A 57671-nucleotide genomic window follows, 5' to 3' on the forward strand; every position below is an offset into this window, starting at 1 on the left:
ACAGCGCCTTGACCTGCCGTTTCACGGGTTCGAGCCCGACCATGCGCTCCAGTTCGGCGAGCGCCTCCTCAAGTAACGCGGGGTCGGTCGGCCCGGCCGGCAGCGGAGGCGACGCCACGACCTTCTCGCGCACGGCGGGGTCGATCACCGACGGCATCGCCCCGGCCGGCGGCTCCGGGTCCCCGAGCCGCAGATCACGCCCCTCGGTGCCGAAGAGCGGGTCGAGCATGTCCGGGCCGTCCACGACGTCCTGCCCGGCTCCGGTGAGGGTGATCGACGCGAAGTCGGCCGTGTCGTCGTATCCGTCGCCCTCGGCTATCGCGGCCAGCCGCGCGGAGGTGTCCATGAAGGCGGGGTCGACGCGGTGCACGGCCCGGTAGAGGGGGAGCGCGGCGGCGCTGCGGCCGGTGCCCTCGTGCGCCCGCGCCAGCCAGTAGCGCAGTTCCTTGCGCTGCGGCTGCTCGCTGCGGCAGCGCATCAGCGCGGCGGAGAGCAGCGGTTCGGCCTGGCCGTACATCTCCAGGCGGACCCGGGCCATGCCGCCGAACAGGCCCGCCTCGATGCCGAGCATGGGGTCGTCGAGGAGCGGGTCGGTGTGTCGTACCAACTGCTCCCAGTCCTTGACCAGGTAGGCCCGGCAGGAGTGCAGGAAGCGGACCTGCGGGTCGGCGTCCACCGGCGGGAGCCCGGCGAGGGCCCGGTCGAGTTCCGGGACGTGCCGGCCGTCCAGCCAGTGGGAGGCATGGGCGAGGAGGAGATCGCGCGGGCTTTCGAGGACCGGCTGCACCCACCAGCCCAGCCAGTACCAGGAGTTCAGGTTGCGGCGATGCCTGCCGCGCTGTTCGCCGAAGCGGTCCCGGTGCCGGAACATCCGCAGCAGCGCGGTCGTCGTGTCGACGCGCAGCGCGTGCAGCCCGAGCCAGGCGTCGGCCATCCCCGGATCCATCCGTACCGCGGCGCGGAACTCCTCCTCCGCCTGCGGATAGGCGCCCATCGTGTAGGCGTCCACGCCTCGCAGCCAGGCGAGGTCGGCCGGGGCCTCGAGGCCCTGCGTGCCGAATTCCATCACGTCCCCCACAAACCGTGCCCCCGTGGTTGGCCCCCGGGCTCCCCCCGATGGCCGCCGTTGGTCGAACCGCTGTGCCGCGGACCGGAGTTGCAGGTGCGCGAAGCAGCCGTTCGAAGGTCGCACCGAGGGCATCGTACCTGCGGTTCCACCGCCTGCCGAAGGGTGCCGCACAGGCCGATTGGCGGGGTGGGGGCAGACGGGGCGCACACGGCTCGGTGACCGAGGGTGAGCATGGCAGCGCGCGCCGCGCACGCAAAAGGGGTAAAGGGCAGAACGAAGCCCCCGATCACGGGGGAACAACCGGGGGCTTCGCGTTTACAGGGCGGCTTCGATGGCCGCTCATTCAGAACGTAAGTCCTGTACGACCCCCCGGTCAAGCCGAGTTGAGGTACTCGGGCAACTTCTTGGAGGCGCGTCTTCACAAGTTCAGCACACAGCGGACGGTCAGTCACCGTGGGTGATGAACTGGTCCGGTCCAACCGTCTTCGCAGGCCCCGACAGCACCTCGTACCCCTTCTGCGACTGTGTCACCAGGAGGTCGGCGAAGGGTCTTGAGGGGTCTTCGCTGAAGTGTTCGTGTTCCGCCCTGACCCACTCGGCCCAGAAGTCCCGCTGTTCCGCGCCGTCCCGCGCCCTGCCCCGGGTCCAGGCCTCCTCGTGCGGCAGCTCCATCCACAGCAGCCGCGCCAGGAACGGGCGCAGCGCCCGGCGGCCGGCGCCGACGCCCTCGACGAGGACCACCGGGGCCGGCGGCAGCGGGCGGGGCGGGCCGAAGCGGCGGGTGTGCCAGTCGTAGGGGGAGTAGTGCGCCGTCCCGCCCCGCGCGAGCGGTTCGATCACCTCGGCCAGCAGCCGGCCGGTCCAGCCGAACAGCTCCTCGTGGCTGGCGATGTCGTCGAGGTGCAGCACCGGCGCCCCGCCCAGGGCGGTGGCCAGCCGGCCGGCGAACGTGGTCTTCCCGGACCCGGCGTGCCCGTCGACGCCGACGAGGCGGACCGGGCCGCAGGAGGGCGGCAGGGCGCGGAGTGCGGAGGCGAGCTGGTGAATGGCCGTTCCCGGGGGGTGCTGAGGGGTGGGGCGTTTTCCGGAAACATTCTAGTAGTGCGGCGCATAGCGGACGTTTACCGCCCCGGGAAAGTATCGGCTTGAACTAATTTCGAGCCGTTCTCCGGCGTGCCCATTAATATTTCCGACCCGCTGACCGATATGTCGACCTCGCGCGTTTCCGGTCCGCCCGGCCCTGAGTAGGGTGCCTTCAGCGTGCACGCGTCGAACGGGGACGGACAGGGGAAGATGGCCGCGGAGTTATTCGAGGGGCACTACGTATGGCATCCGGCGGCCGACGACCGCCTGCTCGCGAGCGTATGCGTGGACGTGCGCGCCGGAAGATATCTGAGTGCCCGTGAGGCGCTGGCCGAGACGCGTGCCGACTTCGCCCTGCGCGCCCACCGCTCCCTGGTCCTCGCCTCCGAGGCCGCCGGCACCGATCTGGTGGAGCGCTGGCTGGCCGAGGAGCCGGGCCCCGAGTCCGCGCTGATGTGGGCCCGGGTGGCCGTGCAGCGGGCGATCCGGGCGGCCGACGCCCGTGACGAGCGGGCCGAGGCGCTGGAGCGGATCGCCGTCGCCGCCTGCGACCGGGCCGGCGCCATGAACCCCGCCGACCCCACGCCCTGGGCCGCCAAGCTGGCCATGGCCCGGCTGCACCGCCCGCACGACCCCGCCCCCGGCGGCCTGCTGACCTCCCCGCCCGGTCCCTGGCGGCTGTTCGCGCGCACCCTCGCCCTCGACCCCTGGCACCGCGAGGCCCACCACCGCTTCCTGTCCTTCTTCTTCACCCGGTACGGCGGCTCGGTCAACGCGGCCTGGGACGTCGCCGCCTTCCTCGCCCAGCGGGCGCCCGCCGACTCCGCGCTGCGGCTGCTCCCGCTGGTCGCGCTCGTGGAGAGCCACAACCCCACCCAGCTGCTCGCGGAGCGGGTCTGGGAACAGCCCCAGTGGCGCAGCACCGCGTTGTCGATCTACCAGAACTGGGTGCCCGCGGTCGCCGGATACCGCTTCACCCCGGTGCTCGACCTGGCCTACCTCGCGCACGCGCTGGTCATGGCCCAGTGCCCGTTCGAGGCCCGGGCGGTCCTCACGGTCATGGGGCCGTACGCCTCACGCATGCCCTGGAGCGTCTTCGGCGAACCGGCCGACCAGCTCTCCCGGGCCCGCCGCGCCTGCGGCCTGCCCATCCCCTCCTAGAGTCCCAGAGAAAGGCCGGCACGTGTCAGAACGCACAGCGGACCCCGTCACGCTCGACGACGACGCGACCCTGCACGCGATGGGTTATCCGCGGAAACTCACCCGCCGATTCCAGGCCTTCGACAATTTCGCCATCTCCTTCACCATCATCAATATTCTCTCCGGGATTTTCTCGTCCTTCGGATTCGGAATGAACGCGGGCGGCCCGCGTATTCTGGTGTTCGGCTGGATCGGCGTCTGCGTGATGGTGCTCTGCATCGGCGCCGCCATGGCGGAGGTCGCCTCCGCTTATCCGACGAGCGGCGCCCTGTATTTCTCCGCCGGTAAACTCGCCAAACGGCACAAGGGTGCCTGGTCCTGGTACACGGGCTGGCTGAACTTCGTGGGCCAGATCGGCGGCACCGCGGCCACCGGCTACGCGGCAGCCACCTTCATCCAGGCCTTCATCGCCCTGCAGTGGCCCTCGTACACGCCGACCGCCCATCAGACGGTCCTGATCACGACCCTGATCATCGTGGTGCAGGGGCTCGCCAACACCTACACCGTGCAGCTCGTCGCCGCACTGAACCGGATTTCCGTCTGGTGGCTGCTGATCGGACTCGTGGTGATCGTGAGCACACTGATCGTGATGCCCGACCGTCACCAGTCGGCGTCCTTCGTGACGCATTTCGTGAACAACACCGGCTTCACCAACGGCCTTTACGGCGGCCTGCTCGGGCTGCTGGTCACCAGCTGGACCTTCACAGGCTTCGACGGCAGCTTCCACATGTCCGAGGAAACCGTCCAGGCGACTGTCAACGCCCCCAGAGGGATCATCCGCTCCATCGGCTATTCGGCGATCACCGGCCTGGTCCTGATGCTCGCGCTGGTGTACAGCATCGGCGACTACGCCAAGGTGGCGAGCTCCTCCGCGCCGCCCGTCCAGATCCTCATCGACGGACTCGGCATGGGCTGGGCCAAGGCGATGCTGCTCGTCGTCATCGGTGCCATGCTCTTCTGCGGCCTCGCCAACCTCACCAGCAACACCCGGCAGATCTTCGCCTTCTCCCGGGACGGCGCGATGCCCGGCTCCCGCCTGTGGCACTCGGTCTCGCCCCGCACCCGGACCCCCGTCAAGGCCGTCTGGCTCGCGGTGGCCTGCTCGCTCGTCCTGGTGGTGCCGGGCTGGTGGTCGCACACGGCGTTCACCGCGATCGTCAGCGTCAACGTCGTCGGCCTGTTCCTCGCCTACGCCGTGCCCGTCTTCCTGCGGCTGCGCCTGGGCGACGACTTCAGGCCTGGGCCGTGGAACCTGGGCCGCTGGAGCAGGCCGGTGGGCTGGCTCGCGGTGGTCTGGATCCTGCTCAGCAGCGTTCTGTTCATGCTGCCCCAGGCCTCGCCGATCACCGCCGACTCCTTCAACTACGCGCCGATCGCGCTCGCCGTCGTCCTGGCCGTGGCCACGGTCTGGTGGTTCGCCACCGCCCGGCGCCGCTTCCAGGGCCCGGTCAGCTACGGCCGCCCCGACGAGGTCGCCGCGATGGACCTCATCTGAGCCGGGAAGGACCCGTCCGAGGGGCCCCGGCGACCGTGCCAGGGCCCTTTCAGCGGACGAGACCAATATTGGTGGGCGTGGCATGGGCGGAAGTGCTGGCAGGGGCATGGCGCCTGCTCCATAGTTGGCGCACAGCCCTTGCTCCGGATCAGCCGTGACGCGCACACCTGGGGGTCCTCCACCCATGAGCAGAGCCGAACAGCCGTCCCGCAGAACCGTTCTGGCAGCCGCCGCCTCCGTCGCGGCGGCCACCGTGGCCCAGAGCGTGGTCCCCGCCGTGCCGGCGGCCGCCGCGCCGGGGACCGACGCCGACGACACCGCCAGGACCGAGACCCGCCGGGCCGGGAACGGCCGTCCCGGCCACGGCCGGGACGGGACCCGCCCGATCGACTACCGCTCCTGGACGACCTACAGCGACTGGAAGACCGGCACCGCCAAGGGCGCCGGCGCCGTCGCGGGGGAGCGCCCGGGCGTGGTGATCGGCACCCCGGCCGGCACCACCTCCTACACCGACCCCCACACCGGCACCACCGCCACCTGGGAGTACGCCACCTGGACCGGCCCGGTGCACCAGCTCGCCGTCCCCGCCACCGAGACCATCGCCTCCTGGAACGCGGACACCCCGGCCGGCACCTGGATCCAGGTCGAACTGCACGGCACCTACTCCGACGGCACCACGACCCCCTGGTACGTGATGGGCCGCTGGGCGGCCGGCGACCAGGACATCAAGCGGACCTCGGTGGACGGCCAGACCGACGGCAAGAGCACCATCTGGACCGACACCTTCGCCGTCGACGACGCCACCACCGGCCTGCGCCTCACCTCGTACCAGCTGCGCCTGACCCTCCACCGCAAGCCCGGCACCAAGCTCACCCCGACCGTCTGGCGGCTCGGCGCCATGGGCTCCGACATCCCGGACCGCTTCACCGTCCCGGCCTCCACCCCGGGCCTGGCGCAGGAACTCAAGGTCCCGCGCTACTCCCAGGAGATCCACAAGGGCCAGTACCCCGAGTACGACAACGGCGGCGAGGCCTGGTGCAGCCCCACCTCCTCGCAGATGATCGTCGAGTACTGGGGCGCCCGGCCCACCGCCGCACAGCTGGCCTGGGTCGACCCGTCCTTCGCCGACCCCCAGGTCTGCTACGCGGCCCGCTACACCTACGACTACCAGTACGGAGGCTGCGGCAACTGGCCGTTCAACGCCGCCTACGCGTCGACGTACAAGGACCTCCAGGGCGTGATAACGCGACTGGCCTCGCTCACCGACCTGGAGACCCTGATCGCGGCCGGCATCCCGGCCATAACGTCACAGTCGTTCCTCGCGTCGGAGCTGACGGGCGCCGGTTACGGCACCTCCGGGCACCTGATGACCGTGATCGGCTTCACCGCGGACGGGGACGTGATCGCCAACGACCCGTGCTCGGCCGACGACGACGCGGTCCGGCGGGTCTACCTGCGCCGGGAGTTCGAGAACATCTGGCTGCGGACCAAGCGGTACAACGCCGGCGGCAAGGTCGCCTCCGGCACCGGAGGCGTCTGCTACCTGTACTTCCCGGCCTGTCCGACCGCGGCCCAGCTCAAGGCGCTCGACGCGGTCGGCGTGCGCTGACCGGCCACGACGGCGGCCCCGGAGAACTCCGGGGCCGCCGTCGTGCTGTGACCAAGCTCTCCGCCACAAAAGCCGCAATCAATGGCATGGTGGACGTCATGACCACGCATTCCGCCACCGCCGCCCGCGCCCGTACCGGCGGCCCCGAGGACGACGGCCCGAAGGTTCTGGAACACGTCATGGGCTGGACTCTCGTGGTGGTCATCGCCATGTTGGTAACTCAACTCGGCCTGCTGTGACCTGAACTGACATACTGCGGATGTCCCGCAGCCCGTTGAGACCAGGGTCGAAATTGAATATCAGTCAACAGCGTGCCGCCGCCCGTCCCCGGGCGCGCGGCACCGAGCGTTCCGTGGCTCGCCGTGCCGAACTCATCGCCATCGGGCGGAAGTTGTTCGCCGACACCTCGTACGACGCGCTCTCCATGGACGACATCGCCAAGCAGGCGCATGTCGCCAAAGGGCTGATCTACTACTACTTCCAGTCCAAGCGCGGCTACTACCTGGCGATCATCCAGGACTCCGTCGCCGACCTGGTCACCTATGCCGCGAGCGGCCTGGAGCTGCCCCAGGTGGACCGCGTCCACCGGACCATCGACAGCTACCTGCGCTACGCCGAGCACCACCAGGCGGCCTACCGCACGATCGTCAGCGGCGGCGTCGGCTTCGACACCGAGGTGCACGGCATCCGGGACGGGGTGCGCGAGGCGATCGTCGCGACCATCGCCGAGGGCGCCTACGGCCGCACCGACATCGCCCCGCTCGCCCGGGTCGGCCTGCTCGCCTGGCTGTGCAGCGTGGAGGGCGCCACCCTCGACTGGATCGACCGGCCCGTTCTCTCCCGCGAGACCATGTGCGAGCTGCTGGTCAAGACGCTCGGCGGCACCCTGCGCGCCATCGAGGAGCTCGACCCGTCCTACCGCGCCCCGACCCCGGCCCGCCGGGACACCTGACGCACCGGGCCGGCCTGTCCCGCGGTCTCCCGCCGGACAGGCCGCTGGGGCGGAGGGCTCGTGGTTCCCCCGCCCCAGGCCCCCGTGACCGGGGTCAGTTGATGGCCTTGATCAGCTCCCCGTTGCTGGTGTCGCCGCTCAGTTCCCAGAAGAAGGTGCCGCCCAGTCCCTGCTGGTTCTTGTAGGTCATCTTGGTCGCGATGGTCGCCGGGGTGTCGTAGCTCCACCAGTCGCTGCCGCACTTGGCGTACGCCGTGCCGCCCACCGTGCCGGTCGCCGGGCACTTCGTCCTGAGCACCTTGTAGTCGTCGATACCCGCCTCGTACGTCCCCGTCGCCGGACCGGTCGCCGAGCCGCCGGGCGCCGCCTGGGTGACACCGGTCCAGCCGCGGCCGTAGAAGCCGATGCCGAGCAGCAGCTTGGCGGCCGGGATGCCGAGGCCCCTGAGCTTGGCGATGGTCGCGGAGGTGTAGAAGTTCGCCGTCGGGATGCCCGAGTAGGAGTTCAGCGGCGAGTGCGGGGCCGTCGGACCGGTCGAGGCCCAGGCGCCGAAGTAGTCGTACGTCATCGGGTTGTACCAGTCGACGTACTGCGCCGCGCCCGCGTAGTCGGCCGCGTCGATCTTGCCGCCGCTGGTGGCGTCGGCGGTGATCGCCGCCGTGACGAGCGAGCCGCTGCCGAACTTCGCGCGCAGTGCCGCCATCACCTTCCTGAAGGCGTCCCGGCCGCTGGTGTCGCAGGTGTTGCCGCAGGCGTTCGGGTACTCCCAGTCGATGTCGATGCCGTCGAAGACCCCGGCCCACTTGGAGTTCCTGACCAGGTCGTAGCAGGACTGGGCGAAGGCGGTGGGGTTCCTGGACGCCTCGCCGAAGCCGCTGGACCAGGTCCAGCCGCCGAAGGACCAGAGGATCTTGAGGTTCGGGTGCTTCTTCTTCAGCTTCAGCAGCTGGTTGAAGTTGCCGCGCAGCGGCTGGTCCCAGGTGTCCGCCACGCCGTCCACGGACTCGGCGGCGGTGTAGGTCCGGTCGGTCGCCGCGTACGAGTCGCCCATGGCGCACTTGCCGCCGGTGACGTTGCCGAAGGCGTAGTTGATGTGGGTGAGCTTCGCGGCGGAGCCGGAGGTCTCGACGTTCTTGACCAGGTACTTGCGGTCGTAGGTGCCCCATTCCGTGAAGTAGCCGACGACCTTGGAGCCGGCCTGGACCTGGGGCGCCGCCGGGGCCGATCGGTCGGACCGGGCGGCCGCGGTTGCGGTGCCCGCGCCGGCCAGCAGGCCGGCGCCCAGAACGGCACAACAGGCCGCGGAGAGCAGCGCCCGGAACCGGGAGCGGTGAGTGGTGTGCATCGGGTGTCTCCTCCTGGGGGAGAGGGGAACGCGCGCCGATTGGCATGAACGCGGTAAAGCGTTGGTCATGAACCCTAGGAGGACTAGACCAGTCGGGTCAATGGTTCGGACCAATTTCGCGGGTTTCGAATGTTGGCCTGGAATTCCTGAAGTAAGCGGTCGTTAACTGGTGACGGGAGGTCCCCGATCGGGCATACTCACTGCGCAGCCGCAGGTCAGCAGCTTCCGAGACCCGGAACGCCGACCTCGGCCGCACCCGCACGACAGGCGGAGCCGCCCCTATCCCACGGGCCGTGACCGCCGTTGCCCGACAGGGAGGAGACCGACGCCATGTCCGACCGCGACCCGCAGCCGGTGGAGCGTCAACTGCCCACGGACGAGGCGAGGGACCTGCTCACGCTGGTCCGTGAGATCGCCCGGCGTGAGATCGCGCCGAGGGCGGCCGACGAGGAGGACGCCGGGCGCTTCCCGCGCGAGGTCTTCACCCTGCTCTCCGAGTCAGGCCTGCTCGGCCTGCCCTACGACGCCGAGTACGGCGGCGGGGACCAGCCCTACGAGGTCTACCTCCAGGTCCTGGAGGAACTGGCCGCGGCCCGCCTCACCGTCGGCCTCGGTGTCAGCGTGCACACCCTCGCGAGCTACGCGCTCGCCGCCTACGGCACCAAGCAGCAGCAGGTCGAGCACCTGCCCGCGATGCTCGGCGGCGGCCTGCTCGGCGCCTACTGCCTCTCCGAGCCGGCCTCCGGTTCGGACGCCGCCTCGCTGCGCACCAGGGCGGTCCGGGACGGCGACGCCTGGGTGATCAACGGCACCAAGGCCTGGATCACGCACGGCGGCATCGCCGACTTCTACACGGTCATGGCCCGCACCGGCGCCGAGGGCTCGCACGGGATCACCGCCTTCCTGGTCCCCGGCGACGCCGCGGGCCTCAGCGGCGCGGTGCCCGAGAAGAAGATGGGCATGAAGGGCTCGCCCACCGCCCAGGTCCACTTCGACGACGTCCGGGTCGCCGACGACCACCGCCTCGGCGAGGAGGGCCAGGGCTTCGCCATCGCCCTCGCCGCGCTGGACTCGGGTCGGCTCGGCATCGCGGCCTGCGCGATCGGCCTCGCCCAGGCGGCGCTCGACGAAGCGGTCGGGTACGCCACCGGGCGACGGCAGTTCGGGCACCCCATCTCGGACTTCCAGGGGCTGCGCTTCATGATCGCCGACATGGCCACCCAGATCGAGGCCGGCCGGGCCCTGTACCTCGCGGCGGCCCGGCTGCGCGACGCGGGCCGGCCGTTCGCCAAGCAGGCCGCCATGGCCAAGCTGCACTGCACCGACACCGCGATGAGGGTCACCACCGACGCCGTCCAGATACTCGGCGGCTACGGCTACACCGCGGACTTCCCGGTCGAGCGCTACATGCGCGAGGCCAAGGTCCTGCAGATCGTCGAGGGCACCAACCAGATCCAGCGGATGGTCATCGCCCGTCACGTGGCGGGGCCGGAAAGTCGCTGAACCCGCTGAACTGCCCGCGGGTGACCGTCGGCGCCGCCAGCCTGACCCACTCCGGGTCGTGGCGGCCCGGCAGGGCGCGGCCCCGGTCGGCCCAGGTCCGCATCAGATCGCGGTAGATGGGCGGGTCCTGCGGCAGGGGCGGCGGCAGCGAGGCCGCGGGCGGGGGTACGAAGATCCGGCGCTGACGGCCGAGAGCGGTGTAGGTGGTCGTCACGCCCGGCCAACGCGGGGGCGGCCGCCCTGGTCACCGATGCCCGCAATCGTGCGTGAGTTCGTGGACGTCCGTTCCCGGATCTGGCCCCCGTCCGCTTTCTGACGTACCGTCAGCCGGACCGTCTCCAGCCTCCGGGGAGGCCTGCCATGGCCGACGACCGTCCCGTACCGCTCGACGAGTACCCCGTGCACCAGGTCCCGCTCTCCATGAAGCACGTCGCCACCGGAGACCGGAACGCCTACGACCGCTGCATCTTCCACGTCCTCGACCACGACGGCCGCGCCCTGCTCATCCTCGGCCTCGGCGTCTACCCGAACGTCGGGGTGATCGATGCCTACGCCACCCTGCGCACCGGGGACACCCTGCACGCGGTCCGCGCCTCGGACGCCCTGGGCGAGGACCGGATGCGGCTCGCGGTCGGCCCGCTGCGCATCCAGGTCGAGGACCCGCTCCGGCGCTTCCGCCTGACCTGCGACGACGACGCGCTCTCCTACGACCTCACCTGGACCGCCGGCTTCCCGGCCCTGTGGGAACCGCACCACCTCCAACGCCGGGGCGACCGGCTGACCTTGGAGGGCCGCAGGTTCGTGCAGGCCGGCGGAGTGTCCGGGGTGATCCGGGCCGGCGGCGAGGAGTTCCGCGCCGACCCGGCCGGCTGGACCGGCACCCGGGACCGCAGCTGGGGCGTCCGCCCGATCCCGGGGGAGGAGGGCGGGCGGCTCGCCGAGGAGAACCCGACCGAGGGCTTCCACTGGATCTGGTGCCCGGTCCGCTTCGAGGACCGCTTCCTGATGGTCATCACCCAGGAGGACGCCGACGGCCACCGCACGCTCAACGACGCCACCCTGGTCCGCCCCGGCGACCGCGACCGCCAACTCGGCTGGCCGCACACCGAGATCGCCTACCGCTCCGGCACCCGCCACCCCGAGCATGCCGTCGTCCACCTCGGCGACCCGCGCAAACCCCAGGAGCTGGAGGTGGAGATCCTCACCTCCTCCCCGCTCGCGGTCGGCGCCGGCTACCCGCCCGCGGACGACTGGCAGCACGGCACCTGGCAGGGCCGGGGCTGGGTGGACCGCCGTACCTACGACCTGACCGCGCCGCATCCCCGCGCGGCCTACGGCGTCACCGACCACTCCGCCCGCTTCCGCCTCGACGGGCGGACCGGCCACGGCATCTTCGAGCACGGCTCGTTCGGCAGACACGATCCCAGCGGCTTCACCGGCTTCGACTCGGTGGCGCCCTGAAGGAGGAGGCCGGGATGACGACGAAACCGCGCCCACGCACCACCACCCGCGACCCCGAGGACCTCGCGCGCCGGCTCACCGCCTGGCTGGACACCCGTCTCCCCGGCGCCAAGGCCGTCGGCGTCACGGTCCCCGCCTCCAACGGCATGTCCAGCGAGACCCTGCTCTTCGAGATCGAGCACCCCGAACCTCCGATGCCCGCCTGCGCGTTGAGACTCGCGGCGGATCCGTCGGCGTACACGGTCTTCCCGTCGTACGACCTCACCCGCCAGTACCGCACCATGCGGCTGGTCGCCGACCACACGGATGTTCCCGTGCCCCGCGTCCTGTGGCTGGAAGAAGACCCCGGACCGCTCGGCGCGCCCTTCTTCGTGATGGAGCGGGTCGAGGGGCGCGTTCCGCCCGACGTCATGCCCTACACGTACGAGGGGAACTGGCTGCACGCGGCGACCGACGCCGAACGCGAGCACCTCGAAGCCGTCTCCGTCGGCCTGTTGGCCCGGCTGCACGACCAAGTCCCCGTGACCGAGACGGAGTTCCTGACCCTTCCTGGGGACGGCGACGCCCTGCACCGGCATGTCGAGTCCCAACGGCGCTACTACGACTGGGTGGTGGACGGACTCGCCCGCTCACCCCTGATCGAGTCCGCCTTCGACCGGCTGGCGGACCTCTGGCCGCGCGAGCCCGGCACTCCCGTCCTCAACTGGGGCGACGCCCGGATCGGGAACGTCGTCTACGGCGGGTTCGATCCCGTCGCCGTCCTCGACTGGGAGATGGCCGCACCGGCCCCGCGCGAGGTGGACCTCGGCTGGACCGTCTACCTGCACCGCTTCTTCCAGGACCTCACCGCCGCCTCCGGGCAGCCGGGACTGCCCGGGTTCCTGCGCCGCGACCGGGTCGAGGCCCGCTACGCCCGCCTGACCGGCCACACCCCGCGGGACATGGACTTCTACACCCTGTACGCCGCCCTGCGGCACGCGATCGTCATGCTGCGCGTCGCCTACCGGCAGGTGTACTTCGGTGAGGTCGCCGTCCCCGCGGATCCGGACACACTGATCCTGCACCACGGCAGTCTGCGCGCCATGGTGCAGGGCAGTTACTGGGACGCGGTGCGGTGACTCAGGCGGCCTGGGCGGCCTGGTGGCCCACGGTGTAGCCGTCGCGGCGGATCGCCGGTACGCGCATCGGGCGCGAACTCGGACCGCCGACGTGCGAGAAGGGCTGCGTCCGCCAGTCCAGACCCTGCGGGAGGGTGAGCAGGAGGGCGGTGTCCTGCTCCTGCGGCTCGGCCGACTCGTCCGCGGACGGGGCGTCGTCCGCCGCGCGGCCCGTGCCGGCACAGACCGTCAGGCCGAACGGGTTCCACGGCGAGGCGCACAGCGCGTGCTCCGGCAGGAACTCCTCGTCCGCCAGCAGCGCGATGGACTGCGCGCAGTCCGGGCAGATCACCCGGAACATCTCGAAGGTGTCGTAGGCGTCCGGTTCCTCGGCCTCGTAGAGGTCGGGTTCGACGCCCTCCGGCTCGGGCTCGACCACCAACTGCGGGCGCTTGGACACAGGACGACCAGGGCGCTTAAGACTCTGCATGGGTAACTCCCCCTCGGGCTGGGCCGTTACGGCGCTGCGGCCTCGACCACAGCAAGCACTTCCCGTCCGGTCTCGGCGGTAATCACGAGAACATCACGGAGCCCGTTCGAGGGCTGTGGCGTTCGTCACATGCCCCGCGCAGGTGCCCGCTGCGGCGGATTTGTCCGTCGGACGGCCCGCCATCAGTACTCCCCGACATCACGAACCGGCCATGACCTGGACCGCTGAGCTATCCGTGGAGATCAGACGCACTGTAGCTTTTGCGCCATGGAGGAGCTGGACCGTCAAATCGTGCAGCTGCTCGTCAAGGACGGGCGGATGAGCTACACGGACCTGGGCAAGGCCACGGGTCTGTCCACGTCGGCCGTGCACCAGCGGGTGCGCCGGCTGGAGCAGCGTGGCGTCATCCGCGGGTACGCCGCGGTCGTCGACCCGGAGGCCGTCGGGCTGCCCATGACGGCCTTCATCTCGGTGAAACCGTTCGACCCCAGCGCCCCCGACGACATCGCGGACCGCCTGGCCGGCGTCCCCGAGATCGAGGCGTGCCACAGCGTGGCGGGCGACGAGAACTACATCCTCAAGGTGCGGGTGGCGACCCCGCACGAACTGGAGGAACTCCTCGCCAGACTCCGCAGCCTCGCCGGTGTGTCAACCCGGACGACGGTGGTCCTGTCGACACCGTACGAGGCACGTCCCCCGAAGATCTGACCGGCGGCCCCGCTCACCGCCGCGGCCACCGGTTCTCGCTGCTCCGGCCGCCGCGACTGCCACCGCTGTGGGCAGGCGTTCCGCAGGGCGGAACGGGTGGGCACGGCTGACAGTTCCGGGTGCCTTCGGGCGTGCTCCGGGTGCGACGGGGCCCTGTCGGCGGCCCCGCCGTCGTGGCTGGTCGCGCAGTTCCCCGCGCCCCTGGAGGGGCGGGTTCGGGGCGCCCCCCGTTCAGAGTGATCGGAGTGAGGGGCGAGACTGGTCCCCATGAGTGAGCGCGCCGCCGAGCCCAAGACCGTTCTTCTTCGCCGTGGAGAGGTCCACAGTCCCGCCGACCCGTTCGCGACCGCGATGATCGTGGAGCGGGGACAGGTCGCCTGGGTCGGCTCGGAGGGGGCCGCCGAGGCCTTCGTGGACGGGGTCGACGAGGTCGTCGACCTGGACGGTGCTCTGGTCACGCCGGCTTTCACGGACGCCCATGTCCACACCACGTCCACCGGGCTCGCCCTGACCGGCCTCGACCTGTCCGGCGCCGGTTCCCTCGCCGCGACCCTGACCCTGGTCAGGGACTTCGCCGCCGCCCGCCCGGACGACCGGGTCCTGCTCGGGCACGGCTGGGACGCCTCCCGCTGGTCCGACGGCCGCCCGCCGACCCGCGCCGAGCTGGACGCGGCCACCGGTGGACGCCCGCTCTATCTCTCCCGTATCGACGTCCACTCGGCGGTCGTCACCACGGCCCTGCTGGACCTGGTCCCGGGCGCGGTCCCGCGCCAGGACGCCCCGCTCACCGGCGACGCCCACCACGCCGTCCGCGCCGCCGCGTTCGCGGCCGTGACGCCCGCCCAGCGTGCCGAGGCCCAGCGCACCGCCCTCGCGCACGCGGCCTCCCTCGGCATCGGAACCGTGCACGAGTGCGGCGGGCCGAAGATCTCCTCCGAGGACGACTTCACCGCGCTGCTGCGGCTCGCCGCCGAGCTGCCCGGACCGCGCGTCGTCGGTTACTGGGCCGAGGAGGACGTGGAGAAGGCCCGCCGGCTGGGCGCGCTCGGCGCCGCCGGTGACCTGTTCGTCGACGGCGCCCTCGGCTCCCACACCGCCTGCCTGCACCAGCCGTACGCCGACGCGGGACACACCGGCGCCGCCTACCTGGACGCGGCCGCCGTCGCCGCCCATGTCACCGCCTGCACCGAGGCCGGTCTCCAGGCCGGCTTCCACGCCATCGGCGACGCCGCCGTGACCGCCGTCGTGGAGGGCGTGCGCGCCGCCGCGGAGAAGGTCGGCCTGCCCCGGGTGCGGGCCGCCCGGCACCGCGTCGAGCACGCCGAGATGCTCACGCCCGAGCACATCGCGGGCTTCGCCGAGCTGGGCCTGATCGCCTCCGTGCAGCCCGCCTTCGACGCCCTGTGGGGCGGCGCGGACGGCATGTACGCCCAGCGGCTCGGCGCCGAGCGGGCCCGCACCCTCAACCCGTTCGCCGCCCTCCTCAAGGCCGGGGTCCCGCTGGCCTTCGGCTCCGACAGCCCGGTCACCCCGCTCGACCCCTGGGGGACCGTCCGGGCCGCCGCCTTCCACCAGACGCCCGAGCACCGGGTCTCCGTGCGCGCCGCGTTCACCGCGCACACCCGCGGCGGCTGGCGCGCGACCGGCCGGGACGACGCGGGCGTCCTGGTGCCGGGCGCACCCGCCGACTACGCGGTCTGGCGCACCGACGAACTGGTGGTGCAGGCCCCTGACGACCGGGTCGCCCGCTGGTCCACCGACCCCCGCTCCGGCACCCCCGGCCTGCCCGATCTCACCCCCGGCCGTGAGCTGCCGGTCTGTCTGCGCACTGTGGTGGGCGGCCGGACCGTGTTCGTACGACCGGGCGAGTGACCCCCCGCATTCGTACGGCCGGGCGAGTGATCTCCCGGGGTGGCGCGGCCGTGATCGACGGCCGCCGTCCCGTCGCGCGACCTGCGCATCCTCTGCGCTGACCAGGGGTTTGGTGCCGTTTGTGCAGGTCAGACGGCTGTTGACAGCCAGCGGCAGCGGGCCGGTAGGTTCGGCGGAGTCCACCACCGGACGCCCGACCGGGGAGCAGTTCGCGCACTCGTCGCAGCGCCGCTGGGTCAGGGACGGTGTGCCGCACCGGGGCACCGCCACTGGGAGCCAGGCTCAGCGCCCGCGCCGACGAGGGAACGTTCCGGCCGGTCGGGAGGTGTGACCCGGGTGGGGCCCGGACGCTCAGTAGACAACGGCTTTCGGTCGACCCGCAGCCAGCGGGTCCCAGGTCGGCCCGAAGGGCGCCGGGCCCCCATCCGCAGGGGAACAGAGTGGCTGCGCGGGCGAACAGAGTGGCGAAAGCGCGTATGGCCGCCACTCGAAACGGGCATCCTTACCCCGTTCTTGCGGAATCGACACCACCATACGAATGAGCCGTCGCGTCAGCGCAGGCCGCGGCCACTATGGTGGTCCCCTGCGTACGACATGAAGGGGCAGCAGTGAACGACGGCGACGGGACCCTCGCGGCCAAGGCCCAGGGGCGGCGGTTCGGCCCGCTCGGCACGGCCTTGGTGATCATTCCCACGTACAACGAGGCGGAGAACATCAAGTCCATCGTCGGCCGGGTGCGCCAGGCCGTCCCCGACGCGCACGTGCTCGTGGCGGACGACAACAGCCCCGACGGCACGGGCAAGCTCGCCGACGAACTGGCCGCCGAGGACGACCACGTCCAGGTGCTGCACCGCAAGGGCAAGGAAGGACTCGGCGCCGCCTACCTCGCGGGCTTCCGCTGGGGCATGGACAACGGCTACGGCGTGCTCATCGAGATGGACGCGGACGGCTCCCACCAGCCCGAGGAGCTGCCCCGGCTGCTGACCGCGCTGAAGGGCGCCGACCTGGTGCTCGGCTCCCGCTGGGTGCCCGGCGGCCGGGTGGTCAACTGGCCGAAGTCCCGTGAGTTCATCTCCCGGGGCGGTTCCCTGTACTCCCGGTTCGCCCTCGACCTTCCGATCCGGGACATCACCGGCGGGTACCGCGCCTTCCGCCGCGAGACCCTGGAGGGCCTGGGGCTCGACGAGGTCGCCTCGCAGGGCTACTGCTTCCAGGTCGACCTGGCCCGCCGGGCCATCAAGGCCGGCTACCAGGTCGTCGAGGTGCCCATCACCTTCGTCGAGCGGGAGTTCGGCGACTCCAAGATGAGCCGCGACATCCTCGTCGAGGCGCTGTGGCGGGTCACCTCGTGGGGCGTCACCGACCGGATGGGCAAGATCACCGGCAAGGGCAAGCGGCCCTAGCGGACGCCCGGGAACCGCACAGTTCCGGTTGATCATCCCCTTATGCCGCACTGAGCCGGGCCCAGGCACACTGGGAGCATGACGACTGGCGCGCAGACCCCTCCGCACACCACCCGGCCCCGGCGCTCCCGGCTCGCCAGATACCTGCCGCTCGGCGTCGCCGCCTGGCTGGTGCTGGAGATCTGGCTGCTGACGGTGGTCGCGGGCGCGGCGGGCGGCATGACCGTGTTCCTGCTGCTGGTGGCGGGCTTCGTCGCCGGTTCCGTGGTCATCAAGCGCGCCGGCCGGCGTGCCTTCCGGAGCCTGAACGAGGCGATCCAGCGCGGCGGCTCCCCGGAGAGCGGCGGCGGCAACGGCCTGATGATGCTGGGCGGCCTGCTCCTCATGATCCCCGGCCTGGTCTCCGACGCCCTCGGCCTGCTGCTCCTGCTGCCCCCGGTCCAGAAGGCGGTCTCGCGCATCGCCGAGCGCACCCTTGACCGCAAGCTCCGTGCCGCCGCCCCCGGCACCCTGGGCAACGCCTTCCAGCAGGCCCGCATGCACCGCCCGGACGGCAAGGTCGTCCAGGGCGAGGTGATCCGTGACGACGGGCCCCGGCCGGGGGACGAGCCGACGGGGGAGCGGCCGCCGCTGATGCGGTGAGTGCGCCTGGCTCACAACAACCGAGGGCGCCGCTCACAACAACTGAGGGCGCCCCACGTTCACAGAACGTGGGGCGCCCTCAGTTGTTGTGTCGGTTTCCGTTGGACGGAACTACACGGGACTATGCGGACTTGCGGCTGTCCCTGGGATGAATCGCGATGTTCATCGCCCCGGAACGCAGAACCGCCAGACGCTCCTCAAGGACCTCTTCGAGTTCCTCACGGGTGCGCCGCTCCATCAGCATGTCCCAGTGGGTACGCGCGGGCTTGGCCTTCTTCTCTTCAGGGCCGTCGCCGTCCACGAGGAGTGCCTGGGCCCCGCAGACCTTGCACTCCCACTCCGGCGGAATCTCCGCCTCGACCGAGAAGGGCATCTCGAACCGGTGCCCCTTCTCGCATGCGTACTCCACGGCCTGGCGCGGAGCCAGGTCGATACCGCGGTCCGTCTCGTAGCTGGTCACCACGAGGCGCGTACCGCGAAGAGCTCGCTCACTCATGAATCGTGCCTCCCGGGCTTGTCGCCCACAGGACAGGTGTCGCTGTCGTCGTCATCCGGTCAACGTCCGGTCGGCGGTAAAGATTCCCGTTCAGGGTCATGCGTCGCCGTCGTAGCCGCCCCTTGTTGTACCCACCAGCGCCCGGTTTGTCACATCTGCTAACAGATGTCACCCAGCGTTTCGGCATCTTTGACGCGCAGTAACGGTACGCCTGGCAGGCCAAACGCGTACACTACCGCCCTTCCGCGTTGAACGCTAAATCTTCCCGTTGGATCTTCCCGTTAGATTTTCTGTGGGACCGGATTGCCGGCCTCGCCGATCGCCCGCCGCACCGGCACCCGCGCCAGCAGCGCGAACCCGATGACGAAGAAGGCCACCAGCGAGATGATCGCCGAGCGGTAGCTCCCGGTCAGCTGGTAGGTGATCCCGAACAACAGCGGTCCCAGCCAGCTCATCCCCCGATCGCTCATCTCGTACGCCGCGAAGTACTCGGCTTCTTTTCCGGGCGGTACGAGATGGGAGAACAGGGAACGGGACAGGGCCTGGCTGCCGCCGAGGACCAGGCCGATGCCGCCCGCGAGGACGAAGAACCACACGGGTGCCCTGGCCGGCAGGAAGTACCCGGCCGTCAGCGTCACCGTCCACGCCACCAGCGATCCCAGGATCGTGCGCTTCGCCCCGTACGTCCTGGCCAGCCGCCCCATCGTCAGCGCCCCCGCCACGGCCAGCACCTGCACCATCAGGACGGCGCCGATGAGCGTCGACTGGCCGAGCCCGAGCTCCTCGGAGCCGTATACGGACGCCTGGGAGATCACGGTCTGGATGCCGTCGTTGTAGACCAGATAGGCCAGCAGGAAGGAGAGCGTCAGCGGATGACGGCGCATGTCCCGGGCGGTCGCCGCGAGTTGGCGCAGCCCCGGCGCCGCCGCCCCGGCCGTCCGGCCGCCCCGGTCGCGCAGCCGCCGCAGCGGTACGAGGGTGAAGGCGGCCCACCACAGGCCCGCCCCGGCCAGGCAGATGCGGACGGCTTCCGTCTCGGAGAGGCCGAAGGAGTCGTGCGCGGAGTAGAGGACCAGGTTGATGATCAGTACCAGCGAGCCGGACGCGTAGCCGAAGGCCCAGCCCCGGGAGGAGACGGTGTCGCGTTCCTCGGGCGGGGCGATCTGGGGGAGGTAGGAGTTGTAGAGCATCAGGGCGACGGACTGGGCGGCGTTCGCGACGATCAGCAGCAGCCCGCCGAGCAGATAGCGGTCGCCGGCCAGGAAGAACATGCCCGTCGTCGCCGCGGCCCCGGTGTACGCGGCCATGCCGAGCAGCTGCTTCTTGCGGCCGGTACGGTCGGCCGCGCTGCCCACCAGGGGCATCAGCACGACCGCGACGATTACCGACAGGGACACCGAGTAGGCGAAGAAGGAGCCCGCCCGGACCGGGATGCCGAGCGGGTGCACATAGCCGTCGGCGTCCGCCGCGTGGTCGGCGACCGACGTGAGGTACGGGCCGAGGAACACGGTGAGGACGCTCGTCGAGTAGACCGAGCACGCCCAGTCGTAGAAGTACCAGCCGCGCTGTTCGCGCCGCAGCTCGGCGGCCTCGTCGAAGACCCCCGACCGCACGGTTTCGGTGCCCACCCGTGCCCTTGCCTTTCCCGCAGCAGTACGCCCGCGCGCCTCAGAACCAGACGCCGCGCTTCTGCATGACCTCACGCAACGTGTCGATGTGATCGGTCATGATGCCATCGACTCCCAGGTCCAGGAGCCGGTGCATCCGTTCGGGTTCGTTGATGGTCCACACGTGGACGTGCAGCCCGCGCGCGTGGGCGGCGCGCACGAAGCGCCGGTCGACCACCGGGACCCCCGACTGCGACTCGGGCACCTGGGCGGCCACCGCCGACCGGCGTACCGACGCGGGCAGCCCCCAGGAGCGCAGCCGCAGCCCGACCACACCGCGGGTGCCGAACGAGGTGGCCAGGCGCGGCCCGGCCAGCCGCTGCGCCCGCAGCACCCGTGCCTCGGAGAACGACCCGACGCAGACCCGGTCGTAGGAGTCCGTCTTCTCGATCAGGTCGAGGAGCGGCCGCAGGGCCGGCTCCGCCTTGGCGTCCACGTTCCAGCGGACCTGCGGGAACTCCTCCAGCAGCTCCTCGAAGAGGGGGAGCGGCTCGCGGCCCGCCACACGCGCGTGCCGCACGTCCTCCCACGGCAGGTCGGCGATCCGGCCGGCCCCGTCGGTGACCCGGTCCAGGGTGTCGTCGTGGAAGGCGACGAGCCTGCCGTCCGCCGTGGCGTGCACATCGGTCTCGATGTACCGGTAGCCGAGTTCGACCGCGCGCCGGAACTGCGCCACGGTGTTCTCCAGGCCGTCCGCGGCCCCGCCCCGATGGGCGAAGGCGATGGGGCCGGGGTGGTCCAGGTACGGGTGGCGTGTCAGCGTGCTCACGGACGCAGTATCGCGCGCCCGGGTGACCCCGTGGCAACGACCGTGCTGCGCCCGGATGCCGCCGGGACGGCGAACACCTTCAGGAACAGCTGCGCGAGCGGGCCGATGGACACCGCGTAGAGCAGGGTGCCGACGCCCACGGTCCCGCCGAGCGCGAACCCGGTGACGACCACCGCGACCTCGATCGCCGTACGGATGAGCCGGATCGAACGGCCGGTACGCCGGTGCAGCCCCGTCATCAGGCCGTCCCGGGGGCCGGCCCCGAAGCTCGCCGCGATGTACAGGCCGGTCGCCGCGCCGTTGAGCACGATGCCGGCCGCCATCAGCGGGATCCGCACGGCGAACGCGTGCGCGTCGGGGAGGACGGCGAGCGCGGCGTTCATGGCCAGGCCGATGACGAAGACGTTGGAGACCGTGCCGAGGCCCGGCCGCTGGCGCAGCGGGATCCACAGGAGCAGCACGGCCGCCCCCACGACGATCGACACCGTGCCGATGCTCAGCCCGGTGTGCCCGGCGAGCCCCTGGTGCAGCACGCCCCAGGGTTCGAGGCCGAGGCCCGCCTCGACGAGCAGGGCGGAACTGACGCCGTACAGCGTGAGCCCCGCGTAGAGCTGGACCAACCGTCGCCCGAGACGGCCTTGCGTGGACAAGGGATTACCCCCCTGGTGGTTAAGGTGGCCTGACCCGTGTCACTCTGTGGCTTGGGAGGGAAAGCCATCCATGGCCAATTCCGGGAAGGTGGACTGATTCACATGGCGCAGTGGACCTCGGCGATGGGGGCCGCCCAGCTCGCCCGGCTGCTCAACTCGCAGCAGGAGCGCCCCGCCGGCCCCGGCACCCGACGTCCGCCGGCCTACCGCGCGCTCGCCGACGGCATCCGGCTGCTGGTCCTGGAGGGCCGCGTCCCGGTCGCCGCCCGGCTGCCCGCCGAACGCGAACTGGCCCTCGCCCTGTCCGTCAGCCGTACGACGGTGGCGGCGGCGTACGAGGCGCTGCGCGCGGAGGGGTTCCTGGAGTCCCGCCGGGGCGCGGGCAGCTGGACCGCCGTCCCCGCGGGCAACCCGCTCCCGGCCCGCGGCCTGGAACCCCTGCCCCCCGAGGCGCTGGGCTCGGTGATCGACCTGGGCTGCGCCGCGCTGCCGGCCCCCGAGCCGTGGCTGACCCGCGCGGTCCAGGGCGCCCTGGAGGAACTCCCGCCGTACGCCCACACCCACGGGGACTACCCGGCCGGGCTTCCCGTCCTCCGCTCGATGATCGCCGAGCGCTACACGGCACGCGGGATCCCCACCATGCCCGAGCAGATCATGGTCACGACCGGTGCGATGGGCGCGATCGACGCGATCTGCCATCTCTTCGGCGGCCGTGGCGAGCGCATCGCCGTCGAGTCGCCGTCGTACGCGAACATCCTCCAGCTGATGCGGGAGGCGGGCGCCCGGCTGGTGCCGGTGGCGATGGCCGAGGGGCTGGGCGGCTGGGACGTGGACCGCTGGCGCCAGGTCCTGCGCGAGGCGGCGCCCCGCATCGCCTACGTGGTCGCCGACTTCCACAACCCCACCGGCGCGCTCGCCGACGACGACCAGCGGCGCCGGCTGGTGGACGCGGCCCGCTCGGCGGGCACGGTGCTGGTCGCCGACGAGACGATGAGCGAGCTCTGGCTGGACGACGGCGTGGAGATGCCCCGCCCGGTCTGCGGCTTCGACCCTGCGGGCTCCACCGTCATCACCGTCGGCTCCGCCAGCAAGGCGTTCTGGGCGGGCATGCGCATCGGCTGGGTCCGGGCGGCTCCCGACGTGATCCGCAGCCTGGTCGCCGCGCGGGCCTACGCCGACCTGGGCACGCCGGTCCTCGAGCAGCTGGCGGTGAACTGGCTGTTCAGCACGGGGGGCTGGGCCCAGGCCGTCGACCTGCGCCGGGCCCAGGCCCGCGAGAACCGGGACGCCCTGGTGACGGCGGTCCGGCGGGAGCTGCCGACCTGGGAGTTCGAGGTGCCCCAGGGCGGCCTGACGCTCTGGGTCCGGGCGGGCGGTCTGTCCGGCTCCCGGCTGGCGGAGGCGGGGGAGCGGGTGGGGGTACGCGTCCCGTCCGGCCCGCGGTTCGGGGTCGACGGCGCCTTCGAGGGCTATGTACGCCTTCCGTTCACCGTGGGCGGAGCGGTGGCGGACGAGGCGGCGGTGCGGCTGGCGGCGGCGGCGCGGTTGGTGGAGGCAGGGGTGAGCGGGGGGAGCGGCGAGTCGCCGCGGACGTTTGTGGCGTAGCGGCGGGGCGGTTCGTCGGCCGCGGCTGGGTGGGGGTTGCTCGCGCAGTTCCCCGCGCCCCTGACGGGGCTACCCAGCTGCGGGCAGTCGTGCCGCTGGGGCGGCACGGATGGGCGCAGCGGCCCCGGCCGGCGCCGGTAAGCGTCCCCGCCCCCGCCTCAGCCCTCGGCGACCGCGGCTTCCAGCGGTGCCGCCTGCTCCACCACCCCGCTCCGCGGCGGCAGCAACGCCAGCACCGCCTCCCGGTCCACCTCGCTCGTCGCGTCGTCGTACGGATCCGGCGTCGCCGGCACCTGAAGCCGCAGCACCGGACCGTGCCCCAGCCGTGCGTACCCCCGCCCCGGCGGCACCTGGGCCAACGGCGTCGTGTGCGGCGGAGCGCCCAGCGCCGCCGCCAGCTCGTCCGGCAGTGCCGGTCCCAGCACGACACGCGCGTGTGCGTGCTGTCGTACCGCCTCGCTCAGCCCGTCCGCGCTGTCGAGCTGTTCGGCGACCACCACGGTGACGTTGGCCGCGCGGCCGTGCCGTAGGGGGGTCTGGAGGAGGGCCTGCGGGTCCTGGTGGCCGTCCGCCGAGGCCAGGTGGACGAAGGCGCTGGGGCGGTCGAGGAGGATCCAGAGGGGCCGTCGGCAGTCGTCCGGCGGCGGGTGGCCCGCCTGGCGCGCGTGGCTGAGGGCGATGAGCCGCCGCTCCGTCTCGTTCGCGGCCCACTCCAGGCTGGCCAGCGCCCCGGGGAGCCCGCACTCTACCCCGAGGACCCCGTCCCGGCCGGTGAGGCACAGGTACTCGCCGGTGCCGCCGCCCTCGACGACGAGGAGGTCGCCGTACTGCAGGGCCTGCAGGGCGATGGAGCGCAGCAGGGTCGAGGTGCCGCTGCCGGGACGGCCCATGACCAGCAGGTGTGGTTCGGTGGAGCGGGAGCCGGTGCGCCAGACGACCGGCGGTACGTCACGCTGCTCGTCGCCGTACGCGAGCGGGAGCGTGCGCTGGACCTCGCTGGGGTCGGTGAACCCGAGGACCGTCTCGCCCGGCGCGGTGACGAAGCGCTGGGCGGCGATGTCGGTGGGCAGCGGGGCGAGGACGGTCACCGTGAGCCGGTTGCCCTCCTCGTCCCACGCGAAGTGGTACTCGCGGCCCCGCCCGGACTTCGCGGCGAGCAGGTTCTCGATCCGGGCGCGGGCCGCGGGCTCGCCGTCCGGGAAATACGCGGGATAGCGGAGCAGGAGCTGGCCGAGGCGGCCCGCGTCGTCGAACTCGTGGGCGATGAACGCCTTCTCCCACTCCCCGCCGTGTGCGTACAGCGGCGCCGGGTCCTCGGCGGCCGAGAGGTACGGCACCAGGGCCTCGTACAGGGACTGGAGCCGCTGGGTCTGCGACTCGTCGGGGCCCTCCGGCGGGGACGGGGCGCGGTCACGGCCCTGCCAGGCGCTCGCCGCCATCAGGGTGATGACGGCGAGCAGCGGCCCGTACGGCACCAGCGCCACGACCAGGACGACCGAGGCCGCCAGGAACAGCAGTGGCCCACGCTTGTCCTTGGGTGTCTCCGCCCATCTGCGCCGCCCGGCCGAGGCCAGCCGGCTCAGCCCGCGGGTCACGGTGATGAGCGGGTGGAGGACGTCGGTGGCGTTGTCGGCGGCCGTCCGGGCCAGCTCCCGGCTCCGGGCTAGCTGCGCGCCGCCGTTGCTCAGAATGCGGGGGAGAGGGCGCCGGGCCACTGCTGTCTCCTCACGGTGTGTACGGGCGGGAGCGGCATCAGAACTTGATGCCGCCGAGCAGGCTCGCCAGGCTCTCGCCGCCTGCCTTGATGCTGGGCGCGATGGCCGTGCTGGCGAGATAGAAGCCGAAGAGCGCCGAGGCCGTGGCGTGCGACGGCTTCAGCCCGTCCTTGCGGAAGAACAGGAAGACCACGATGCCGAGCACGATGACGCCTGAGATGGAGAGGATCATTTGAGATCTCCTGGTGTCGAAGGGGGACAGTCACCATGAGTTCTTCCAGGATCACAGCAGGTATCCATACGATTAAAGGTGTAAATGGGTGATTCTCGGCTGTTTTCACCCGCTTGGTGGATCATTCGGCGGGGTTGCGGTGATCTTTACCTCGGGCGGATCCGGTCATGTGCACCCTGAGCCAGTACGCTGGCGATTCACTCGTACGGCCCCGCGGTCCGCCCGTTGCCGTACGCTCCCCCCAGTCCGGGACAGTCCCCGCGGCGCACAGGAGAGGCGGTCCGGCCGATGAGCGAAGCCCCCGACCCCGAGGTCGTGGAGCTGGCGACCAAGATCTTCGATCTGGCCCGGCAGGGGCGGACCGAGGCGCTCGTGACGTACCTCGACGCGGGCGTTCCGGCCAACCTCACCAACGACCGCGGCGACTCCCTCGTGATGCTCGCCGCCTATCACGGCCACGCCGCGGCGGTGCGCGAACTGCTCGCCCGGGGCGCCGAGGCGGACCGGGTCAACGACCGTGGTCAGACGCCACTCGCGGGGGCGGTCTTCAAGGGCGAGACGGACGTCGTCAAGGTGCTGGTGGAGGCCGGCGCGGACCCGGCGGCGGGCACTCCGTCGGCCGTCGACACTGCACGGATGTTCGGCAAGACGGAGGTTCTGGAACTGTTCGGTACCTCCTGACCCATCTGTTCTGACCAGCTAAAACACACAAAACGGGGGAGGCGGTACAGGGCCGCCGAAATTTCGGTCGCGGCAGGTCGAAGTGCCGAGTCATCATGACGTCGTGATTCACGGACGCGATGGCTGGGCAGGTGTTGCCGCACCACGCGGGCCGTGATGCGGCCCGCATGGGCCACTGACGAGAGGCAGAGAGAAATGGTCTACAGCAAGCAAGAGACGGCGGGCGCTCCGACGTTGTGTCACGCGGCCAGGTAGTGCGTGTTCTCCGGTTGCGTCGACGCTTGATGTGAGGCTGTTTCCCATGTTCGATCCGGTCATAGCGCCCAGCGGTACGCTGCTGGGCCTGCTGCAGCGGGGCCGCGGCGACGGCACGCTGCACGCGCTCACCGCCCCGCGCGCCGAAGCGCTCGCGGCACTGAACCACTGCGTGCTCCACGACCCCCGCCACGACTGGCAGGTGGAGAACCGCTCCCTGTACTTCGCCCGGCTCTACCTCGATCTGCACGGCGAACTGGACGCCATCGAGGCGCACCTGTTCGACGCCGAGGACGTCCTCGACACCGAGGAGTCCCGCACCGGCCTCGCGCTGGCCGTGCTCGGGCACCTCGCCTCCTACGGCAGGCTGGACGCGCTCGAACTGCTGCGCAGATACGCCGCGACCGGCTCCAACTGGGCCTGGGCCCTGGACGAGCTGGCGCTGCGCGACGACGACGCGGGCCTGCGCGCCCTCGCCGCCCCGGTACTGGCGCGGTTCGCCACGGACGCCGAGGGCGAGGCCGAGCTGGCCGCCGCCGTACGGGACGCCTTCGAGCCACGGCCCTGGCGGTTGTGGGCCGAGGATCCGCGCGAATCGGTCGCCACGCGCGTGCGTGCCGCGCAGGAGACCGGTTGTTTCGACCGCTGGCAGCGCCAGATGCGACCTACCGGGCCCCGTCCGGGGTGGAGCGTGCGGGCCGTCTTCGAATGGGCCCAGCAGGGCGTCGAGCGGGGCGCGGCCCTCCATGTGCCGGCCGCCCGCTGCCTGGTCGCCGTCGCCGGACCCGAGGACCGGCCGGAGATCCTCCAGGCCGCCAAGGACGGCACCGACGGAGCCCGCTGCACCGCCCTGCGCTACCTCGCCGACAGCAACGACCCCGACGCGCTGAACCTGATCGAGGTCGCGGTGACCGACGGCACGGCCGCCGTCGTGGAGGCCGCCGTCGACGCCTTCGAACGCATGCGCAGTATCGCCGCCGTCGACCGGGCGCGCGGCTGGGCCCGCAGGCCCGACGCCCTCGGCGCCGCCGCCGGCCGGATGCTGGCCTGCCGGGGCGGGACCAAGGACAGTGAACTGGTCCTCGCCGCGCTGCGGGAGGCCGTACGCGGCGAAGGCCCCGACGCGCCGACGCTGTGGACCCTCGTCGACGGCACCGGACGCCTCGGCATCGTCTGCGCCGCGCCCGTCCTGCGCCACGTCTACCGCGAGACCGCCTCGTCCCACCTGCGCGGCCGGGCCGCCCGGGCGCTGGCCGCAACCGATCCCTCCTTCGCCACCGGCTTCGCCGTCGAATGCCTGTGGGACTGCGAGGAGACCACCCGCGAAATCGCCGCCCGGCACGCCGAGACCGGTGACGCCCGGGTCGTCGAACAGCTCCGCAGGCTCGCCGCCGACCCCGCCGAGGAGGCGGAGGTACAGACGGCCGTGCGCAGCCGCATCGGACCGGACGCGGCTGCCATGTGACGCGCCACGGACGTGCCATGTGACATATCACTGCACCGGACACCTGTCGCACCACGGGAACCACGGGGGATCCCGCACACGTTCCATACGCGGACGACCGCCCGCCGGGTGAACAGCCGGTTACCGCCGGGGCGGCCGGACATGGACGCCGGTTGGCCCGCTCGGGTGTGCAGGCCAACGCTCATGGGACGTTTAACAATCGGAAAGATCCACTTTGACGCGGCCACGTCCAGCGCGGCGACAACACCGGTATGCGTGTCGTCATCGTGACCGAATCCTTTCCCCCCGATGTGAACGGCGTGGCCCACTGCGCGCTCCAGACCGCCCGACACCTCGTCGATCGCGGTCACGCTCCCCTCGTCGTCGCTCCGGCCCCCGCCCCCGGAAACAGGCTCGCCGCGGCTGCCGCGCCCTGCCCTGTCGTCCACGTCCCCTCGCTTCCGCTCCCGGGCTATCCCCAGGTCCGCGTGGCTCTCCCCAGCCGCAAGCTCGCCGCCGCGCTGATCGAGCACCGCCCCGACGTGGTGCACCTGGCCAGCCCCTTCATCCTCGGCGTCCGCGGCATGGCCGCCGCTGCCCGGCTCGGCATCCCGGCCGTCGCCGTCTACCAGACCGACCTGGCCGGATACGCCCGCACCTACGTGGGCGCCGGCGAGGCGGCCGCCTGGCGGCGGATCCGGTCCGTGCACGGCGCCGCCGACCGCACCCTCGCCCCGTCCACCGCCTCGATCAGCGACCTGGAGGCACACGGCGTGCCCCGGATCCAGCTGTGGCAGCGCGGCGTGGACACCGTCCGCTTCCGTCCCGAGTTCCGCGACGAGGCCCTGCGCCGCGAGATCGCCCCGAACGGCGAGGTCATCGTCGGCTACGTCGGCCGCCTGGCGCCCGAGAAGCAGGTCGAACTCCTCGCCGGGGTCTGCGGCCTGGAGGGCGTGAAGGTCGTGATCGTGGGCGACGGGCCCGCTCAGGCCCACCTCACCGAGGCGCTGCCGGGCGCGGTCTTCCTCGGCCGCCGCACCGGCGACGACCTCGCCCGGATCTTCGCCTCGTTCGACGTCTTCGCGCACACCGGCCCCTTCGAGACGTTCTGCCAGACCGTCCAGGAGGCCATGGCCAGCGGCGTCCCGGTCGTCGCGCCCGCCGTCGGCGGCCCGATCGACCTGGTCGACCACGGCCGCACCGGGTTCCTGGTCCCGCCGCGCGACGCCGGCGCCGTCCGGGAGGCCGTGGCCTCCCTCGTCGCCGACCCCGGGATGCGGGCCGCGTTCGGCCACGCCGCGCGTACCACGGTCGAGGGCCGCACCTGGGCCGCCGTCGGCGACCAGCTGATCGGCCACTACGAGGACGTGCTCGCGGCGCGCCGGCCGGTGGTGGCGGCATGAGCGTCACCTCGCCGGGCCCGCTGCGCATCGTGCGGCTGGCCAACTTCGTCGCCCCCGCCTCCGGCGGCCTGCGCACCGCCCTGCGCGAGCTCGGCAAGGGCTTCGTGGCCGCCGGGCACGAGTCGGTCCTGATCGTGCCGGGCGAGCGCTACTCGGACCGGGACGAGGAGCAGGGCCGGGTCATCACGCTGCCCGGCCCGCTGCTGCCCGGCACCGGCGGCTACCGCGTCCTCGTCGACAAGAAGCGGGTGCAGAGCCTCCTGGAGCACCTCGCCCCGGACCGCCTGGAGGTGTCCGACCGCACCACCCTGCGCTGGACCGGCCGCTGGGCCCGGCGCGCCCGGATCCCCGCCGTGATGGTCTCCCACGAGACCGCCGACGGCGTCCTGCGCACCTGGGGCATGTCCGAGAACATGTCCCGGCGCACCGCCGACGCGCTCAACATCCGCACGGCGCACACGTACGCGCGCGTGGTGTGCACCACCGAGTTCGCCGAGCGCGAGTTCATCCGCATCGGCGCGCGCAACGTCGTACGCGCCCCCCTGGGCGTCGACCTGATCGGCCGCCACCCCTCGCTGCGCGACCTGGACCTGCGGGCCCGGTACGCGCGCGAGGACGAGGCACTGATCGTGATGTGCTCGCGGCTGTCCGTGGAGAAGCGGCCCGGCACCGCCATCGACGCCGTGGAGGCGCTGGCACGGCGCGGTCGCCGGGTGATCCTGGTGGTGGCCGGTGACGGGCCGCTGCGGGAGCGTCTGGAGCAGCGGGTGCGGGAGCGCAGGCTGCCGGTGACCTTCCTGGGGCACGTCTCCGACCGGGACAGCCTGGGCGCCCTCCAGGCGTCCGCCGACGTCGCCCTGGCGCCGGGACCCGCGGAGACCTTCGGGCTCGCCGCCCTGGAGGCGATGGCCTGCGGGACGCCCGTGGTCGCCAGCGCCTCCTCCGCGCTGCCCGAGGTGATCGGTTCCGCCGGGGCCACCGCGGCGGACCGCGGCGAGGCCTTCGCCGACGCCGTGGAGATGCTCCTGGAGCGGCCCGCCGCCGAGCGCCGGGAGACGGCACGCGCGCGTGCGGAGTGCTTCGGCTGGGGAACGGCCGTGGAGGCGTTCCTCGCGGCGCACGACGCGCCGGTGCTGTCCCGTCGTGACGAGAGCGGAACGACGGCACCGGTCCGTCGTGTCGTGCCGGAGGGCGTGGCATGAGAGCGGTCCGTTTCGTTGCGCTCGGGGACTCGCTGACCGAGGGCGTGGGCGACCCCGCCGGCGACGGGTGGCGCGGCTGGGCCGCGCTGCTGGCCGGCGGACTCGCCGCGAAGGAGGTGGAGTTCACCAACTTCGCGGTCAGCGGGGCGCAGACCCGTGACGTGCTGGAACGCCAGACCCCGGCCGCGCTGGAACTGCGTCCCGACATCGTCGCCGTCGTCATAGGCGTCAACGACACCCTGCGCTGCACGTTCGACATCCACGCGGTGGCCGAGCGGCTCGACAAGGTCTACGCGGCCCTGACCGAGCAGGGCGCGACCCTGCTCACGGCGTGCCTGCCCGACCCCGGTGCGATGTGGGGACTGCCGGGCGCCCTGGCCCGTCCGCTGGCCCGCCGGGGGCGTGCCGTCAACGCGGTGGTGCACGCCCTGTCCGAGCGGTACGGGGCCGTCCACCTGCACGCGTCGGAGGGCGCCTGGCTCACCGACCGCGAGATGTGGAGCGCGGACCGGCTGCACCCGTGCGAGCGCGGGCACCGGCAGCTCGCCGTCCGTTTCCACGCCCTGCTCGCCCCGCTGGGCATGGCGACGGGGACGGCGCCGTCCGCCGAGCCTGAGTTCCCGCCGCCGACGAAGAAGGCGAGTGTCCTCTGGCTGGCCACGGCCGGCACCGCCTGGGTGATCAGGCGCTGCCGCGACCTGCTGCCCCAGCTGGTGCGGCTGGCCGTCGACGAGATGCGGCACCGCCGCAGGGGCACCAGCGCCCGCCTGGACCTGAGCGCGTCCGCCGCGGTCTCCGCCGCGCTGGCCGCCCTCCAGTCGCCGGAGCGACCCGCCGACGCCGCATGAGGAGGCCGCCGCGGCGGTTCGACGACGCCTCAAGGCGGTTCGGCCAGGGCTTACGGCGGTTCGACCACGGCCTACGGCGGTTCGACCAAGGCCTACGGCGGTTCGGCGACGGCCTACGGGGGTCAGCGACGGCGTACGGCCACGAAGCGGACCGGGATGCCCGGGACCGCCTGGGCCGCCGCCGGGAGGTCGGCGGCGCGGACCACCGCGATCACCGGATAGCCGCCGGTGGTCGGATGGTCGGCCAGGAACACCACCGGACGGCCGTCCGGCGGTACCTGCACGGCACCGAGGACCATGCCCTCGCTGGGGAGTTCACCGGTACGGGCCCGCTCCAGGGCGGGCCCTTCCGTGCGCAGCCCGATGCGGTTGCTCGCCGACGACACGCGGTACGCGCGCGAGGTGAACGCCCGGACGGCCCCCGGCGTGAACCACCCGTCCCGCGGGCCGAGCGTCACCCGCAGCACGAGTTCCGCCGGCGGCGACGGCTGCGGCGCGACGTCCACGCGCGCGTGCGGTCCCGAGGGCCTGCCCAGCGGCAGCACCGTGCCGTCCGCCAGCGGAGCGGGACCGAGCCCGGAGAGCAGGTCCGTGGCCCGGCTGCCCAGCACCGGCTCCACGGCGATCCCACCGGAGACGGCCACATAACTCCGTACGCCGGAGCGGGCCGCTCCCACTTCCAGCAGCTCCCCGGCCGGTACCACGACCGGCGCGCCCCAGGCCGCCGGACGTCCGCCCACCGTGACGGGGCACGGCGCGCCGCCGACCGCCGCCACGACCGTCGAACGCGGTCGCACGGCACACCCGTTGAGCGTCGTCTCCAGCACGGCCGCGTCCGGTGCGTTGCCGGCCAGCCGGTTGACGAGCGCCGCCGCTGGCGCGTCCAGCGCCCCGGAGCGGGGCACCCCCAGATGCGCGTACCCGGGCCGCCCCTGGTCCTGCACGGTGGTCAGCGCACCGGCCCGTACGACGACGAGCGCGCGGTCGGTCATGCGTCCCCCGCCGGCACTCCCGCCGGCACTTCCACCGGCACGAACCGTACGCGCGTGCCCGGCGCCAGCAGCGCGGCCGGCACGCGCGCGTGGTCCCACAGCACCGCGTCCGTCGTCCCGATCAGCTGCCAGCCGCCCGGCGAGGACCGCGGGTAGACGCCCGTGTACGGCCCGGCCAGCGCCACCGAGCCCACGGGCACGGCGGTTCGCGGGGTGGCCCGGCGCGGCACGTCGTAGCGGTCCGGGAGCCCGGTGAGGTAGCCGAAGCCGGGCGCGAAGCCGCAGAAGGCCACCGTGAACTCGGTGGCCGCGTGGATGCGGGCCACCTCCCGTTCGGGAACCCGCCAGTGGGCGGCGACCTCGGCGAGGTCCGGGCCGTCGTAGCGCACGGGCAGCTCGATCGCCGCACGCGCGGGTGGGGGAGTGGGCGGGATCGCGGCGGCGGCCAGTTCGGCGGCCCGGCGGGCCGGGTCGTCGAGGCCGTCGAGCAGGACCGTGCGGGCGGCGGGCACGATCTCGCGGACCGTCAGCGAGCCCTCCGCCCGGCGGCGCAGCAACTCCGCGTGCAGCGACTGCGCTTCCGCGCCGGAGCCGACCTCGACGAGAAGAGCATGGTCGCCCACGAGCCGGGTGGTCATGGGCATGGTCGTACCGGTTCCCGTCTCCGTGCTCACGCGAAGGCCGCCACGGTCACGCCCGCCGCCGCGAGCCGCGCACGCACCCTGCGGGCCAGCTCCACGGCGCCCGGGGTGTCGCCGTGCAGGCAGAGCGACCGGGCGCGCACGGCGATGCGCGTGCCGGAGTGCGACGTGACCGCGCCGGAGCGCGCCAGTTCCACCGAGCGCTCCACCACCGCCTCCGGGTCGCTCACCACCGCGCCCTCGCGCCCGCGCGGGACGAGTGTCCCCTCGTCGGTGTACGCGCGGTCCGCGAACGCCTCCGTGACCGCAGGCAGCCCCGCCTTCTCCGCCAGCGCGAGCAGCCGGGAACCGGGCAGCCCCAGCACGGGCAGCGAGGCGTCCGCGAGGAGCACGCCGTCGACCACCGCGGCGGCCTGCTCCTCGTCGTGCACGACCCGGTTGTAGAGCGCGCCGTGCGGCTTCACGTACGCCACGCGCGCGCCGGCCGCCCGGGCGAAGACCTCCAGGGCGCCGATCTGGTAGGCCACCTCCGCCGCCAGTTCGGCGGGCGGCACGTCCATCGCGCGCCGCCCGAACCCCGCCAGGTCCCGGTAGGAGACCTGGGCGCCGATCGTCACCCCGCGCCCGGCCGCCAGCTCGCACACCCTTCGCATGGTGGCCGCGTCCCCCGCGTGGAAACCGCAGGCCACGTTCGCGCTGGTCACGACGGACAGCAGTTGCTCGTCGTCGGTGAGCCGCCAGCGGCCGAAGCCCTCGCCGAGGTCGGCGTTCAGGTCGATCGAGGTCATGGATGCGCTGTCTCTCCTGTCAGGCCACGCGGTACTGCTCGTCGCGGGCGTCGGTGATGAACATCTGACCCGGCGCGTGCGTGATGGCGAACGGCGGCCGGGACGCCGTCACCGCCGCCTGCGGGGTCACCCCGCAGGCCCAGAACACCGGGATGTCGTCCGGTTCGGCGTCCACCGGGTCGCCGAAGTCGGGCCGGCCGAGGTCCGCGATGCCGAGCGCGGCGGGATCGCCGCAGTGCACGGGGCCGCCGTGCACCGCCGGGAGCAGACTGCTCTCCCGGATCGCGGTCGCCAGATGCTGCGGTGGGACCGGGCGCATGGACACCACCATCGGCCCGCGCAGCCGCCCCGCGGGACGGCACGGCCGGGTGGTCACGTACATGGGCACGTTCCGGCCCTGTTCGACATGGCGTATCGGTACCCCGGCACCGGCCAGCGCCCACTCGAACGTGAAGCTGCACCCGAGCAGGAACGACACCAGGTCGTCCCGCCAGTACGCGCGCACGTCCGTCGGCTCGTCCACCAACTCCCCGTCCCGCCACACGCGGTAGCGCGGCAGGTCGGTGCGCAGGTCCGCGCCCTCGGCGAGTCCGGTACCGGTCGCACCGGCGTCGGTGACGTCGAGCACCGGACAGGGCTTCGGATTGCGCTGGCAGAACAGCAGCATGTCGTACGCCCAGTCGGCGGGCACCGAGATCAGGTTGGCCTGCGTGTGGCCGGCCGCGACCCCGGCCGTGGGGCCCGTGAGGCCCGCCCGGAAACGGGCCCGGGCGCTTCTCGGGCTCCACGCGTGCGCGTGCTCGTCGGCGAGGACGACCGGACGGTCCTCCGTGGCCAGAGTCAGAACATGGTCTTCCGTAGGGTTCACGCCAGTTCCTTCCCGCGCGTCTCCGGCAGTCCGAACAGGGCCAGGGCCGCGAGCGCGTAGCCGGCCGCGCCGAAGACCAGCGCGCCGCCCACGCCCCAGCTGTCGGCCAGGAAGCCCACCAGGGTCGGGAAGACCGCGCCCACCGCGCGGCCCGCGTTGTACGTGAAACCCTGCCCGGTGCCGCGCACCGCCGTCGGGTACAGCTCGCTCAGGTACGAGCCGAAGCCGCTGAAGATCGCCGACATGCAGAAGCCGAGCGGGAAACCGAGCACCAGGAGCAGTGTGTTGGCGCTCTGCGGGATGTTCGCGTACGCCAGCACACAGATCGCCGACAGCACCGCGAACAGCCAGATGTTGCGCCGCCGCCCCAGCCGGTCGGTCAGACAGCCGCCGGTGAGGTAGCCGAGGAACGCTCCCGAGATCAGGAAGGTCAGGTAGCCGCCGGTGCCGACGACCGACAGACCGCGCTCCGTCTTGAGATACGTCGGGACCCAGGTGGCCAGCGTGTAGTAGCCGCCCTGGACACCCGTGGACAGCAGGCCCGCGAAGACCGTGGTGCGCAGCAGGCCGGGTGCGTCGGCCGTGCCCGGCCGGAAGATGGCGGCGAACGAGCCGCGCCGTGGGCTCTGTTCGCGTACCGCGACCGCCTGCGGGGCGTCGTGCACCCGTCGCCGCAGCCACACCACGAGGAGCGCGGGCAGGGCGCCGGTCCAGAACATCACCCGCCAGGCCATGTCGTCGCCGACGAACGAGAAGACCAGCGTGTACACGATCGCGGCGAGCGCCCAGCCGACGGCCCAGGAACTCTGGACCGCGCCCAGCGTGCGGCCCCGGTGCCGGGCGCTCGCGTACTCGGCGACCAGGATCGCGCCGACCGCCCACTCGCCGCCGAAGCCGAGGCCCTGCAGCGCGCGGAACACCAGCAGCGTCTCGTAGTTGGGCGCGAAGCCGCAGGCCACCGTGAACACCGCGTAGGTGATCACGGTGACCATCAGCGCGCGGACCCGGCCGACCCGGTCCGCGAACACACCGGCCGCGGCGCCGCCGACCGCGGAGACCACCAGGGTGACGGTGGTGAACAGGCCGGTCTGGCCGCTGTCCAGACCGAAGTACGCCGCGAGCGCGACCATGCTCAGCGGCAGGGTGAAGTAGTCGTACGAATCCAGGGCATATCCGCCGAAAGCACCGGCGAACGCACGTCGGCCGCGCGGACCGAGGGCGCGCAACCAGCCGAACGCGCCGTCCTCGGCGGTGCGTTCACCCCTGCCCGGGTGCGCGTCGGAGGACAGGGCCTGCGGTGGAGGAGTCGTGCTCATGGGCACCTCGCAGATGAGGGACGGAGGGTGCGGGAACTGAGCAGTGCGGGACCGTGCGGAGCCGTGCGGAGGGCCGTGCGTTGGCGAGCGTGATGAGCACCGTAGAGGATCGTTCAACGATCCTTCAATACCCACGTTGTTTCGTTCCTGTGTCTGCGGTTGAATTCCGGGCATGGCAGAGCAGCTGACGGGACTGGCCGACGACCGCGCCCTCCTCGGGCGGACCAGCACCGCGGAACGGGTCTCCGACATACTCAGGAGTCGCATCGCCGACGGTTATTTCCCGCCAGGCACCCGCCTGTCCGAGGACGGCATCGGCGGCGCGCTCGGCGTCTCCCGCAACACCCTGCGCGAGGCGTTCCGGCTGCTCACCCACGAGCGCCTGCTGGTCCACGAACTCAACCGGGGCGTCTTCGTCCGGGTCCTGACCGTCGAGGACGTCGAGGACATCTACCGCACCCGCGCCCTCGTCGAGTGCGCCGTCGTACGCGGCCTGGGCGAGCCGCCGTATGCCCTGGAGAGCCTGTCGGCGGCGGTCGCCGAGGGCCGGCAGGCGGCCACCGCGGATGACTGGAAAGCAGTGGGTACGGCCAATATCCACTTCCACCGGGAACTGGTCGCCCTGGCCGGCAGCGAACGCACCGACGAACTGATGCGCAGCGTCTTCGCGGAACTCCGCCTCGCCTTCCACGTGGTCGACGACCCCCACGCCCTGCACGAGCCGTACCTGGCCCGCAACCGCGAGATCCTGGAGTCGCTCGACCGCGGCGACAGGCGAGCCGCCGAGCGCCTCCTGGAGACCTACCTCACGGACTCCCTGGAACGGGTGGTCGAGGTCTACCGCCGCCGGGTGGACAGCACCCCGTAGGCTTCCGTGCCCCGAGAGGGGCGCGGGGAACTGCGCGATCAGCCCCCACCGGCCCGCACTCCGACGACCGCCCCGCAGGACCCGGCCCCACCGGCGGAGCCAACTGCGTCGTTTGGGCCGATGTCAGACCCAGGACCTAGTCTGTGCACCGTGACTTCGCCTGCATCGACGGACAGCGTGCCGCCCCAGCTCAGCGCGGGGCCGCGCCCCGCACCGGGCCCGGCCGCCGACGAGGGGCTGGCGCGGCGGCTGCGCGCGCTCGCGTGCACCGCGCCGCTGCACGACCTCGACGCACGCAAGGCGAACCTGGCCGGCGAGTACTCGGTGTACGGCATGGCCGAGGTGGCGCTCTCCGCCATCGACCTGGTCACCCTCAACATGGACTTCGACACCGGCGCCGACCACGAGCAGATCGTCGCCCGGCTGATCCCGCGCATCTCCGCCCAGACCCCGCACCGCCCCGTCGCCGAGCACGAGCGCGTGGCCCGCTGGGTCCTGGAGAACCTGATCAACGTCGGCAGCGTCGACCGCGGCTTCCGCGCGGTGTACGGCACCTTCACGCCGGACGGGTCGTACGTCCGCCGGGACTACGACTTCAAGCTCATCGAGGAGGTGCCCGGCCCGGGCGGCACGGTGTACCTCCGGACCACCGACGAGGCGGTCAACGTCCTGGTCGGGGCCCTCGACACGGACGTCACCAGCGCCCAGATCGCCGCCGAGGTCAAGCTGGAGGTGCTGGTCAACCGCGGCCGGCTCGCCGACGCCCAGCTCGCCGCGGAGCAGGCCCGCTACCGGACCGTCCAGTACTCGGAGACCCTGCGCCGGGCCCTGGAGGCCACCCGGCGCAACGTCCGCGCGGTGGACTGGCTCAACGCCGTCCCCGACATGATCGCCGAGGCCCTGGACCACGTCGCCGACCGGTACCGGCACGAGAACGCGATCCTCACCAATATCCGCAAGGCCCGCGACGAGACCGAGGAGCCCGAGAACAAGCGGCGCGCCGCCGAGCTCGTCGAGATCGTCAAGGACTGCATCCGACGCCACACCCAGTTGCAGTCGCGACTGCTGGAGGCCGGGCCGCTGTTCCGCGCGGAGCAGGACCGGCAGGCGTTCGCGACGCCCATGACGACGTCGGGGACGGACCTGTACGGGCACCTGCTCGCACCGCTGCTGCCGCTGCCGCTGGAGCAGGCGAGCCGGGTCACGGGGGCGTTCTTCGCACGCGGGACCGGGCTGCGGACGCCGGTGTCGGTGCGGGTCGGCGACCTCGTCGACATACTGCTGACGCCGCCGGTGGAGCGGGAGCACCTGGGCGCGGAGATGCCGGAGCCGGACCTCATCGCCACCCCGGACGACAGCCGGTTCAGCGAGGAGCAGCTGGCCGACGCCATGCGGCTGCTGGACCTCCCGGCGGACGCGCCGCGTCGGCTGTCGGGGCTGCTGGCGGAGGCGCGGCGCGTGGGCGGCGAGGATCTGGCCTACCTGATCGCGTTGCTGGCCGTGCACGCCGCCAGCCCGGCCGTGGGCACGGCCTACCGGCAGGGCGAGGAGAAGCTGCTGTTCGCGGTGGACGACGGTACGCAGCTGGACGACCCCGGCTTCGGTGGTGCCGATCTGATTGTCGGGACGGCTCTGCTGGACGCGGTGGGGATGGCTGCGGATCGGACCGAGGCCGCGTGATGTCGTGTGCCAGGTGCGGGTGCGGGTGCGGGTGCGGGTGCGGGTGCGTCGTGGCTGGTCGCGCCCACGCGGCGGCAGCCGCAGACTCCATACAGTTCCGCGCCCCTGACGGGGCGCCTGCGCCGCCCCCTGTTTTCAAGATGAGGGAGTTGTCGTTGTGAGCGAGTACGTCGAGGCTGAAGCGGCTGTCGCGTCGGCGAGTGCTGCCGTCACGCCCGCCGATGCCGCCGACGCGGCTCGGCTCGTCGCCTTCGGGTTGCAGCCCAAGCTGCAGCCCGCGCGTGATCAGGAGTACACCGAGCTGCTGCGGCGCTACCGGGAGGACCCTCCGTTCGCGCGGCTCGCCGATGCCGTGGCCGCCGGGCTGGGGCTGGTGGTCCTTGAGGTGTCGCCCCGCGCGGGCATGGCCGTGACCGCCGCCGAGGACTCGGTGTTCGCCGTGCGCATGGGTGACTACGCGCGCCGCACGTCCGCGGACGGCAGCGACCGGTTCCTGCACGGGCTCGCCCACCTCGCCGTCGCCGCGCTGGCGTTCCCGCGCCCCGAGGACCTGGCCGACGACGGCTACATCGGGCGGATCACGGTCAACGGCGTCGACGCCTTCGTCCGGCAGGCCTGCCGGCGGCTGGAGGAGCGGGCCGAGGAGGCGGGGGAGAACACCGACCCCGCCACCGACGCGCCCGGGCTGGAGGCCGCCTGGCGGATCTGGGCCAGACGCAGCGCGACCGGCGCCACCAAGGACGCCCGCCGGCTGGCCGGTTCCACCACCGGCATCATCGGCAAGGCGGTCGTCTTCCTCACCGACTCCGGGTTCCTCCAGCGAACCGGCGACGACCAGGGCGGCACGTACCGCACGACGGCCCGCTACCAGCTCCAGGTGCGCGACATGGCCGGCAGCGCCGCCATGGCCGAGCTGCTGGAGCTCGGCGTCGTCCCGGTCACCGACGGCACGGCCAGCCTGCTGCCCGCCGACGCCGGCGAGGACCTGGACCTGGTCGCCGACGCAGGTCTGCCGTTCCACTCCTGAGCCGCTCCCGACGCCCTTTCCGAGCCGTCACCACCCTTTTCCCCCGTCTTACGAGAGTCCGCCATGTACGAGCTGTCCCGGGTCCGCCTCTACTCCATCGGGCCGGCCGGTGCGCGCTACGCCGACACCGTGCTGGACCTGCGGGGTGTCGGTGCGCCCGTGCCCGACCCCGCCCCCGCCCAGGCGGAGTTCTTCGAGGAGGAGCCGGTCGGCCCGCCGCGCCGGCCCGCGCCTGCGGGCGTGCTCTTCCTGGAGAACGGCGGCGGCAAGTCGGTGCTGCTCAAGCTGATCTTCTCGGTGATGCTGCCGGGGCACCGCAACACCCTCGGCGGCGCCAGCTCGGGCGTGCTGCGCAAGTTCCTGCTCGCCGACGACTGCGGGCACGTCGCCCTGGAGTGGCAGCACACGCTCACCGGCGAGTGCGTGGTCGTCGGCAAGGCGAGCGAGTGGCGGGGGCGCCAGGTCTCCAACGACCCGCGGAAGTTCGCCGAGGCCTGGTACTCGTTCCGGCCCGGTCCGGGGCTCTCGCTGGACAGTCTGCCGGTCGCCGAGTCCACCGCCGTACGGCCGCCCGTCGAGGGAGCCTCCGGCGCGCAGGGGCGGCGGCGCACCATGAAGGGCTTCCGGGACGCCATCACCGAGGCGGGCAAGTTCTACCCGCATCTGGAGGTGCACTGGGAGGAGATCCACGACCGCTGGATCGAGCACCTCGGCGAACTCGGCCTCGACCCCGAACTCTTCCGCTACCAGCGCGAGATGAACGCCGACGAGGGCGAGGCCGCCGGCCTGTTCGCGGTGAAGAAGGACTCCGACTTCACCGACCTGCTGCTGCGGGCCGTCACCGACACCCGGGACACCGACGGACTCGCCGACCTGGTCGGCGGCTTCGGCAACAAGCTCGGCCGACGCGCCGAGCTGATCGCCGAACGGGACTTCACCGCAGGGTCGGTGGATCTGCTCGGGCGGATCGTCGAGGCCGCCGAGACGCGGTCACGCGCGCGTGACATCCACGCGGGCGCCGAACGCCGCACCCGCACGCTGGCGCGCCGGTTGTCCGCGCGCGGCGTGCAGGAGCGGGTGCGCGCCGCCGACCTCGCCCAGCGGGTCACGGCCGCCGCCTACGCCGTCACGCACTCCGAGGGCGCCCGCGAGCGCAGCTCGCTGATCGCCGCCGAACTCGCCTACCGGCACGCCTCCCTGGCGCTGGCCGTCGGCGAGAAGTCCGCCGCCGCGCAGAAGCGCGAGCTGGCCGACGCACGCACCCTGCACGCGGCCTGGCAGGCCGCCGAGGCCGCGCTGCGCCACCGCGCCGCCGCCGACCGCGTCGCGCGCGTGGCCGCCGCCATCCAGGAGGCCGAGCGGGACGCGGCGCCCGCCCTCGCCGCCCGTGCCAAGGCCGCCGTCGCGCTCGTCCGGGCCCTGCACGGGGCCGCCGAGAGCGCGGAGACCCTCGCCAACGAGGAGGAGGAGCGGTCCGCCGCACTCCAGGAGGTCAGCGACGGCGCCTACCGGGACTCGACGTCCGCCGCCACCGAGGCACAGCGCGCCCGCAGCGAGTCCGGGCACCTGCGGCAGCGGCTCGGCGAGGTCGAGCAGGAGACCGCCGAGGCGGTCCGCGCGGGCTGGCTCGACGACAGCGCCCCGGACGCCGACCCGGCCCGGGCCGCGCTCGCGGCGAGCGACGCCGAGAAGACGGCCGTGGCCGCCTGGGACACCGCCCGCGAGGCCTCCCACCGGGCGGGCGAGCACGCGCGCGAGGCGGCCTCCGCCGAGTCCCGCGCCGAACTCACCGCCGCCCGCGCGGCGGACGCGGCTACCGCGGCCGGGCGGACGCACGACGCCGAGCAGCGGCTGGCCGAGAGCCTCGCGGCGGAGGAGCGGCTCGGCGAACTGCTCGGCCTCACCGGCTCCCGCGGCGCCGTTCCGCGGCCCCGCCACGAGGGCGGCGACGACACCCGCACAAGCCTCACGACTCGCACGACCCTCACGCCCGAGGAACTCGACCGGTTCGCCGACGAGTTGCGGGAGCTTCTCGACGACGCCGTCGGGTCCGCCGAGCGGCAGCTGTTCGAGCTGCGGACCGCCGCCGCCGACGACTCCCGCATCCTCGGCGCGCTCGGCGACGGCGGGCTGCTGCCGCCGGGCCCCGACGTGCTGGCCACCGTCGAGTACCTCGGCGAACACGGCATCCCGGCCCTGCCCGGCTGGCGCTACCTCGCCCAGGCCGTCGACCCCGCCGACCACGCGCGCGTGCTGGCCGCCCGCCCCGAACTCGTCGACGGCGTCGTCATCACCGACCCCGACACGCATGCCCGCGCCCGTGAGGCGCTCAGCGAGGCGGCCCTGCTGCCCCGCTCCGCGGTGGCCGTCGGCACCGCCGCCGCCCTCCTCGCGCCCACCCCGGCCGCCGACGCCGGCCCGGGCGACGTGTTCCTCGTACCGCCGAACCCGGCCATGCACGACGAGCACGCCGCCGACGAGGAGCGCCAGGCGCTGCGCGCGCGGGCCACCGAGCGGGACGAGGAGATCCGCACCCTCGCCGCCCGGCTCGGCAAGGACCGCGAGCTGGCCGCGCGGCTCGCCTCCTGGCGCACCGGCTGCCCGGCCGGACGGCTCGTGGAGCTGGCGCAGGAGGCCCGGGACGCACGGGTGTTCGCGGAGGAGTCCGAGGCCGAGCTGGCCGAGGCACGGACCGCGCGGGCGGAGGCCGAGGAGGCCGCCGCCGAGGCCGCGCAGGTGCGCGACGAGCGGCAGGAGGCCGCCCAGCGGGCCCGGCGTGCGGCCGACGCCCTCGCCGGCCTCGCGTTCCGGCTGCGCGAGCGGGCCGGCTGGCAGGTCAGGCTGCGCGAACTCGCGGACGAGGCCACCGAGTCGGAGGCCCGCGCCCAGTCCTGTCTGGAACGCGCCCGCGTGGCCGACGAGGACCGGCGTGCCGCCCAGCGCGCCGCCGACGACGCCCGCCGCACCGCCCGTGCGCTGCGCGCCGAGCGCTCCGAGATCGCCGGCGCCCCCGACGACATGCCCGAGACCGACGAGGACGCCCCCGAGTCCTCGGCGCCGCTGCCCGCCCTGCGGGAGGCCTACCGGGCCGCCTCGCAGGTGTACGAGAAGGTCGGTGTCGGCGCCGACCTGCGCGCCGAACAGGCCCGCGCCGAGAGCGACGAGAGCGCCGCGCTCGCGGAGCTGGAGCGGCTGAGCAACAAGGTCCGCACCCGCGCGGAGCAGCTCCTGCAGTCGCCCGACGGCTCCGACGGCCCCTCCCGGCAGGCCGCCGCCGCCCGCGCGGAGGAGCTGGTGCAGCTCCTGGAGACCCGCATGTCCACCGCGAGCGAGCAGCTCGGGCGGCTCCGCGGCGAGGCCGAGCGGCACGCCCCCGAGGACGGCGAGGCGCACACCGAACTGCCCGAGGAGCTCCAGCCGCGCGACGCCGAGCACGCGCAGGCACTGCTGCGCACGGCGACGGCCGAACTCGCCGCCCGCACCGAGGCGCTGGCCCAGGCCCGGGAGGCGCACGCCGAACTCCTTGACACGCACCGCGCGGCCGAGGACGCGGCGGGCGGCTTCGAGGAGATCGCCGCCATGCTCCGCGACCTGCTGCGCGAGCACACCGCCGACGACGAGCAGGAGGAGATCGAGCCGTACCCCGGCAGCCTGGAGGAAGCCCGGCAGTCCGCCGCCGAGGCCCGCAGGTCGCTGCGCGGCTGCGCCGGTGACCTGTCCGCCGCCGAGTCCGCCGTCCGCGAGGCGAGCGACGTCCTCGTACGGCACGCCAACGCCACCCGGTACGAGGCGGTGCGGACCCCCGCGCGCCAGCAGATCCGGGAACTGCCCGCCGCCGCGCTGCCCGAGCACGCCCAGAAGTGGGCGGACGCCTTCGCGCCCCGGCTGCGGGTGCTGACCGACGAACTGGCCCAGCTGGAGCGGAACCGGGACTCGATCGTGGACCGGCTGCGGGGGCTCGTCGAGACGGCGCTGGCGACCCTGCGCTCCGCCCAGCGGCTCTCCCGGCTGCCCGAGGGACTCGGCGAGTGGTCGGGGCAGGAGTTCCTCCGCATCCGCTTCGAGGAACCCGACCAGGCCACGCTCACCGAGCGGCTCGGCGAGGTCGTCGACGAGGCGACCCGGGCCGCCGTGAAGAAGAACTCCGATCTGCGGCGGGACGGCATGTCCCTGCTGCTGCGGGGAGTCGCGGCCGCCCTGCAGCCGAAGGGCATCGCCGTCGAGATCCTGAAGCCGGACGCGGTACTGCGTGCCGAGCGGGTGCCGGTGGGGCAGATGGGGGACGTGTTCTCCGGTGGGCAGCTGCTGACCGCGGCCATCGCCCTGTACTGCACGATGGCCGCCCTGCGGTCCAACGACCGGGGACGGGACAAACACCGGCACGCGGGGACGCTCTTCCTCGACAACCCCATCGGGCGCGCCAACGCCACCTACCTGCTGGAGCTCCAGCGAGCCGTGTCGGACGCCCTGGGCGTCCAACTGCTGTACACGACCGGGCTGTTCGACACGACCGCACTGGCAGAGTTCCCGCTGGTCATCCGGTTGCGCAACGACGCGGACCTGCGGGCCGGACTCAAGTACATCAGCGTGGAGGAGCATCTCCGGCCCGGGCTGCCGCAGCAGCCGCAGGCGGGAGAGGCCGTGCACAGCGAGATCACCGCCACGCGGATGTTCAAGAAGCCGTCAGCCTGACGGGACGGTTCCCGGACCGCACCGGGCACGGCGGCCGGCGGCCGCACGAGTCGGGCACGGGTCCGTCGGGGGTCCGTCCGGGGTCTGTCAGGGGTGCGTCAGCTGCCCGGTCTGGCCGCCCCGCCGCCGTATCCGCTCCTGTTCGCGCGCGGCGGCCCGCTCCTGCCGCCGGGCCGCGCGCCGCTCGCGACGGAGCGAGCGTGCCGTGCTGCTCGGCTCCGAGAGCACGCCGTAGCGCTGGTTCCACACCTGACGGGTCACCAGGACGTCGACCGCGCTCCAGGTGGCTACCACCGTGCTCGCCACGCTGCTGATCACCATCGGGAACGCCAGCCAGGACTCCGCCATCGTGCAGAAGAACGCCACCATGGCCAGCATCAGCGTGACCGCGATGATGATCACCGCCCGCACCGCCGACGTCCGCACCGGATCGGGCATCCGGTACCGCTTGGCCGGCTCCTCGACCCACAACGTCCGGTACTGCGTGTGCTGTTGCCGCACCGTCGAGTGCGTCGCCGCGCCGTTCTCGGGCGCCGCGTGCCGCTCAGCCGTCCCCATCAACGTGTCACTCCCCACCGCCGGCAAGCCCTCGCACCGGTGTCCGACGACCCCGGCTCCCCAGTGGCTGCCCGGCTTGCGCTGTTTTACGCCGCCCGGATCCGAGATGCGGCTCCTGTGGCCGAATCCGCACTCATCACCCGTCTACAAGGACGAACGAACTCGCCCGATGATTCCCGACCAGGGAAAAATTCCGGCCAACTGATCCTTCGTGCCGTTCCCGCACCACTCGCGTGAAGTCGACGCGATCGCGGTGGCAATCTCCCGCAATGCCCGGCCGACTCGTCCTGTCTGTCGGTCATGTCAGGTTATCGGGGCGGAAGTTCACCGTCCGGACAGTTCTTCGAGTTATCCCTGTGACGGTAGTAGGCTCGCGCCGTTTGTTGACGTACATGTGTACCCCCGGCCTGCGGGGGTCGAGCTGGGGGAGGCCATGCGCTTTCGCGGGAAGTCGATCCGCCGGAAGATCGTGGCGCTGCTTCTCGTGCCGCTGGTGTCCCTGACCGCCGTCTGGGGTTTCGCGGCCGTGCTCACCGGACGCGTGGTCACCCACATCTTCCAGGTGTCGTCGATCGTCGAGGACATCGGCTACCCCACCGAGGACGCGGTCCGCGCTCTCCAGCAGGAACGCCGGCAGACCCTGGTCTACCTCGCCGACCCGCGGGCCTCCGACGCGCTCGCCGCCCTGAACCGCACGCGCGCCGCCACCGACACCACCGTGGCCGAGCTCCGCAAGAACGCCGGGGAACAGCACGTACGCGACGGCCTGGACACCGAGGACGGTGAACACCTCACCGCCGAACTCGACGGCCTCGACGGCATCGAGCCGCTGCGCCGCAGCGTCGAGCAGGGCACCGTGGACCGCGCCGAGGCCCTCGCCCTCTACGACGCCGTCGTCGACCCCTGCTACACGCTCCTCGGCTCCCTCGACGGGACCGACGACGTCGAGATCGACAAGGAGGCCCGCGCCCTCCTCAACATCACCCGCGCCCGGGAGCTCGTCTCCCGCGAGGACGCCCTGCTCGGCTCCGCTCTGGTGGTCGGGAAGGTCTCCCGCGAGGAGACCCGCGAGATCTCCGACCTCATCGCCCAGCGCACCCTCCTCTACGACATCAGCCTCCCGCTGCTGCCGGCCGGCGAACGCGACCGCTTCGACCGCTTCTGGAAGAGCGCCACCACGGCCCCGCTGCTGGCCGCCGAGAGGTCCGTGGTCGCCGCCGGATCCGGCGTGCCGAACGACGTCGACGCGCGCAGCTGGGACACCACCGCGGGCAATGTGCTCGACGAACTGCGTACCCTCGACGACCAGGTCGGCGACCGCTTCAAGGACCGCATCAGGCCCGTCGCCGTCAGCGAGTTCGTCCAGGCGGCCGTCGTCGGTGTCCTCGGTCTCGCCGCAGTGCTGTTCTCACTGGTCATGTCGGTCCGGGTCGGCCGCAGTCTCATCCGCGACCTGCGGCTGCTGCGCCAGGAGGCGCACGACGCGTCCGGGGTCCGGCTGCCGAGCGTGATGCGCCGGCTGTCCGCGGGCGAACAGGTCGACGTGGAGACCGAGGTCCCGCGCCTGGAGTACGACAGGAACGAGATCGGCGAGGTCGGCCAGGCCCTCAACACCCTGCAGCGCGCCGCCGTGGAGGCCGCCGTGAAGCAGGCCGAGCTGCGCGCCGGCGTCTCCGAGGTCTTCGTCAACCTCGCCCGCCGCAGCCAGGTCCTGCTGCACAAGCAGCTCACCCTGCTCGACACCATGGAGCGCAGGACCGAGGACACCGACGAACTCGCCGACCTCTTCCGCCTCGACCACCTCACCACCCGTATGCGACGGCACGCCGAGGGCCTGGTCATCCTCTCCGGCGCCGCGCCCTCGCGACAGTGGCGCCGGCCGGTCCAGCTGATGGACGTGGTGCGTGCCGCCGTGGCCGAGGTCGAGGACTACGAGCGCATAGAGGTCCGCCGGCTGCCCCGCGTCGCCGTCACCGGCCCCGCCGTCGCCGACCTCACCCACCTCGTGGCCGAACTCCTGGAGAACGCCACGGTGTTCTCGCCACCGCACACCGCCGTGCAGGTCCTCGGCGACCGCGTCGCCAACGGCTTCACGCTGGAGATCCACGACCGCGGTCTCGGCATGGCGGCCGAGGCGCTCCTGGACGCCAACCTCCGGCTCGCCGAGACGCCCGAGTTCGAGCTCTCCGACACCGACCGGCTCGGCCTGTTCGTGGTCAGCCGCCTCGCCCAGCGCCAGAACGTCCGCGTCTCGCTCCAGCCGTCCCCCTACGGCGGCACCACCGCCGTCGTCTTCATCCCCGACGTACTGCTGACCGACGACGTCCCCGACACCAACGGCGTCGGCTTCCGCCTCGACCGCAGCCACCCGGCCGGGGAGGCCGAACCCGCGGAGAGCCGGGCCGCCTCCCTGGCCCAGGTGCCGGGACAGCGGCCCGGACTGCCGGCCGCGCTGCTGGACGGCCCGGTCGAGCTGGGGGCAACCGTCGACCTGGACGCGCTGGGCGACTTCCCGGGCGCCCTCACCGACGACGACAGTGAGCGCGGCGGTCTGTTCCGCCACCGCCGCTCCGCGGCCCCCGCCGGCGACCCCACGCCCGCCGTGACCGAGCTCCCGCACCCGGACCGCGAGACCGCCGGCCGCTCCGGCGACGAGCACCCCGGCAGCCCCCTGCCACTGCCCGGACGGCGTACGCCCAAGCTGGTCAGCTCACACGGCAGACCGGTCACCGAGCCGCGCGGCCGCCGCGTCGCCCCGGACGAGCGGGACCCGGCGGACCAGGGCCGCCCCGAACCGGGCGGACTCGCCCCGCTGCCCTCCCGCCGCCGCACCGACCCGTCCTCGCCCCGCGCCATCGGCCCGGCCGACCGAGCCGGGGAACGCGCGGCGCACCAGGTCGGCGGCCCGGAGGAACCCCCCGCCCTGCCACGGCGCACCCGCCGCTCCGAGGCCGCCTCCGGCAGCGGCACCGACGACTCCGTCCCGCCCCCCGGCAGCACACCCCCGGAGGCCGCGTCCGGCACCCGGCCGCTGCCCAGGCGGGTACGGCAGGCCAACCTGGCCCCACAGCTGCGACAGGAACCCGCACCATCCACCGCGCGCGAGCCGGAACCCGTCGAGCGCGATGCCGACGAGGTCCGCAGCCGCATGGGCGCGCTCCAGCGCGGCTGGCAGCGCGGCCGTGCCGAGAACGCCGAGGGCGACGGCTCCTGGAACAGCACAGCACAAGGAACGACTAAGGGGGACGGTCGATGACCGATCCGAAGGCGACCGGCCACACGGCGACGAACAAGGGCGAGCTGAACTGGCTGCTGGACGACCTCGTGGACCGGGTCGCCAGCATCCGCAAGGCCGTCGTGCTCTCCGGCGACGGCCTGCCCACCGGCGTCTCCAAGGACCTCTCCAGAGAGGACGGCGAGCACCTGGCCGCCGTGGCCTCCGGCTTCCACAGCCTCGCCAAGGGCGTGGGCCGGCACTTCGAGGCGGGCAGTGTCCGGCAGACCGTCGTCGAACTCGACGACGCCTTCCTGTTCGTCACGGCCGCCGGCGACGGCAGCTGCCTCGCCGTCCTCTCCGACGCCGACTCCGACGTCGGCCAGGTCGCGTACGAGATGACACTCCTGGTCAAGCGGGTCGGCGTACATCTGGGGTCCGCTCCGCGCACCGATCTGTCCTCCGGCGGGTAGTGGGATGACATGAGCGGAGACGGTCAGGGAAGAAGCCACTGGTTCGACGACGAGGCCGGACCGGTCGTCCGTCCGTACGCCATGACACGGGGCCGCACCACCAGTACGGCCCAGCACCGCCTCGATCTGATCGCGGTGGTCGTCACGGAGCCGCACGTGGACGACCCGGACGACGACCGGACGCTGTCCCCGGAACACGTGGACATCGTCGAGCTCTGCCGCGACGCCCCGCAGTCGGTCGCCGAGCTGGCTTCGGAACTCGACCTCCCCGTCGGAGTGGTGCGGGTCCTCGTCGGCGACCTCGTCGACGGGGAACTCGTCCATGTCAACCGGCCGGTACCCCCGGCCGAGCTGGTGGACGAGAGTATTCTGCGCGACGTGATCAACGGCCTCCGGGCGCTGTGACCGGCGCGGAAGCGGAGTAGTGACGTGACAGGCTGGCAGTTCTGGGTCGACCGGGGCGGTACGTTCACCGACGTCGTCGCACGGCGCCCGGACGGCCGGCTGCTCACCCACAAGCTGCTCTCCGACAACCCCGCCCGGTACGCCGACGCGGCCGTCGCCGCCGTACACGAGCTCCTCGACGGCTCCGGTGACCCCGTCGACGCCGTCCGGATGGGCACCACTGTCGCCACCAACGCGCTTCTCGAACGCAAGGGCGAACGCACCCTCCTCGTCATCACCCGCGGCTTCCGCGACGCCCTGCGCATCGCCTACCAGAACCGCCCCCGCATCTTCGCCCGCCGCATCGACCTGCCCGAGCTGCTGTACGAGCGGGTCGTCGAGACCGACGAGCGCGTCGCAGCCGACGGCACCGTGCTGCGCGCACCCGACCTGGAGGCCCTGGCGGGCCCGCTCCGGGAGGCGTACGACGACGGGATCCGCGCCGTCGCCGTGGTCTGCATGCACAGCCACCTGTATCCCGCCCACGAGCGGGCGATCGGCGAGCTGGCCGCCTCGACCGGCTTCCCGCAGATCTCGCTGTCCAGCGAGGTCAGCCCGCTGATGAAGCTGGTCCCGCGCGGCGACACCGCCGTCGTCGACGCCTACCTGTCGCCCGTGCTGCGCCGCTACGTCCGCCGGGTCGCCGACCAGCTCGAAGGCGTACGGCTGATGTTCATGCAGTCCAACGGCGGGCTCGCCGAGGCCGGGCAGTTCCGCGGCAAGGACGCCGTGCTCTCCGGTCCGGCCGGCGGGATCGTCGGCATGGCCCGGATGTCGCAGCTCGCCGGCTTCGACCGGGTCATCGGCTTCGACATGGGCGGCACCTCCACCGACGTCTCCCACTTCGCCGGCGGGTACGAACGGGTCTTCACCACGCAGATCGCGGGCGTCCGGCTGCGCGCCCCCATGCTGGACATCCACACCGTCGCCGCGGGCGGCGGCTCGGTGCTGCACTTCGACGGCTCCCGCTACCGCGTCGGCCCGGACTCGGCCGGCGCCGACCCCGGCCCGGCCTGCTACCGGGGCGGCGGCCCGCTGGCCGTCACCGACGCCAACGTCATGCTCGGCCGGATCCAGCCGGCCCACTTTCCCCAGGTCTTCGGCCCGGACGGGCACCAGCCGCTGGACGCCGGCCTCGTCCGCGACCGCTTCACCGGGCTCGCCCGGGAGATCCGCGAGCGGACCGGCGACGACCGCACCCCCGAACAGGTCGCCGAGGGCTACCTGAGCATCGCCGTCGCCAACATCGCCAACGCCGTGAAGCGGATCTCCGTCCAGAAGGGCCACGACGTCACCCGCTACGCCCTCACCACCTTCGGCGGAGCCGGCGGGCAGCACGCGTGCATGGTCGCCGACTCGCTCGGCATCCGCACCGTCCTGGTGCCGCCCATGGCCGGGGTCCTGTCCGCGCTCGGCATCGGCCTCGCCGACACCACCGCCATGCGCGAACAGTCCGTGGAGGCCCCCCTGGAGCCCGCCGCCATGCCCGGCATCCGCAAGACCGCCGACGACCTGGAGGCCGCGGCCCGCGCCGAACTCCTCGCCGAGGACGTCCCCGAGGACCGCGTCGAAGTCACCCGCCGCGCCCAGCTCCGCTACGACGGCACCGACACCACCCTCACCGTCGAGCTCACCGAGCCCGCGGCGATGAAACACGCCTTCGAAGAACGTCATCGCGCCACGTACTCCTTCACGCTCGACCGCCCGGTCGTCGTCGAAGCGCTCTCCGTGGAAGCCACCGGCATCACCCAACCCCCCGATCTCTCCGCCCTCGCCCCTTACGAGGGCACGCCCGCCGCCCCGGAGGCCGTCCGCCTCCACACCGGCGGCGCCTGGCGCGTCGTACCCCTCCACCGCCGCGAGGACCTGCCCCCCGGCGAAACCGTCACCGGCCCGGCGATCATCACCGAGGCCAGTGCCACGACCGTCGTCGACGACGGCTGGCGGGCCGCGGCGACCGACGACGGGCATCTGGTCATGGAACGCGCGACGGTCACGCAGAGTTCCGATCTCGACACGGAAGCCGACCCGGTCCTGCTCGAGGTCTTCAACAACCTCTTCATGTCGATCGCCGAACAGATGGGCGCCCGCCTGGAGTCGACGGCCCAGTCCGTCAACATCAAGGAGCGTCTGGACTTCTCCTGCGCCCTCTTCGACCCGGACGGGAACCTGGTGGCCAACGCCCCGCACATCCCCGTCCACCTGGGCTCCATGGGCACCAGCGTCAAAGAGGTCATCCGCCGCCGCGGCACCTCGATGCGCCCGGGCGACACCTATGCCGTCAACGACCCCTACCACGGCGGCACCCACCTGCCCGACGTCACCGTGATCACACCGGTCTTCGCCACGGAGGGTGACCGGATCCTCTTCTACGTCGCCTCCCGCGGCCATCACGCCGAGATCGGCGGCATCGCGCCGGGCTCGATGCCGGCGAACAGCCGCACCATCGACGAGGAGGGCGTCCTCTTCGACAACTGGCTGCTCGCCGAGAACGGCCGGTTCCGGGAGGCCGAGACGCACCGGCTGCTCGCCGAGGCCCGCTACCCCTCCCGCAACATCCCCACCAACCTCGCCGACCTGCGCGCCCAGATCGCCGCCAACCGCAAGGGCGTCGACGAGGTCGGCCGGATGATCGAGGAGTTCGGTCTCGACGTCGTCCAGGCCTACATGCGGCACGTCCAGGACAACGCCGAGGAAGCGGTCCGCCGGGTGATCGACGCCCTCGACGACGGCGCGTACGCCTACGAGACCGACTCCGGGGCGGTCATCCGGGTACGCGTGCGCGTGGACCGCGCCAACCGGCGCGCGACCGTCGACTTCACCGGCACCTCCGCCCAGCTCGCCACCAACTTCAACGCCCCGTTCGCCGTCGTCAACGCGGCCGTGCTGTACGTCTTCCGCACCCTCGTCGCCGACGACATCCCGCTCAACGACGGCTGCCTGCGCCCGCTCGACATCGTTGTGCCGCCCGGTTCGATGCTCGCCCCCGAGCCGCCGGCCGCCGTCGTCGCGGGCAACGTCGAGACCTCCCAGGCCATCACCGGCGCCCTCTACGCGGCGCTCGGCGTCCAGGCCGAGGGATCGGGGACCATGAACAACGTCACCTTCGGCAACGAACGCCACCAGTACTACGAGACCGTCGCCTCCGGTTCCGGAGCCGGTGACGGCTTCCGCGGCGCGAGCGTCGTACAGACCCACATGACCAACTCCCGGCTCACCGATCCGGAAGTCCTGGAGTGGCGGCTGCCGGTCCGCCTGGACGAGTTCGCCGTACGGGCGGGCAGCGGCGGCGCGGGCCGCTGGAACGGCGGGGACGGCGCGGTCCGCCGCGTGCGCTTCCTCGAACCCATGACCGTGTCCACCCTCTCCCAGCACCGCCGTGTGCCCCCGTACGGCATGGCCGGCGGCGAACCCGGCGCACTGGGCGCCAACCGGGTGGAGCGGGCCGACGGCACGGTCACCGAACTCGGCGGCAGCGATGCCGCGGACGTCGGCCCCGACGACGTACTCGTCGTCGAAACCCCGGGTGGCGGCGGATACGGACGCCCGGCACCCGGCACCCGAACCCCCCAACGACCCCATCAAGCAGGAGAAGAGAACGATGATCTTCGGGCGATCTGAGCGCGGCAAGCCCCCGGTCGAGCCCGTCACGCTCAAGATCCTCGTGGCCGGCGGCTTCGGCGTGGGCAAGACGACCCTGGTCGGCGCGGTCAGCGAGATCCGGCCGTTGCGCACCGAGGAACTGCTCACCGAGGCCGGGCGACCGGTCGACGACACCTCCGGCGTCGAGGGCAAGCACACCACCACCGTCGCCATGGACTTCGGCCGCATCACGCTGCGCGAGGACCTGGTGCTGTACCTGTTCGGCACGCCCGGGCAGGAGCGGTTCTGGTTCATGTGGGACGAGCTGGCCGAGGGCTCGCTGGGAGCCGTCGTGCTCGCCGACACGCGCCGGCTGGAGGACTGCTTCGCCGCCGTCGACTACTTCGAGCGGCGTTCCATACCCTTCCTCGTCGGCGTCAACTGCTTCGAGGACGCGGCCCGGTACCCGGTGGAGTCCGTCCGCAAGGCCCTCGACCTCGATCCGGACGTGCCGGTCGTGCTCTGCGACGCCCGGGACCGGGAGTCGGTCAAGGAGGTGCTCATCGGCGTCGTCAAGCACGCGATGGCGTACGCGGCGGGCCGGCGGCAGTCCGTCACGACCTGAACGGCGGCGGCCGGCACGGCCCGTACCCCCGCCGACCGGGGTACGGGCCGTGGTCCGGGGTGGTTACTCGCCTTCCTCCAGCCAGCCGAAGCTCTTCTCCACCGCCTTGCGCCAGTTCGCGTACTCCCGGTCGCGTGTCGACGCCGCCATCGCGGGCGTCCACTCCGCGTCCTGCTGCCAGTGCGACCTGAGTTCGTCCAGGTCGTTCCAGACACCGGTGGCAAGACCTGCCGCGTACGCGGCGCCCAGGCAGGTCGTCTCGGAGACCCGGGGCCGGATCACCGGTACCCCGAGGACGTCGGCCTGGTGCTGCATCAGGAGGTTGTTCTTCGTCATGCCGCCGTCCACCTTCAGGGTGGTGATCGGCACCCCGGAGTCCTGGTACATGGCGTCCACGACCTCCCGCGTCTGCCAGCTCGTCGCCTCCAGGACCGCGCGGGCGAGGTGCGCCTTGGTGACGTACCGGGTCAGCCCGGTGACGACCCCGCGCGCGTCGGAGCGCCAGTAGGGCGCGAACAGGCCGGAGAAGGCGGGCACGATGTAGGCACCGCCGTTGTCGTCGACGCTCGCCGCCAGCGTCTCGATCTCGTCGGCGGTGCGGATGATGCCGAGCTGGTCGCGGAACCACTGGACGAGCGCGCCCGTTATGGCGATGGAACCCTCCAGGCAGTACACCGGCGCCTCGGTGCCGATCCGGTATCCCATCGTCGTCAGCAGCCCGCTCTTGGACGGCACCGGCCGGTTGCCGGTGTTGAGCAGCAGGAAGCTGCCCGTCCCGTAGGTGTTCTTCGCCGTGCCGACGTCGTAGCAGGCCTGGCCGAAGACCGCCGCCTGCTGGTCGCCCAGCGCGGACGCCACCGGCACCCCGGCGAGCTGGCCGACGGCCGTGCCGTACACCTCGGCGGACGACCTGATCTCGGGCAGGACCGCCTCGGGGACGTTCATCGCGGCGAGGATGGCGGGGTCCCACTGGAGGGTCTCCAGGTTCATCAGCATGGTGCGCCCGGCGTTGGTGACGTCGGTGACGTGCCGGCCGCCGTCGGTGCCGCCGGTGAGGTTCCAGATCAGCCAGGAGTCGATGGTCCCGAAGGCGATCTCGCCGCGCTCGGCCCGGTCCCGCAGCCCGGGCACGTTGTCCAGCAGCCAGGCAGCCTTGGGCCCGGAGAAGTAGCTGGCCAGGGGCAGCCCGGTCTGCTCGCGGAAGCGGTCCTGGCCGTCGCTGCCGCCGAGTTCGTGGCAGAGGGAGGCAGTGCGGGTGTCCTGCCAGACGATCGCGTTGTGCACGGGCTTGCCGGTGGCGCGGTCCCACAGGACGGTCGTCTCGCGCTGGTTGGTGATGCCCAGTGCGCTCAACTGGTCGGGGCGCAGCCCCGCGTTGGCGAGCGCCCCGGCCACCACGGCCTGCACCTTGGACCAGATCTCGGTGGCGTCGTGCTCCACCCAGCCCGGCTTGGGGAAGATCTGGCGGTGCTCGCGCTGGTCGACGGCGACGATCGCGCCGCCGTGGTCGAAGATGATGCAGCGGCTCGACGTGGTGCCCTGGTCGATGGCGGCGACGTACTTCTCGGCGGTGTCCGTCATGGCTACCCCTTGGTCGCTGGGTCGGAAGACTGCGTGGGCTCGGAGGGCCGTGCTTCGCAGGGCCGTGCTTCAGAAGGCCGCGTTGTAGATCAGGCCCGCGAGCGCCCCGCCGATCAGGGGGCCGACGACCGGGATCCAGGCGTAACCCCAGTCCGAGGTGCCCTTGTGGGGGATCGGCAGGAAGGTGTGCACGATCCGCGGGCCGAGGTCGCGCGTCGGGTTGATGGCGTAGCCCGTGGGGCCGCCGAGCGACAGCCCGATGCCGACGACGAGCAGCGAGACGATCAGTACGGTGGTGCCGGACTCGCCGAGCCCCTTGGTCAGTCCGAACGCGAGGATCGGCAGGACGAGCGCGATCGTGGCGATGATCTCGGTGACGAGGTTGGCGACCGGGTTCCGGATCTCCGGGATGGTGGAGAAGATGCCGAGCGTCGGCGTCGGTTCCTCTCCTGACTCCTCGTCGGGCACGTTGGCCTGGAACTGGGCCAGGTAGACCAGGTACGTCAGGACGGCGCCCAGCATCGCACCGACGAGCTGGCCGAGCAGGTAGACCCAGACCTTGCCCCATTTCCCGGTGTCGACGGCGATGCCGATGGTGACGGCGGGGTTCAGCTGCCCGCCGGAGAGGGGAGCGGCGGTGTAGGCGCCGGCGAGGACGCCGAATCCCCAGCCGAACGCGATCGCCACCCACCCCGCGGCCCGGGCCTTGGAGTGTCTCAGGGTGACCGCGGCGCAGACCCCCGCACCGAACAGGATCAGGATGGCTGTGCCGATGACTTCGCCTACGAAGATGTCTCCGTTGCTCATGGCGGCTCCTAGGGCGCTGGCCGGGGGATCGACCCCGGCGCTTGAGCAGGAACGGTTCCCTTGGCGACGTCAGCCGAAGGCAGGGAAGGTCCCGCGCCCCGCCCGGCGTCCATGACGAGCGTGCCGTAGCGGCCGGATCGCCCATGGAGGGAGGAGCGTCGAGACAGGAGCAGCCCATGGCGCAGTGCCTGAATACGCCGAGAATGTACGGCGATGTCGGCCGACACCGGAAGTTTTCACCGGCACTCAGGGGGCGTCAAGGTCGCCGACGGCAACGATGACAGGCAACCCGCCGGAGGGCAGGTGTCACGGCTCCACCGCCGCGTACCCGGCCTGGGCCGGGTACGCCTCCGAGCCGCGCCGGATCTCGTGCCCGGGCAGTCCCGCCCGCCCCAGTACCCAACTCGCCCCGTCGAGCGCCTTGGCGGCCTTCTTGAGGGGTGCCAGACAGGCGGCCGCCTGCCGGTGGTCGGCCACACTGCCGGGTCCGCACACGACGGTGGCCAGGGACAGCGTGACGGGACGCCCGCCCGCGGTCCAGGGCGCGTCGAGCAGGGCGGCGACCTGGTCAAGCCCCGTCTCGTCGGCGAGCACCAGGAAGTCGTCCCCGCCGATGTGTCCCACGCGCGCGTGCCCGACGGCGGCCTCCTGCAACGCCTGCCCCACCGAACGGATCAGGTCGTCGCCCGCGGCGAACCCCGCACCGTCGTTCACCTGTTTGAAGTGGTCGATGTCCAGCCAGCTCAGCGCGAAGACGCGGCCGTCCGCGAGCCACCGGTCCACCTCGCCCGTGATCGCGTCCGAACCGGGCAGCCGTGTCAGCGGGTTGAGCCCGGCCGCCTCCTCGACCCGGGTCTCGGCGAGCGCCCGTACCAGGTCGGCCAGGCGTACGACGCCCACGCAGCGGCCGAACCGGTCGACGACCGCCACGTCGTCCGAGGTGCGGTCCGGGCCGCCGACGGCCACCACGTCCAGCACCTCCCAGGCGGTCGCGTCGACGCCGACCGTGCGGGGTGCGTCGCCCAGCTTGAAGGCCGGGCGGTCCGCGTACAGGGCGTGCCCGTAGCGGCCGGACATCGACAGCAGGAAGCGGGAGCGGTGCACCGACCGGACGGGGGCGCCGGTCTGGTCCACCAGGAGCACGCCGGAGACGTCCGGGGAGCCGGTAAGCAGCGCCCGCACCTGCAACGCGGAGGCGGTGACCGGCAGGAGAGCGGCGGGCCGGACGAACTCCCGCACGTACGGCCCGGATCGCGGTGCCGGCCCGGCGGCGGGGGAGGGCGGCGGAACGTATACCTCCGCGACCGGGATCCGGGCCGGGGGCGCGAACAGCTCGCCCTGGGCCAGCTGCGCCCCGGCCGACAGCGCGGCGGAGTAGTGGAGTTCGGTCTCCACGCCCTCGACGGCCACCAGGGCGCCGAGTTCCTCGCACAGGGTCCGCATCGCCCGCACCGCGGCCGGCCGGGCGAGCAGCGAGGCGTCGAGCTTGATCAGGTCGGGGGAGAGGTCGGTGAGCAGCCGCAGCGGCACGTCCCCGTCCCCGATGCCGTCCGCGCTGATCCGGAAGCCGTGGCCGCGCAGCACCGCCACGGCCTCCAGCAGGGCCCGCTGCGGCACGTGCGTGTACGGCGGGACGATGTCCAGGGTGACCTCCCAGGGCATCCGTCCGGCCTCGCGGACGGCCTCGGGCAGCGGTCCGATGCCGCCCAGGTCCGCCAGGGTGGCCGCGAAGACGTTGATGTGCAGCGGCAGCAGCGTCTCCTTGCGGGCCGCCGCGCGGAAGGCCAGCACCGCCAGCCTGCCGTCGAGTTCGGGATTCCGGCGGGCTTCGCCGAGGACGTCGCCGGTCTCGGGGCGGGCGAGGATCTCCAGTGCGGCGATCCCGCCGGTCGTCAGATTGACCACCGGCTGGAAGGCGAAACGGAGAACATCCGTCCAGGTGCGCACGGGAGCATGATGACGCCACCGGCGCACGCCCAGGGGCAGTTCATGAGACGTTCACGCACCCTTTCGGGGTGGTCACGCAGGGTATGCGCCTCTGGGGTCACACCCGTCCCGTCAGCGCACCGCTATCACGGACGAGCCGTGCCCGAACAGCCCCTGATTGGCCGTGATCCCCACGCGCGCGTGCGCCACCTGCCGGTCGCCCGCCGCGTCCCGCAACTGCCAGGTCAGCTCGCAGACCTGGGCGATCGCCTGGGCCGGCACCGCCTCCCCGAAGGACGCGAGCCCCCCGCTGGCGTTCACCGGTATACGGCCGCCCGGGGCCGTCGCGCCCTCGCGCAGCAGCTTCGCCGCCTCGCCCTCGGCGCACAGCCCGAGATCCTCGTACCACTGCAACTCCAGCGCGGTGGACAGGTCGTACACCTCGGCGAGGGACAGCTCCTCCGGGCCGATGCCCGCCTCCTCGTAGGCGGCCCGCGCGATCGACGCCCGGAAGGGCTCCGGGGGCGGGTCCACCGCCGCCGCGGAGTCCGTGGCGATGTCCGGCAGGTCAAGGACCGTACTCGGGTAGCGGGGCGTGACCGTGGACACCGCGCGGATCCGCACCGGCCGTGCCGCCCCGTGCCGGCGCGCGAACTCCAGGCTGGACAGGACCAGGGCGGCCCCGCCGTCGGA

General features: G+C 72.6%; 48 protein-coding genes (2 of these 48 cut by a window edge). 27 read left to right on the plus strand and 21 right to left on the minus strand.

The genetic code is table 11. From position 1 onward, the window contains the following. Positions 1–1066, minus strand: the 5' portion of a protein-coding gene (locus ACGF5O_RS26160; RefSeq protein ID WP_393812282.1) for an AAA family ATPase. The gene continues 797 nt to the left of window position 1, outside the view; the window shows 1066 of its 1863 coding nt (coding positions 1–1066); its start codon is at positions 1064–1066; its stop codon lies off the left edge, out of view. 447 nt (positions 1067–1513) lie between these two features. Further along, positions 1514–2116, minus strand: a complete 603-nt coding sequence (locus ACGF5O_RS26165) for a uridine kinase (RefSeq protein WP_393812345.1) — start codon at positions 2114–2116, stop codon at positions 1514–1516. A gap of 246 nt (positions 2117–2362) precedes the next feature. Here ACGF5O_RS26165 and ACGF5O_RS26170 point away from each other — a divergent pair, with 246 nt between their 5' ends. The 5 genes from ACGF5O_RS26170 to ACGF5O_RS26190 all read left to right on the plus strand — a co-directional run bounded on the left by ACGF5O_RS26170 (position 2363) and on the right by ACGF5O_RS26190 (position 7408). Beyond that, complete coding sequence (locus ACGF5O_RS26170; protein ID WP_393812283.1) at positions 2363–3313, plus strand: hypothetical protein; 951 nt, start codon at positions 2363–2365, stop codon at positions 3311–3313. Positions 3314–3392: 79 nt separating this feature from the next. Continuing rightward, a complete protein-coding gene (locus ACGF5O_RS26175; RefSeq protein ID WP_393812346.1) occupies positions 3393–4847 on the plus strand; it encodes an amino acid permease in 1455 nt (484 codons plus the stop codon). A 184-nt stretch (positions 4848–5031) separates the two neighbouring features. Continuing rightward, the gene (locus ACGF5O_RS26180) at positions 5032–6456 is read left to right on the plus strand and encodes a peptidase C39 family protein (RefSeq protein WP_393812284.1); all 1425 of its coding nucleotides are present in this window, start codon (positions 5032–5034) and stop codon (positions 6454–6456) included. Between the two features lie 98 nt (positions 6457–6554). Further along, the gene (locus ACGF5O_RS26185) at positions 6555–6695 is read left to right on the plus strand and encodes an SCO1431 family membrane protein (protein WP_181803818.1); all 141 of its coding nucleotides are present in this window, start codon (positions 6555–6557) and stop codon (positions 6693–6695) included. A 53-nt stretch (positions 6696–6748) separates the two neighbouring features. Further along, on the plus strand, positions 6749–7408 hold the full coding sequence (locus tag ACGF5O_RS26190; RefSeq protein ID WP_393812285.1) for a TetR/AcrR family transcriptional regulator: 660 nt from the start codon (positions 6749–6751) through the stop codon (positions 7406–7408). A 94-nt stretch (positions 7409–7502) separates the two neighbouring features. Here ACGF5O_RS26190 and ACGF5O_RS26195 read toward each other — a convergent pair whose 3' ends face one another. Further along, positions 7503–8753, minus strand: coding sequence for a glycoside hydrolase family 18 protein (locus ACGF5O_RS26195; protein WP_393812286.1), 1251 nt, complete (start codon positions 8751–8753; stop codon positions 7503–7505). A gap of 330 nt (positions 8754–9083) precedes the next feature. On the opposite strand from ACGF5O_RS26195, the gene ACGF5O_RS26200 reads away from it, so the two are divergent. Next, positions 9084–10256, plus strand: coding sequence for an acyl-CoA dehydrogenase family protein (locus ACGF5O_RS26200; RefSeq protein WP_393812287.1), 1173 nt, complete (start codon positions 9084–9086; stop codon positions 10254–10256). Here the strand turns inward: ACGF5O_RS26200 and ACGF5O_RS26205 are convergent. Next, positions 10219–10470, minus strand: coding sequence for a hypothetical protein (locus ACGF5O_RS26205; RefSeq protein ID WP_393812288.1), 252 nt, complete (start codon positions 10468–10470; stop codon positions 10219–10221). The two genes, ACGF5O_RS26200 and ACGF5O_RS26205, sit on opposite strands and share 38 nt — an antisense overlap. Before the next feature lie 146 nt (positions 10471–10616). Here ACGF5O_RS26205 and ACGF5O_RS26210 point away from each other — a divergent pair, with 146 nt between their 5' ends. Continuing rightward, positions 10617–11717: a hypothetical protein gene (locus ACGF5O_RS26210; protein WP_393812289.1), complete on the plus strand. Its 1101-nt coding sequence runs from the start codon at positions 10617–10619 to the stop codon at positions 11715–11717. 14 nt (positions 11718–11731) lie between these two features. Beyond that, positions 11732–12835 carry a phosphotransferase family protein gene (locus tag ACGF5O_RS26215; RefSeq protein ID WP_393812290.1) on the plus strand — a complete coding sequence of 368 codons (1104 nt, stop codon included), beginning with the start codon at positions 11732–11734 and terminating at the stop codon, positions 12833–12835. 1 nt (position 12836) lies between these two features. Here the strand turns inward: ACGF5O_RS26215 and ACGF5O_RS26220 are convergent, their stop codons facing one another. Beyond that, entirely contained in the window at positions 12837–13304 is a 468-nt protein-coding gene (locus ACGF5O_RS26220) for a hypothetical protein (RefSeq protein WP_393812291.1), read from the minus strand. 267 nt (positions 13305–13571) lie between these two features. Between ACGF5O_RS26220 and ACGF5O_RS26225 the strand changes: the two genes are divergently transcribed. The 4 genes from ACGF5O_RS26225 to fxsA all read left to right on the plus strand — a co-directional run bounded on the left by ACGF5O_RS26225 (position 13572) and on the right by fxsA (position 17929). Beyond that, a complete protein-coding gene (locus ACGF5O_RS26225; protein WP_066997022.1) occupies positions 13572–14012 on the plus strand; it encodes an Lrp/AsnC family transcriptional regulator in 441 nt (146 codons plus the stop codon). 267 nt (positions 14013–14279) lie between these two features. After that, a complete protein-coding gene (locus tag ACGF5O_RS26230) occupies positions 14280–15884 on the plus strand; it encodes an amidohydrolase (RefSeq protein WP_393812292.1) in 1605 nt (534 codons plus the stop codon). Positions 15885–16492: 608 nt separating this feature from the next. Then, positions 16493–17287 carry a polyprenol monophosphomannose synthase gene (locus ACGF5O_RS26235; protein WP_393812293.1) on the plus strand — a complete coding sequence of 265 codons (795 nt, stop codon included), beginning with the start codon at positions 16493–16495 and terminating at the stop codon, positions 17285–17287. A 78-nt stretch (positions 17288–17365) separates the two neighbouring features. Then, entirely contained in the window at positions 17366–17929 is a 564-nt protein-coding gene (fxsA, locus tag ACGF5O_RS26240; protein ID WP_393812294.1) for an FxsA family membrane protein, read from the plus strand. A 121-nt stretch (positions 17930–18050) separates the two neighbouring features. Here the strand turns inward: fxsA and ACGF5O_RS26245 are convergent, their stop codons facing one another. From ACGF5O_RS26245 to ACGF5O_RS26260, 4 genes are all read right to left on the minus strand, one after another. After that, on the minus strand, positions 18051–18425 hold the full coding sequence (locus ACGF5O_RS26245; protein ID WP_010046329.1) for an RNA polymerase-binding protein RbpA: 375 nt from the start codon (positions 18423–18425) through the stop codon (positions 18051–18053). A 281-nt stretch (positions 18426–18706) separates the two neighbouring features. Beyond that, positions 18707–20053: an MFS transporter gene (locus tag ACGF5O_RS26250; RefSeq protein WP_393812295.1), complete on the minus strand. Its 1347-nt coding sequence runs from the start codon at positions 20051–20053 to the stop codon at positions 18707–18709. A gap of 40 nt (positions 20054–20093) precedes the next feature. Next, the gene (locus ACGF5O_RS26255) at positions 20094–20861 is read right to left on the minus strand and encodes a glycerophosphodiester phosphodiesterase (RefSeq protein WP_393812296.1); all 768 of its coding nucleotides are present in this window, start codon (positions 20859–20861) and stop codon (positions 20094–20096) included. Next, positions 20858–21511, minus strand: coding sequence for a YitT family protein (locus ACGF5O_RS26260; protein WP_393812297.1), 654 nt, complete (start codon positions 21509–21511; stop codon positions 20858–20860). The genes ACGF5O_RS26255 and ACGF5O_RS26260 overlap by 4 nt, the downstream gene beginning before the upstream one ends. Before the next feature lie 102 nt (positions 21512–21613). Here ACGF5O_RS26260 and ACGF5O_RS26265 point away from each other — a divergent pair, with 102 nt between their 5' ends. Further along, a complete protein-coding gene (locus ACGF5O_RS26265; protein WP_393812298.1) occupies positions 21614–23116 on the plus strand; it encodes a PLP-dependent aminotransferase family protein in 1503 nt (500 codons plus the stop codon). A 158-nt stretch (positions 23117–23274) separates the two neighbouring features. On the opposite strand, the gene ACGF5O_RS26270 is transcribed toward ACGF5O_RS26265, so the two are convergent. Then, positions 23275–24831 (minus strand): hypothetical protein, encoded by a 1557-nt coding sequence (locus ACGF5O_RS26270; protein ID WP_393812299.1) that lies wholly within the window; start codon positions 24829–24831, stop codon positions 23275–23277. 37 nt (positions 24832–24868) lie between these two features. After that, positions 24869–25063 carry a hypothetical protein gene (locus ACGF5O_RS26275; RefSeq protein ID WP_089103318.1) on the minus strand — a complete coding sequence of 65 codons (195 nt, stop codon included), beginning with the start codon at positions 25061–25063 and terminating at the stop codon, positions 24869–24871. A 288-nt stretch (positions 25064–25351) separates the two neighbouring features. Between ACGF5O_RS26275 and ACGF5O_RS26280 the strand changes: the two genes are divergently transcribed. The 5 genes from ACGF5O_RS26280 (at position 25352) to ACGF5O_RS26300 (ending at position 30896) form a co-directional block, all read left to right on the plus strand. Then, a complete protein-coding gene (locus ACGF5O_RS26280; RefSeq protein ID WP_393812300.1) occupies positions 25352–25744 on the plus strand; it encodes an ankyrin repeat domain-containing protein in 393 nt (130 codons plus the stop codon). Between the two features lie 301 nt (positions 25745–26045). Next, positions 26046–27464, plus strand: coding sequence for a HEAT repeat domain-containing protein (locus ACGF5O_RS26285; RefSeq protein ID WP_393812301.1), 1419 nt, complete (start codon positions 26046–26048; stop codon positions 27462–27464). 251 nt (positions 27465–27715) lie between these two features. Beyond that, positions 27716–28846, plus strand: coding sequence for a glycosyltransferase family 4 protein (locus ACGF5O_RS26290; protein ID WP_390047869.1), 1131 nt, complete (start codon positions 27716–27718; stop codon positions 28844–28846). Then, positions 28843–30048 (plus strand): glycosyltransferase, encoded by a 1206-nt coding sequence (locus ACGF5O_RS26295; protein WP_393812302.1) that lies wholly within the window; start codon positions 28843–28845, stop codon positions 30046–30048. Before ACGF5O_RS26290 ends, ACGF5O_RS26295 begins: the two co-directional genes overlap by 4 nt. After that, positions 30045–30896, plus strand: a complete 852-nt coding sequence (locus tag ACGF5O_RS26300) for an SGNH/GDSL hydrolase family protein (RefSeq protein WP_393812303.1) — start codon at positions 30045–30047, stop codon at positions 30894–30896. Before ACGF5O_RS26295 ends, ACGF5O_RS26300 begins: the two co-directional genes overlap by 4 nt. A 122-nt stretch (positions 30897–31018) precedes the next feature. Here the strand turns inward: ACGF5O_RS26300 and ACGF5O_RS26305 are convergent, their stop codons facing one another. Genes ACGF5O_RS26305 through ACGF5O_RS26325 form a run of 5 tightly spaced genes read right to left on the minus strand, consistent with a single transcriptional unit; the run spans position 31019 to position 35501 of the window. After that, entirely contained in the window at positions 31019–31888 is an 870-nt protein-coding gene (locus tag ACGF5O_RS26305; RefSeq protein ID WP_393812304.1) for a biotin-dependent carboxyltransferase family protein, read from the minus strand. Next, entirely contained in the window at positions 31885–32526 is a 642-nt protein-coding gene (locus ACGF5O_RS26310; RefSeq protein WP_393812305.1) for an allophanate hydrolase subunit 1, read from the minus strand. The genes ACGF5O_RS26305 and ACGF5O_RS26310 overlap by 4 nt, the downstream gene beginning before the upstream one ends. A gap of 32 nt (positions 32527–32558) precedes the next feature. Further along, positions 32559–33317 (minus strand): LamB/YcsF family protein, encoded by a 759-nt coding sequence (locus tag ACGF5O_RS26315; RefSeq protein WP_393812306.1) that lies wholly within the window; start codon positions 33315–33317, stop codon positions 32559–32561. A gap of 19 nt (positions 33318–33336) precedes the next feature. Beyond that, the gene (locus tag ACGF5O_RS26320; RefSeq protein WP_393812307.1) at positions 33337–34185 is read right to left on the minus strand and encodes a putative hydro-lyase; all 849 of its coding nucleotides are present in this window, start codon (positions 34183–34185) and stop codon (positions 33337–33339) included. Then, entirely contained in the window at positions 34182–35501 is a 1320-nt protein-coding gene (locus ACGF5O_RS26325; RefSeq protein ID WP_393812308.1) for an MFS transporter, read from the minus strand. Before ACGF5O_RS26325 ends, ACGF5O_RS26320 begins: the two co-directional genes overlap by 4 nt. A gap of 172 nt (positions 35502–35673) precedes the next feature. Here ACGF5O_RS26325 and ACGF5O_RS26330 point away from each other — a divergent pair, with 172 nt between their 5' ends. The 4 genes from ACGF5O_RS26330 (at position 35674) to ACGF5O_RS26345 (ending at position 43768) form a co-directional block, all read left to right on the plus strand. Beyond that, the gene (locus tag ACGF5O_RS26330; protein ID WP_393812309.1) at positions 35674–36369 is read left to right on the plus strand and encodes a GntR family transcriptional regulator; all 696 of its coding nucleotides are present in this window, start codon (positions 35674–35676) and stop codon (positions 36367–36369) included. A 150-nt stretch (positions 36370–36519) separates the two neighbouring features. Next, the gene (locus ACGF5O_RS26335; RefSeq protein ID WP_393812310.1) at positions 36520–38049 is read left to right on the plus strand and encodes a hypothetical protein; all 1530 of its coding nucleotides are present in this window, start codon (positions 36520–36522) and stop codon (positions 38047–38049) included. Between the two features lie 157 nt (positions 38050–38206). After that, positions 38207–39076 carry a hypothetical protein gene (locus ACGF5O_RS26340; protein ID WP_393812311.1) on the plus strand — a complete coding sequence of 290 codons (870 nt, stop codon included), beginning with the start codon at positions 38207–38209 and terminating at the stop codon, positions 39074–39076. Positions 39077–39139: 63 nt separating this feature from the next. Next, entirely contained in the window at positions 39140–43768 is a 4629-nt protein-coding gene (locus ACGF5O_RS26345; protein ID WP_393812312.1) for a hypothetical protein, read from the plus strand. An 87-nt stretch (positions 43769–43855) separates the two neighbouring features. Here ACGF5O_RS26345 and ACGF5O_RS26350 read toward each other — a convergent pair whose 3' ends face one another. Beyond that, positions 43856–44326, minus strand: coding sequence for a hypothetical protein (locus ACGF5O_RS26350; RefSeq protein ID WP_393812313.1), 471 nt, complete (start codon positions 44324–44326; stop codon positions 43856–43858). A gap of 433 nt (positions 44327–44759) precedes the next feature. Here ACGF5O_RS26350 and ACGF5O_RS26355 point away from each other — a divergent pair, with 433 nt between their 5' ends. The 5 genes from ACGF5O_RS26355 to ACGF5O_RS26375 are packed head-to-tail and all read left to right on the plus strand — an operon-like array spanning position 44760 to position 52664. Further along, positions 44760–47582, plus strand: a complete 2823-nt coding sequence (locus ACGF5O_RS26355; RefSeq protein ID WP_393812314.1) for a nitrate- and nitrite sensing domain-containing protein — start codon at positions 44760–44762, stop codon at positions 47580–47582. Then, positions 47579–48013, plus strand: coding sequence for a roadblock/LC7 domain-containing protein (locus tag ACGF5O_RS26360; protein ID WP_362585065.1), 435 nt, complete (start codon positions 47579–47581; stop codon positions 48011–48013). The genes ACGF5O_RS26355 and ACGF5O_RS26360 overlap by 4 nt, the downstream gene beginning before the upstream one ends. 9 nt (positions 48014–48022) lie before the next feature. After that, a complete protein-coding gene (locus ACGF5O_RS26365; protein WP_393812315.1) occupies positions 48023–48418 on the plus strand; it encodes a DUF742 domain-containing protein in 396 nt (131 codons plus the stop codon). Positions 48419–48442: 24 nt separating this feature from the next. Further along, the gene (locus ACGF5O_RS26370; protein ID WP_393812316.1) at positions 48443–52078 is read left to right on the plus strand and encodes a hydantoinase B/oxoprolinase family protein; all 3636 of its coding nucleotides are present in this window, start codon (positions 48443–48445) and stop codon (positions 52076–52078) included. Then, positions 52059–52664: an ATP/GTP-binding protein gene (locus ACGF5O_RS26375; protein WP_393812317.1), complete on the plus strand. Its 606-nt coding sequence runs from the start codon at positions 52059–52061 to the stop codon at positions 52662–52664. Before ACGF5O_RS26370 ends, ACGF5O_RS26375 begins: the two co-directional genes overlap by 20 nt. Before the next feature lie 63 nt (positions 52665–52727). On the opposite strand, the gene glpK is transcribed toward ACGF5O_RS26375, so the two are convergent. The 4 genes from glpK to ACGF5O_RS26395 all read right to left on the minus strand — a co-directional run. Then, entirely contained in the window at positions 52728–54245 is a 1518-nt protein-coding gene (glpK, locus tag ACGF5O_RS26380) for a glycerol kinase GlpK (protein WP_393812318.1), read from the minus strand. Positions 54246–54314: 69 nt separating this feature from the next. After that, positions 54315–55052 (minus strand): MIP/aquaporin family protein, encoded by a 738-nt coding sequence (locus ACGF5O_RS26385; RefSeq protein ID WP_393812319.1) that lies wholly within the window; start codon positions 55050–55052, stop codon positions 54315–54317. 306 nt (positions 55053–55358) lie between these two features. Then, the gene (locus ACGF5O_RS26390; RefSeq protein WP_393812320.1) at positions 55359–56999 is read right to left on the minus strand and encodes a GGDEF domain-containing protein; all 1641 of its coding nucleotides are present in this window, start codon (positions 56997–56999) and stop codon (positions 55359–55361) included. A 111-nt stretch (positions 57000–57110) separates the two neighbouring features. Beyond that, positions 57111–57671: the 3' end of a lipid-transfer protein gene (locus tag ACGF5O_RS26395; RefSeq protein ID WP_393812321.1), read on the minus strand. Its footprint extends 630 nt past the window's final position; 561 of the gene's 1191 nt are visible here — the last part of the coding sequence; its start codon lies beyond the right edge, outside the window; the stop codon is at positions 57111–57113.

It is taken from the genome of Streptomyces sp. NPDC048291, assembly GCF_043201715.1.
Classification (GTDB): Bacteria; Actinomycetota; Actinomycetes; order Streptomycetales; family Streptomycetaceae; genus Streptomyces.

Coding starts and splice junctions, on each gene's coding strand:
- ACGF5O_RS26170 (WP_393812283.1), top strand. CDS start 2,363: ATGGCCGCGGAGTTATTCGAGGGGCACTACGTATGGCATCCGGCGGCC.
- ACGF5O_RS26175 (WP_393812346.1), top strand. CDS start 3,393: ATGGGTTATCCGCGGAAACTCACCCGCCGATTCCAGGCCTTCGACAAT.
- ACGF5O_RS26180 (WP_393812284.1), top strand. CDS start 5,032: ATGAGCAGAGCCGAACAGCCGTCCCGCAGAACCGTTCTGGCAGCCGCC.
- ACGF5O_RS26185 (WP_181803818.1), top strand. CDS start 6,555: ATGACCACGCATTCCGCCACCGCCGCCCGCGCCCGTACCGGCGGCCCC.
- ACGF5O_RS26195 (WP_393812286.1), bottom strand. CDS start 8,753: ATGCACACCACTCACCGCTCCCGGTTCCGGGCGCTGCTCTCCGCGGCC.
- ACGF5O_RS26200 (WP_393812287.1), top strand. CDS start 9,084: ATGTCCGACCGCGACCCGCAGCCGGTGGAGCGTCAACTGCCCACGGAC.
- ACGF5O_RS26210 (WP_393812289.1), top strand. CDS start 10,617: ATGGCCGACGACCGTCCCGTACCGCTCGACGAGTACCCCGTGCACCAG.
- ACGF5O_RS26215 (WP_393812290.1), top strand. CDS start 11,732: ATGACGACGAAACCGCGCCCACGCACCACCACCCGCGACCCCGAGGAC.
- ACGF5O_RS26220 (WP_393812291.1), bottom strand. CDS start 13,304: ATGCAGAGTCTTAAGCGCCCTGGTCGTCCTGTGTCCAAGCGCCCGCAG.
- ACGF5O_RS26225 (WP_066997022.1), top strand. CDS start 13,572: ATGGAGGAGCTGGACCGTCAAATCGTGCAGCTGCTCGTCAAGGACGGG.
- ACGF5O_RS26230 (WP_393812292.1), top strand. CDS start 14,280: ATGAGTGAGCGCGCCGCCGAGCCCAAGACCGTTCTTCTTCGCCGTGGA.
- fxsA (WP_393812294.1), top strand. CDS start 17,366: ATGACGACTGGCGCGCAGACCCCTCCGCACACCACCCGGCCCCGGCGC.
- ACGF5O_RS26245 (WP_010046329.1), bottom strand. CDS start 18,425: ATGAGTGAGCGAGCTCTTCGCGGTACGCGCCTCGTGGTGACCAGCTAC.
- ACGF5O_RS26265 (WP_393812298.1), top strand. CDS start 21,614: ATGGCGCAGTGGACCTCGGCGATGGGGGCCGCCCAGCTCGCCCGGCTG.
- ACGF5O_RS26275 (WP_089103318.1), bottom strand. CDS start 25,063: ATGATCCTCTCCATCTCAGGCGTCATCGTGCTCGGCATCGTGGTCTTC.
- ACGF5O_RS26280 (WP_393812300.1), top strand. CDS start 25,352: ATGAGCGAAGCCCCCGACCCCGAGGTCGTGGAGCTGGCGACCAAGATC.
- ACGF5O_RS26285 (WP_393812301.1), top strand. CDS start 26,046: ATGTTCGATCCGGTCATAGCGCCCAGCGGTACGCTGCTGGGCCTGCTG.
- ACGF5O_RS26290 (WP_390047869.1), top strand. CDS start 27,716: ATGCGTGTCGTCATCGTGACCGAATCCTTTCCCCCCGATGTGAACGGC.
- ACGF5O_RS26295 (WP_393812302.1), top strand. CDS start 28,843: ATGAGCGTCACCTCGCCGGGCCCGCTGCGCATCGTGCGGCTGGCCAAC.
- ACGF5O_RS26300 (WP_393812303.1), top strand. CDS start 30,045: ATGAGAGCGGTCCGTTTCGTTGCGCTCGGGGACTCGCTGACCGAGGGC.
- ACGF5O_RS26305 (WP_393812304.1), bottom strand. CDS start 31,888: ATGACCGACCGCGCGCTCGTCGTCGTACGGGCCGGTGCGCTGACCACC.
- ACGF5O_RS26310 (WP_393812305.1), bottom strand. CDS start 32,526: ATGACCACCCGGCTCGTGGGCGACCATGCTCTTCTCGTCGAGGTCGGC.
- ACGF5O_RS26315 (WP_393812306.1), bottom strand. CDS start 33,317: ATGACCTCGATCGACCTGAACGCCGACCTCGGCGAGGGCTTCGGCCGC.
- ACGF5O_RS26325 (WP_393812308.1), bottom strand. CDS start 35,501: ATGAGCACGACTCCTCCACCGCAGGCCCTGTCCTCCGACGCGCACCCG.
- ACGF5O_RS26330 (WP_393812309.1), top strand. CDS start 35,674: ATGGCAGAGCAGCTGACGGGACTGGCCGACGACCGCGCCCTCCTCGGG.
- ACGF5O_RS26345 (WP_393812312.1), top strand. CDS start 39,140: ATGTACGAGCTGTCCCGGGTCCGCCTCTACTCCATCGGGCCGGCCGGT.
- ACGF5O_RS26350 (WP_393812313.1), bottom strand. CDS start 44,326: ATGGGGACGGCTGAGCGGCACGCGGCGCCCGAGAACGGCGCGGCGACG.
- ACGF5O_RS26355 (WP_393812314.1), top strand. CDS start 44,760: ATGCGCTTTCGCGGGAAGTCGATCCGCCGGAAGATCGTGGCGCTGCTT.
- ACGF5O_RS26360 (WP_362585065.1), top strand. CDS start 47,579: ATGACCGATCCGAAGGCGACCGGCCACACGGCGACGAACAAGGGCGAG.
- ACGF5O_RS26365 (WP_393812315.1), top strand. CDS start 48,023: ATGAGCGGAGACGGTCAGGGAAGAAGCCACTGGTTCGACGACGAGGCC.
- ACGF5O_RS26375 (WP_393812317.1), top strand. CDS start 52,059: ATGATCTTCGGGCGATCTGAGCGCGGCAAGCCCCCGGTCGAGCCCGTC.
- glpK (WP_393812318.1), bottom strand. CDS start 54,245: ATGACGGACACCGCCGAGAAGTACGTCGCCGCCATCGACCAGGGCACC.
- ACGF5O_RS26385 (WP_393812319.1), bottom strand. CDS start 55,052: ATGAGCAACGGAGACATCTTCGTAGGCGAAGTCATCGGCACAGCCATC.